The 53,976-nt window shown below is 72.1% G+C and carries 58 protein-coding genes and 1 rRNA gene (1 of these 59 only partly in view); 36 read left to right on the top strand and 23 right to left on the bottom strand.

What is annotated here, in order from left to right:
- From rrf to AC069X_RS10220, 9 genes are all read left to right on the top strand, one after another.
- Positions 1 to 93: ribosomal RNA gene (rrf, locus tag AC069X_RS10180) — 5S ribosomal RNA — on the top strand; the annotation flags it as partial.
- 146 nt (positions 94 to 239) lie between these two features.
- Positions 240 to 893 carry an HAD family hydrolase gene (locus AC069X_RS10185; protein WP_478727032.1) on the top strand — a complete coding sequence of 218 codons (654 nt, stop codon included), beginning with the start codon at positions 240 to 242 and terminating at the stop codon, positions 891 to 893.
- Between the two features lie 55 nt (positions 894 to 948).
- Positions 949 to 2,181 carry an MFS transporter gene (locus tag AC069X_RS10190; RefSeq protein ID WP_478727034.1) on the top strand — a complete coding sequence of 411 codons (1,233 nt, stop codon included), beginning with the start codon at positions 949 to 951 and terminating at the stop codon, positions 2,179 to 2,181.
- Entirely contained in the window at positions 2,153 to 3,301 is a 1,149-nt protein-coding gene (locus AC069X_RS10195) for an acetoin utilization protein AcuC (RefSeq protein WP_478727566.1), read from the top strand. Before AC069X_RS10190 ends, AC069X_RS10195 begins: the two co-directional genes overlap by 29 nt.
- A 92-nt stretch (positions 3,302 to 3,393) precedes the next feature.
- Complete coding sequence (locus AC069X_RS10200) at positions 3,394 to 4,224, top strand: phosphatase (RefSeq protein WP_478727568.1); 831 nt, start codon at positions 3,394 to 3,396, stop codon at positions 4,222 to 4,224.
- 115 nt (positions 4,225 to 4,339) lie between these two features.
- A complete protein-coding gene (locus AC069X_RS10205; protein ID WP_162688852.1) occupies positions 4,340 to 4,549 on the top strand; it encodes a helix-turn-helix domain-containing protein in 210 nt (69 codons plus the stop codon).
- A gap of 144 nt (positions 4,550 to 4,693) precedes the next feature.
- Complete coding sequence (locus tag AC069X_RS10210; RefSeq protein ID WP_003948845.1) at positions 4,694 to 4,792, top strand: 30S ribosomal protein bS22; 99 nt, start codon at positions 4,694 to 4,696, stop codon at positions 4,790 to 4,792.
- A 96-nt stretch (positions 4,793 to 4,888) separates the two neighbouring features.
- Positions 4,889 to 5,941: an NAD-dependent epimerase/dehydratase family protein gene (locus tag AC069X_RS10215; RefSeq protein WP_478727037.1), complete on the top strand. Its 1,053-nt coding sequence runs from the start codon at positions 4,889 to 4,891 to the stop codon at positions 5,939 to 5,941.
- Entirely contained in the window at positions 5,941 to 6,930 is a 990-nt protein-coding gene (locus AC069X_RS10220) for a lysophospholipid acyltransferase family protein (RefSeq protein ID WP_478727039.1), read from the top strand. Before AC069X_RS10215 ends, AC069X_RS10220 begins: the two co-directional genes overlap by 1 nt.
- 70 nt (positions 6,931 to 7,000) lie before the next feature.
- Here the strand turns inward: AC069X_RS10220 and AC069X_RS10225 are convergent, their stop codons facing one another.
- From AC069X_RS10225 to AC069X_RS10235, 3 genes are all read right to left on the bottom strand, one after another.
- Complete coding sequence (locus tag AC069X_RS10225) at positions 7,001 to 8,212, bottom strand: DUF5667 domain-containing protein (protein ID WP_478727041.1); 1,212 nt, start codon at positions 8,210 to 8,212, stop codon at positions 7,001 to 7,003.
- 231 nt (positions 8,213 to 8,443) lie between these two features.
- Positions 8,444 to 9,250 carry an ECF subfamily RNA polymerase sigma factor, BldN family gene (locus AC069X_RS10230; protein WP_125817538.1) on the bottom strand — a complete coding sequence of 269 codons (807 nt, stop codon included), beginning with the start codon at positions 9,248 to 9,250 and terminating at the stop codon, positions 8,444 to 8,446.
- 340 nt (positions 9,251 to 9,590) lie between these two features.
- Entirely contained in the window at positions 9,591 to 10,598 is a 1,008-nt protein-coding gene (locus AC069X_RS10235) for an HAD family hydrolase (RefSeq protein ID WP_478727043.1), read from the bottom strand.
- Between the two features lie 99 nt (positions 10,599 to 10,697).
- Between AC069X_RS10235 and AC069X_RS10240 the strand changes: the two genes are divergently transcribed.
- The 8 genes from AC069X_RS10240 (at position 10,698) to AC069X_RS10275 (ending at position 18,621) form a co-directional block, all read left to right on the top strand.
- Positions 10,698 to 10,973: a glutaredoxin family protein gene (locus tag AC069X_RS10240; RefSeq protein WP_478727045.1), complete on the top strand. Its 276-nt coding sequence runs from the start codon at positions 10,698 to 10,700 to the stop codon at positions 10,971 to 10,973.
- Between the two features lie 273 nt (positions 10,974 to 11,246).
- On the top strand, positions 11,247 to 12,101 hold the full coding sequence (locus AC069X_RS10245) for a redox-sensing transcriptional repressor Rex (RefSeq protein WP_478727047.1): 855 nt from the start codon (positions 11,247 to 11,249) through the stop codon (positions 12,099 to 12,101).
- Positions 12,098 to 13,975: a glutamyl-tRNA reductase gene (locus AC069X_RS10250; RefSeq protein ID WP_478727049.1), complete on the top strand. Its 1,878-nt coding sequence runs from the start codon at positions 12,098 to 12,100 to the stop codon at positions 13,973 to 13,975. The genes AC069X_RS10245 and AC069X_RS10250 overlap by 4 nt, the downstream gene beginning before the upstream one ends.
- A complete protein-coding gene (gene hemC, locus AC069X_RS10255; RefSeq protein WP_478727051.1) occupies positions 13,972 to 14,940 on the top strand; it encodes a hydroxymethylbilane synthase in 969 nt (322 codons plus the stop codon). Before AC069X_RS10250 ends, hemC begins: the two co-directional genes overlap by 4 nt.
- Positions 14,937 to 16,622 (top strand): bifunctional uroporphyrinogen-III C-methyltransferase/uroporphyrinogen-III synthase, encoded by a 1,686-nt coding sequence (locus AC069X_RS10260; RefSeq protein ID WP_478727053.1) that lies wholly within the window; start codon positions 14,937 to 14,939, stop codon positions 16,620 to 16,622. Before hemC ends, AC069X_RS10260 begins: the two co-directional genes overlap by 4 nt.
- 157 nt (positions 16,623 to 16,779) lie before the next feature.
- Entirely contained in the window at positions 16,780 to 17,154 is a 375-nt protein-coding gene (locus AC069X_RS10265) for a hypothetical protein (RefSeq protein ID WP_478727055.1), read from the top strand.
- A 77-nt stretch (positions 17,155 to 17,231) separates the two neighbouring features.
- Positions 17,232 to 18,233, top strand: a complete 1,002-nt coding sequence (gene hemB, locus AC069X_RS10270; protein WP_469115477.1) for a porphobilinogen synthase — start codon at positions 17,232 to 17,234, stop codon at positions 18,231 to 18,233.
- 115 nt (positions 18,234 to 18,348) lie between these two features.
- The gene (locus tag AC069X_RS10275) at positions 18,349 to 18,621 is read left to right on the top strand and encodes a DUF1876 domain-containing protein (RefSeq protein WP_478727057.1); all 273 of its coding nucleotides are present in this window, start codon (positions 18,349 to 18,351) and stop codon (positions 18,619 to 18,621) included.
- A 59-nt stretch (positions 18,622 to 18,680) separates the two neighbouring features.
- Here the strand turns inward: AC069X_RS10275 and AC069X_RS10280 are convergent, their stop codons facing one another.
- Positions 18,681 to 19,427: an ABC transporter permease gene (locus AC069X_RS10280; RefSeq protein ID WP_478727059.1), complete on the bottom strand. Its 747-nt coding sequence runs from the start codon at positions 19,425 to 19,427 to the stop codon at positions 18,681 to 18,683.
- Positions 19,424 to 20,344, bottom strand: coding sequence for an ATP-binding cassette domain-containing protein (locus AC069X_RS10285; protein WP_478727061.1), 921 nt, complete (start codon positions 20,342 to 20,344; stop codon positions 19,424 to 19,426). Before AC069X_RS10285 ends, AC069X_RS10280 begins: the two co-directional genes overlap by 4 nt.
- An 88-nt stretch (positions 20,345 to 20,432) precedes the next feature.
- Here AC069X_RS10285 and AC069X_RS10290 point away from each other — a divergent pair, with 88 nt between their 5' ends.
- On the top strand, positions 20,433 to 21,224 hold the full coding sequence (locus AC069X_RS10290) for a TetR/AcrR family transcriptional regulator (protein WP_478727062.1): 792 nt from the start codon (positions 20,433 to 20,435) through the stop codon (positions 21,222 to 21,224).
- Between the two features lie 48 nt (positions 21,225 to 21,272).
- The gene (locus tag AC069X_RS10295) at positions 21,273 to 21,545 is read left to right on the top strand and encodes a DUF1876 domain-containing protein (RefSeq protein ID WP_478727570.1); all 273 of its coding nucleotides are present in this window, start codon (positions 21,273 to 21,275) and stop codon (positions 21,543 to 21,545) included.
- Positions 21,546 to 21,564: 19 nt separating this feature from the next.
- On the opposite strand, the gene AC069X_RS10300 is transcribed toward AC069X_RS10295, so the two are convergent.
- Together AC069X_RS10300 and AC069X_RS10305 are read right to left on the bottom strand one after the other, a co-directional pair.
- On the bottom strand, positions 21,565 to 21,744 hold the full coding sequence (locus AC069X_RS10300; RefSeq protein ID WP_478727064.1) for a DUF397 domain-containing protein: 180 nt from the start codon (positions 21,742 to 21,744) through the stop codon (positions 21,565 to 21,567).
- Positions 21,741 to 22,565, bottom strand: a complete 825-nt coding sequence (locus tag AC069X_RS10305) for a helix-turn-helix domain-containing protein (protein WP_478727066.1) — start codon at positions 22,563 to 22,565, stop codon at positions 21,741 to 21,743. The genes AC069X_RS10300 and AC069X_RS10305 overlap by 4 nt, the downstream gene beginning before the upstream one ends.
- Before the next feature lie 140 nt (positions 22,566 to 22,705).
- Between AC069X_RS10305 and AC069X_RS10310 the strand changes: the two genes are divergently transcribed.
- Genes AC069X_RS10310 through AC069X_RS10320 form a run of 3 tightly spaced genes read left to right on the top strand, consistent with a single transcriptional unit; the run spans position 22,706 to position 25,927 of the window.
- Positions 22,706 to 23,074, top strand: a complete 369-nt coding sequence (locus AC069X_RS10310; protein ID WP_478727068.1) for an ATP-binding protein — start codon at positions 22,706 to 22,708, stop codon at positions 23,072 to 23,074.
- A 37-nt stretch (positions 23,075 to 23,111) separates the two neighbouring features.
- Entirely contained in the window at positions 23,112 to 23,486 is a 375-nt protein-coding gene (locus tag AC069X_RS10315) for a hypothetical protein (RefSeq protein ID WP_478727070.1), read from the top strand.
- On the top strand, positions 23,483 to 25,927 hold the full coding sequence (locus AC069X_RS10320) for a tetratricopeptide repeat protein (protein ID WP_478727072.1): 2,445 nt from the start codon (positions 23,483 to 23,485) through the stop codon (positions 25,925 to 25,927). The genes AC069X_RS10315 and AC069X_RS10320 overlap by 4 nt, the downstream gene beginning before the upstream one ends.
- On the opposite strand, the gene AC069X_RS10325 is transcribed toward AC069X_RS10320, so the two are convergent.
- A complete protein-coding gene (locus tag AC069X_RS10325; protein ID WP_478727074.1) occupies positions 25,879 to 26,040 on the bottom strand; it encodes a hypothetical protein in 162 nt (53 codons plus the stop codon). The two genes, AC069X_RS10320 and AC069X_RS10325, sit on opposite strands and share 49 nt — an antisense overlap.
- 161 nt (positions 26,041 to 26,201) lie before the next feature.
- Here AC069X_RS10325 and AC069X_RS10330 point away from each other — a divergent pair, with 161 nt between their 5' ends.
- On the top strand, positions 26,202 to 26,483 hold the full coding sequence (locus AC069X_RS10330; RefSeq protein WP_478727076.1) for a type II toxin-antitoxin system Phd/YefM family antitoxin: 282 nt from the start codon (positions 26,202 to 26,204) through the stop codon (positions 26,481 to 26,483).
- Entirely contained in the window at positions 26,480 to 26,734 is a 255-nt protein-coding gene (locus AC069X_RS10335) for a Txe/YoeB family addiction module toxin (protein WP_478727078.1), read from the top strand. The genes AC069X_RS10330 and AC069X_RS10335 overlap by 4 nt, the downstream gene beginning before the upstream one ends.
- Before the next feature lie 70 nt (positions 26,735 to 26,804).
- Here AC069X_RS10335 and AC069X_RS10340 read toward each other — a convergent pair whose 3' ends face one another.
- From AC069X_RS10340 to argS, 3 genes are all read right to left on the bottom strand, one after another.
- The gene (locus tag AC069X_RS10340; RefSeq protein WP_478727572.1) at positions 26,805 to 27,602 is read right to left on the bottom strand and encodes a VOC family protein; all 798 of its coding nucleotides are present in this window, start codon (positions 27,600 to 27,602) and stop codon (positions 26,805 to 26,807) included.
- Between the two features lie 120 nt (positions 27,603 to 27,722).
- Complete coding sequence (locus AC069X_RS10345; protein WP_478727080.1) at positions 27,723 to 28,262, bottom strand: hypothetical protein; 540 nt, start codon at positions 28,260 to 28,262, stop codon at positions 27,723 to 27,725.
- 143 nt (positions 28,263 to 28,405) lie between these two features.
- Complete coding sequence (gene argS, locus AC069X_RS10350) at positions 28,406 to 30,178, bottom strand: arginine--tRNA ligase (protein ID WP_478727082.1); 1,773 nt, start codon at positions 30,176 to 30,178, stop codon at positions 28,406 to 28,408.
- 191 nt (positions 30,179 to 30,369) lie between these two features.
- Between argS and lysS the strand changes: the two genes are divergently transcribed.
- Positions 30,370 to 32,109, top strand: coding sequence for a lysine--tRNA ligase (lysS, locus tag AC069X_RS10355; protein WP_478727084.1), 1,740 nt, complete (start codon positions 30,370 to 30,372; stop codon positions 32,107 to 32,109).
- Between the two features lie 145 nt (positions 32,110 to 32,254).
- Here the strand turns inward: lysS and AC069X_RS10360 are convergent, their stop codons facing one another.
- The 3 genes from AC069X_RS10360 to AC069X_RS10370 form a co-directional block, all read right to left on the bottom strand.
- The gene (locus AC069X_RS10360; RefSeq protein WP_478727086.1) at positions 32,255 to 33,658 is read right to left on the bottom strand and encodes a DUF2637 domain-containing protein; all 1,404 of its coding nucleotides are present in this window, start codon (positions 33,656 to 33,658) and stop codon (positions 32,255 to 32,257) included.
- 93 nt (positions 33,659 to 33,751) lie between these two features.
- Positions 33,752 to 34,549 carry a DUF3558 family protein gene (locus AC069X_RS10365; RefSeq protein WP_478727088.1) on the bottom strand — a complete coding sequence of 266 codons (798 nt, stop codon included), beginning with the start codon at positions 34,547 to 34,549 and terminating at the stop codon, positions 33,752 to 33,754.
- Positions 34,550 to 34,693: 144 nt separating this feature from the next.
- The gene (locus tag AC069X_RS10370; RefSeq protein WP_478727090.1) at positions 34,694 to 35,584 is read right to left on the bottom strand and encodes a DUF3558 domain-containing protein; all 891 of its coding nucleotides are present in this window, start codon (positions 35,582 to 35,584) and stop codon (positions 34,694 to 34,696) included.
- A gap of 208 nt (positions 35,585 to 35,792) precedes the next feature.
- Between AC069X_RS10370 and AC069X_RS10375 the strand changes: the two genes are divergently transcribed.
- Positions 35,793 to 36,986: an RtcB family protein gene (locus tag AC069X_RS10375; protein WP_478727092.1), complete on the top strand. Its 1,194-nt coding sequence runs from the start codon at positions 35,793 to 35,795 to the stop codon at positions 36,984 to 36,986.
- 50 nt (positions 36,987 to 37,036) lie between these two features.
- Here the strand turns inward: AC069X_RS10375 and AC069X_RS10380 are convergent, their stop codons facing one another.
- On the bottom strand, positions 37,037 to 37,831 hold the full coding sequence (locus tag AC069X_RS10380) for a hypothetical protein (RefSeq protein WP_478727094.1): 795 nt from the start codon (positions 37,829 to 37,831) through the stop codon (positions 37,037 to 37,039).
- A gap of 319 nt (positions 37,832 to 38,150) precedes the next feature.
- Positions 38,151 to 38,981, bottom strand: coding sequence for a hypothetical protein (locus AC069X_RS10385; protein ID WP_478727096.1), 831 nt, complete (start codon positions 38,979 to 38,981; stop codon positions 38,151 to 38,153).
- Between the two features lie 373 nt (positions 38,982 to 39,354).
- Between AC069X_RS10385 and AC069X_RS10390 the strand changes: the two genes are divergently transcribed.
- The gene (locus AC069X_RS10390; RefSeq protein WP_478727098.1) at positions 39,355 to 40,029 is read left to right on the top strand and encodes a polysaccharide deacetylase family protein; all 675 of its coding nucleotides are present in this window, start codon (positions 39,355 to 39,357) and stop codon (positions 40,027 to 40,029) included.
- An 11-nt stretch (positions 40,030 to 40,040) separates the two neighbouring features.
- Here the strand turns inward: AC069X_RS10390 and AC069X_RS10395 are convergent, their stop codons facing one another.
- Positions 40,041 to 40,808, bottom strand: coding sequence for an SDR family NAD(P)-dependent oxidoreductase (locus tag AC069X_RS10395; protein ID WP_478727100.1), 768 nt, complete (start codon positions 40,806 to 40,808; stop codon positions 40,041 to 40,043).
- A gap of 133 nt (positions 40,809 to 40,941) precedes the next feature.
- The gene (locus AC069X_RS10400; protein ID WP_478727102.1) at positions 40,942 to 41,382 is read right to left on the bottom strand and encodes a YnfA family protein; all 441 of its coding nucleotides are present in this window, start codon (positions 41,380 to 41,382) and stop codon (positions 40,942 to 40,944) included.
- On the opposite strand from AC069X_RS10400, the gene AC069X_RS10405 reads away from it, so the two are divergent.
- Positions 41,371 to 41,742, top strand: a complete 372-nt coding sequence (locus tag AC069X_RS10405; RefSeq protein ID WP_478727104.1) for a hypothetical protein — start codon at positions 41,371 to 41,373, stop codon at positions 41,740 to 41,742. The two genes, AC069X_RS10400 and AC069X_RS10405, sit on opposite strands and share 12 nt — an antisense overlap.
- 52 nt (positions 41,743 to 41,794) lie before the next feature.
- On the opposite strand, the gene AC069X_RS10410 is transcribed toward AC069X_RS10405, so the two are convergent.
- Genes AC069X_RS10410 through AC069X_RS10420 form a run of 3 tightly spaced genes read right to left on the bottom strand, consistent with a single transcriptional unit; the run spans position 41,795 to position 44,641 of the window.
- Complete coding sequence (locus tag AC069X_RS10410) at positions 41,795 to 43,393, bottom strand: FAD-dependent monooxygenase (protein ID WP_478727105.1); 1,599 nt, start codon at positions 43,391 to 43,393, stop codon at positions 41,795 to 41,797.
- Between the two features lie 39 nt (positions 43,394 to 43,432).
- Entirely contained in the window at positions 43,433 to 44,170 is a 738-nt protein-coding gene (locus AC069X_RS10415; protein ID WP_478727107.1) for a Mut7-C RNAse domain-containing protein, read from the bottom strand.
- Between the two features lie 54 nt (positions 44,171 to 44,224).
- Positions 44,225 to 44,641, bottom strand: coding sequence for a winged helix-turn-helix transcriptional regulator (locus tag AC069X_RS10420; protein ID WP_478727108.1), 417 nt, complete (start codon positions 44,639 to 44,641; stop codon positions 44,225 to 44,227).
- A 147-nt stretch (positions 44,642 to 44,788) separates the two neighbouring features.
- Here AC069X_RS10420 and AC069X_RS10425 point away from each other — a divergent pair, with 147 nt between their 5' ends.
- The gene (locus AC069X_RS10425; RefSeq protein ID WP_478727574.1) at positions 44,789 to 45,688 is read left to right on the top strand and encodes an NADP-dependent oxidoreductase; all 900 of its coding nucleotides are present in this window, start codon (positions 44,789 to 44,791) and stop codon (positions 45,686 to 45,688) included.
- Positions 45,689 to 45,797: 109 nt separating this feature from the next.
- Here AC069X_RS10425 and AC069X_RS10430 read toward each other — a convergent pair whose 3' ends face one another.
- Complete coding sequence (locus tag AC069X_RS10430; RefSeq protein ID WP_478727110.1) at positions 45,798 to 46,388, bottom strand: TetR/AcrR family transcriptional regulator; 591 nt, start codon at positions 46,386 to 46,388, stop codon at positions 45,798 to 45,800.
- 95 nt (positions 46,389 to 46,483) lie between these two features.
- Between AC069X_RS10430 and AC069X_RS10435 the strand changes: the two genes are divergently transcribed.
- Positions 46,484 to 47,089, top strand: coding sequence for a DUF2867 domain-containing protein (locus AC069X_RS10435; RefSeq protein ID WP_478727111.1), 606 nt, complete (start codon positions 46,484 to 46,486; stop codon positions 47,087 to 47,089).
- 40 nt (positions 47,090 to 47,129) lie between these two features.
- Here AC069X_RS10435 and AC069X_RS10440 read toward each other — a convergent pair whose 3' ends face one another.
- Entirely contained in the window at positions 47,130 to 47,567 is a 438-nt protein-coding gene (locus AC069X_RS10440; RefSeq protein WP_007264729.1) for a hypothetical protein, read from the bottom strand.
- A 337-nt stretch (positions 47,568 to 47,904) separates the two neighbouring features.
- Between AC069X_RS10440 and hemL the strand changes: the two genes are divergently transcribed.
- From hemL to ccsB, 6 genes are all read left to right on the top strand, one after another.
- Positions 47,905 to 49,227: a glutamate-1-semialdehyde 2,1-aminomutase gene (hemL, locus tag AC069X_RS10445; protein ID WP_478727113.1), complete on the top strand. Its 1,323-nt coding sequence runs from the start codon at positions 47,905 to 47,907 to the stop codon at positions 49,225 to 49,227.
- Complete coding sequence (locus AC069X_RS10450; RefSeq protein ID WP_478727115.1) at positions 49,224 to 49,898, top strand: histidine phosphatase family protein; 675 nt, start codon at positions 49,224 to 49,226, stop codon at positions 49,896 to 49,898. Before hemL ends, AC069X_RS10450 begins: the two co-directional genes overlap by 4 nt.
- Positions 49,899 to 50,150: 252 nt before the next feature.
- Positions 50,151 to 50,792, top strand: coding sequence for a TlpA family protein disulfide reductase (locus AC069X_RS10455; protein WP_478727117.1), 642 nt, complete (start codon positions 50,151 to 50,153; stop codon positions 50,790 to 50,792).
- Positions 50,793 to 50,796: 4 nt separating this feature from the next.
- On the top strand, positions 50,797 to 51,576 hold the full coding sequence (locus tag AC069X_RS10460) for a cytochrome c biogenesis CcdA family protein (RefSeq protein WP_478727119.1): 780 nt from the start codon (positions 50,797 to 50,799) through the stop codon (positions 51,574 to 51,576).
- A 13-nt stretch (positions 51,577 to 51,589) separates the two neighbouring features.
- Entirely contained in the window at positions 51,590 to 53,362 is a 1,773-nt protein-coding gene (resB, locus tag AC069X_RS10465; protein ID WP_478727121.1) for a cytochrome c biogenesis protein ResB, read from the top strand.
- A protein-coding gene (gene ccsB / locus AC069X_RS10470) for a c-type cytochrome biogenesis protein CcsB (protein ID WP_478727123.1) crosses the window boundary here: on the top strand, positions 53,359 to 53,976 show its 5' portion. 474 nt of this gene lie beyond the right edge of the window; the window shows 618 of its 1,092 coding nt (coding positions 1-618); its start codon is at positions 53,359 to 53,361; its stop codon lies off the right edge, out of view. The genes resB and ccsB overlap by 4 nt, the downstream gene beginning before the upstream one ends.

The following is a 53,976-nucleotide window of genomic DNA, read 5'->3' on the forward strand; positions in this document are numbered from 1 at the left end:
ACGCCCGGTTACATTCCGAACCCGGAAGCTAAGCCTTTCAGCGCCGATGGTACTGCAGGGGGGACCCTGTGGGAGAGTAGGACGCCGCCGAACAATCTTTGTGGGAAAGCCCCGCACCTTCTGGTGCGGGGCTTTTCTGCGTTCACGGGTCCTTCAGGTCCAGTTCGGCCTCCAGCGTTCAGCCGTTTACCGGCACGCGGTTGCCGTCAACGTGCGGTGACTCCTCGTATGGTGGGCTTATGGGCTATGAGCTGGTCATCTTCGACAACGACGGCGTCCTCGTGGACAGCGAGCCGGTCGCCAACGCGATCCTCTCCGAGTACCTGACGGAACTCGGGCACCCCACCACGTACGAGGAGTCCCTGCGGGACTACATGGGATCGGCGGTGCACCGGGTGCACGACCTCGTCCAGGAGCGGACCGGGCAGCGCCTGCCGGAGGACTTCGAGCGGATCCTGCACGAGCGGACCTTCGCCGCCTTCGAGCGGGAACTGCGGCCCGTGCCCGGGGTCGCCGAAGTGCTCGGGGAACTGTCCGCCGTCGGCATGCCCTACTGCGTGGCCTCGTCCTCCAGCCACGAGCGGATCCGCGTCGGGCACCGGGTCTCCGGGCTGGACGAGTGGTTCGAGGAAGAGTGGATCTTCAGCGCGGAGGACGTCGGCCGGGGCAAGCCGGCGCCGGACCTGTTCCTGCACGCCGCCGACATGATGGGCGTCCACCCCTCCCGGTGCGTGGTGGTCGAGGACAGCCCGCTCGGCGTGGAGGCCGCGCGGGCCGCCGGCATGGACGTCCTCGGCTTCACCTCGATGGTCCCCGCCGCGAAGCTCGCCGGCGCCACCACCTGCTTCGGGGAGATGAAGGAGCTGTCCGCCCTGCTCGGACTGGGCGGCTGATTGGTCGTGTGATCTCTCTACCCCCGAGTAGGGGCGGGGCCTACGCTGTGCCGCCATGACGGTTGACGTACGGCTCCGCCGTGGGCGCGGGGCGCTCGGGTTCGGCTTCTTCGTGCAGGGCGTCACCTTCGCCCTGCTGGTGACGCGGATCCCGGCCATCCAGGACCGCTACGGGATATCCGACGGGCTGCTGCCCGTGTTCCTGGCCGCCGTGCCGGTCCTCGCCGGGGTCTCCAGCGTCGCCACCGAGCACCTGGTGAAGCGGGTCGCGCCCAGCGTGGTGCTGCGGTGGGCGCAGCCCGTCGTGCTGCTCGCGCTGCTCGGGGTCGGCGCCGGGAGCGGCATGGCGCAGGTGGCCGTGGCCCTGGGGGTGTTCGGGCTGGCGGTGGGCGCGCTGGACGCCTCGATGAACATGCTCGGGGTGAGCCTCCAGAGGGCGTACGGGCGCTCCGTCATGCTGGGCTTCCACGCCTCGTACAGCCTGGGCGGGATCCTGGGGGCCTCGGCGGCGTGGGCGGGGGCGCACTGGCACCTGTCGCTGTTCGCCGGGTACCTGCCGGCGGTGGCGGTGCTGCTGCCGTTGGCGCTGCTGGGAAGCCGGTACTACGTGGACGCGCGGTCCGGGGCCGGGAAGGCGGAGGCGGCCGCGCAGGGGTGGCCGGCGGGCGGGGGGCGGCTGTTGCTGCCGTTGTGCCTGGTGATGGCCTGTGCGTACATCGGGGATTCGACGGTGGCCAACTGGAGTGCCAAGTACCTCCAGGACGTGCTGGGGAGTTCGGAGCAGCTGGCGACGGTCCCCTACACCGTGTACATGGTGACGACGCTGGCCGGCCGGACGGTCGGGGACCTCGGGGTGCGTCGGTTCGGGGCGGTGGCCGTGGTGCGGGCGGGGACGCTGGTGGCGGCCGGCGGGTTCGCGGTGGTGGCGGTGGCCCCGGGGGCCTGGGTGGGGATGGCGGGCTTCACGCTGCTGGGGATCGGCCTGTGCGTGATCGTGCCGCAGACCTTCGCGGCGGCGGGGCGGTTGTTCCCCGGGGCTTCCGATACGGCGGTGGCGCGGCTGAACATCTTCAACTACGTGGGTTTCCTGATCGGTTCGCCGCTGGTGGGCGGGATCGGCGACGCCTGGAGTTACCGGGGCGCGATGCTGGTGCCGATGGTGCTGGTGTTGGTGACGTTGTTCCACGCCCGTTCCTTCGGCGCCGACCCGGCCCGATACGGTGTCGGGCATGAGCGGCGAGCCGGTGACCGGGCTGTTGATGTGGGACGAGGCGGTAACGAGGTATGACTTCGGACCGAGCCATCCGATGGACCCGGTGCGTCTGGCGCTGACCATGGGCCTGGTGCGTGCCTTCGGGCTGGACCGGGAGATGGAGGTGCGGGCGGCTCCCGCCGCCGGGGACTCGACGCTGAGGCTGGTCCACCGGGAGGACTACGTCGCCGCGGTGCGGGAGGTGTCGGCGGACCCGGGGGTGGCGGACGGTTCGTACGGGCTGGGGACGGTCGACGATCCGGCGTTCCACGGGATCCACGAGGCGTCGGCGCTGATCGCCGGGCAGTCGGTGGCGGCGGCGGAGGCGCTGTGGAGGGGCGAGGCCGAGCACGCGGTGAACTTCGCGGGCGGGCTGCACCACGCGATGCCGGGCGGGGCCGCAGGGTTCTGCGTGTACAACGACGCGGCGCTGGCGATCGCGCGGCTGCTGGAGCTGGGGGCCGAGCGGGTCGCGTACGTGGACGTGGACGTGCACCACGGGGACGGCGTGCAGACGGCGTTCTGGGACGACCCGCGAGTGCTGACGGTGTCGCTGCACGAGCACCCGCGGACGCTGTTCCCGCAGACGGGCTGGCCGGAGGAGACGGGCGGTCCGGCGGCGGAGGGCAGCGCGGCGAACGTGGCGCTGCCGGCGGGGACCGGGGACGAGGGGTGGCTGCGGGCCTTCCACGCGACGGTGCCGGAGCTGCTGGCGGACTTCCGGCCGCAGGTGCTGGTGACCCAGCACGGGGCGGACACGCACTTCGAGGACCCGCTCGCGCACCTCGCGGTGTCGCTGGACGCGCAGCGGGCGGTGCAGGAGGCCTGTCACGCGCTGGCGCACGAGTACGCGGGCGGGCGGTGGCTGGCGCTGGGCGGCGGCGGGTACGCGGTGGTGGACGTCGTACCGCGGTCGTGGACGCACCTGGTGGGGATCGCGGCGCACCGGCCGGTGGATCCGCTGGCCATGGTGCCGCGGGCGTGGCTGGACGAGGTGTACGCGCGGACGCGGCAGGGCGGGCCGGCCCGGATGACGGACGGGCGGACGCCGGGGTGGCGGGACTGGGACGCCGGCTACGACCCGGCGGACCGTACGGATCAGGCCGTTCTCGCGACGCGGAAGGCGGTGTTCCCGCTGCGCGGGATGCTGGTGTGACGTAGCGTCGGTCTTTGGCGCGGTTACGCCAACTGTGGGGCGGTCGGGTGGAATTGATGAACCGGCAGATCCGGGTACGGCAGCATCGGAGGGTGTTGAGCACCGGCGCGTTGCGTGCGCATCTGCTGGCCGCCCGGTTGGCCGGGCCCGTCGCCACGACGCGGGAGGAGAGCCTGCGCAGTTACCGGCTGTTCGCGGCGGGGGACCCGCGGGTGCTGCTGGGGTTGGAGCCCGAGCGGCGCTGGGGCGTGGGTGACCTGCTGGGGCTGATGGCGGCCAAGTGCGGGGTCTCGGCGGACCCGGCGCACGTCAGGGGGCCGGACGTGATCGATCCGGAGCGGACGGTGGCGGCCCTGGAGGCGTTCGCGGAGCGGCTGGCGGTGGCGGCCGACGCCCGGTCGCCGGTGCTGTTCGGGACGGGACACCCGCACCGGCTCCTGGGTTTCTACGCCGCTTTGGCGCGGGCGATGTCGGCGGCGGGATGTGTTGTCCTCACTCCGGCGCAGGGGGTGCATGTCGACATGGCGACCCGGTTCGGCGTACGTCCGCACCGCATCGATTACGTACGGGGAGTCGCGCTGGTGCGGGAACCCGGCGCGCGGGGAGCCGGGAGTGCGACCGGCGCACACTCCCATTCGCCGCTGCCGGTTCGGATCGCGCTGGGGGCGCTGGCGGCGGCCGGCGGGCCGTTGCCGGAACTGGTGGTGGGGGACCACGGGTGGGTCTGCGGTGCAGGTCAGCTGGGTGTGGAGGCCATCGGGCTGGGGGATACGGATGATCCGGCGCTGTTCGTCGGGGAGGCCGAGGGGCGGGTGGCGGTGACCGTTCCGCTTGATGACGGGGTGCGCTCGGACTACTACGGTCCGCTCATCCGGCACGTGCTGCACCGCGCCGGGCTGTCGGACCGTCAGGAGTGGCCGTAGCTCCTCTTCCCCACTCGTATCACCCGCCCCTACTCTGGGGAGTGAGCGTGCGACGACGAGGAGTAACCGGAGGGGAAGCCGGTGCCCGTCATGCGCGGAAGGTCAGGTGGGTGTCATGGCTGCTGGCGAGAGGCCTCTCAGTGAGGTTCAGTTCCTGACCGTGGCGGAGGTCGCCTCGGTGATGCGAGTGTCGAAGATGACCGTGTACCGGCTGGTGCACAACGGTCATCTGCCCGCGATCCGGGTGGGCCGGTCCTTCCGGGTCCCCGAGAACGCGGTTCACGAGTACCTCAGGGAGTCCTTCGTGGGGGTGGAGTCGGCCTGAGACTCCGGCCTCGTGAGGGGCTCGGTCACACCTGCGGAGGGCTCGGATTACAAGCTCAGAGTTTGGGCGGGTAGGCTAGGCCGACGTAGGTCGTGTGGGCCCAGACGCCCCGCACCGAGTGAAGAGAAGTGAGCGAGGGTAGTCGTGGGCTCTGTTATCAAGAAGCGGCGCAAGCGGATGGCTAAGAAGAAGCACCGCAAGCTGCTCAAGCGCACCCGCGTCCAGCGTCGTAACAAGAAGTAAACGGCAGCTGTACGTGTTCTCCGCAGCCCCTCCACCATCCTGGTGGAGGGGCTGCGGTGCAGCCGGGGGTACTTCTTCGAGGGAGGCGCTGAGCTCGTGGGGAAGGTCGTGCTCGTCACCGGGGCTGCCCGGCAGCTGGGGGGCCGCTTCGTGCGCCGCGTCCAGCGCGACCCGGAAGTGGAACGGGTCATCGCGGTCGACGCGGTGAGCCCGCCGCACCGGCTCGGCTCGGCCGAGTTCGTGCGGACGGACATCAGGCAGTCGGCCATCGCCCGGGTGCTCGCTGAGCACGCCGTGGACACGGTGGTCCACCTGGCGGTGACCGGCGGCGCGGCCGCGGGAGTACCGGGCGGGCGCAGCACCGTCAAGGAAACGAACGTCATCGGGACGATGCAGCTGCTGGGGGCCTGCCAGAAGTCCCCGACGGTACGGCGGCTCGTGGTGAAGTCGAGCACCAGCGTGTACGGGGGCACGGCGCGGGACCCGGCCGTCTTCACGGAGACCACGCAGCCGAAATCGCTGCCGGCGGGCGGTTTCGCGAAGGACGCCGCCGAGGTCGAGGGCTACGTGCGCGGTTTCGCGCGCCGGCGGCCGGACGTGGCGGTGTGCGTGCTGCGCTTCGCGAACATCCTGGGGCCGTTCGCGGACTCCGCGCTGGCCGAGTACTTCTCGATGCCGGTGATGCCGACGGTCCTGGGCTACGACCCGAGGCTGCAGTTCGTCCACGAGGACGACGTGGTGGAGGTGCTGCGGCTGGCGGCGGGGGAGCCGGAGCGGGGCACGCTGAACAGCGGGACCTTCAACATCGCCGGGGACGGGGTGCTGCTGCTGTCGCAGTGCGCCCGGCGGCTGGGGCGGCCGGCGGTGCCGTTCCTGCTGCCCGCGGTGACGTGGGTGGGGCAGGCGCTGCGGGCGGTGGGGGCCACGGACTTCTCGCCGGAGCAGATCCGGCTGCTGACGCACGGGCGGGTCGTGGAGACCACCCAGATGCGGGAGACGCTCGGTTTCCGCCCGATGTACACGACCGCGGAGACCTTCGCGGACTTCGCGCGGAGCCGGGGGAGCGGGCTGCTGCCGCCGGAGCGGGTGGGGCGGGCCGTGGGGCGGGTCGCGGGGCTGTTGAACGTTGACGAGGGAGTGGAGCGATAGTGGCCGACGCCAAGGTCATCCCGTTCGACGAGGACCGGCCGCGCAGGCGCGCCGGCGTGCCCCGGAAGGTGCGGGCGGTGCCGGACCGGCCGGAGCCGGTGGAGGCACCCTCACCGGTCGCGGAGGCGCCGGTGCGGGGCGGCGGTGACGGGGGCTGGGACCGGCGGCTCGCGGGCGGGCTGGCGTTCCTGCGGCGGCGGATCACGGGCGAGTACGAGGTCGACGAGTTCGGCTACGACAAGGAGCTGACGGACCAGGTCCTGATGTCCTTGATGAGGCCGCTGTTCGACAAGTACTTCCGGGTCGAGGTGAAGGGCGTCGAGAACATCCCGAAGGAGGGTGGGGCGCTAATCGTGGCGAACCACTCGGGGACGCTCCCGCTGGACGGGCTGATGCTCCAGGTCGCCGTGCACGACCATCACCCGGCGGAGCGGCACCTGCGGCTGCTGGCGGCGGACCTGGTGTTCATGCTGCCGGTGGTGAACGAGCTGGCGCGGAAGGCCGGGCACACGCTGGCGTGCGCCGAGGACGCCCAGCGGCTGCTGGAGGCCGGGGAGCTGGTCGGGGTGATGCCGGAGGGCTTCAAGGGGATAGGGAAGCCGTTCGGTGACCGGTACAAGCTCCAGCGGTTCGGGCGGGGCGGGTTCGTGTCGACGGCGTTGCGCGCGGGGACCCCGATCGTGCCGTGCTCGATCGTCGGGGCGGAGGAGATCTACCCGATGATCGGCAACGCGAAGACGCTGGCGCGGCTGCTGGGGCTGCCGTACTTCCCGGTGACGCCGACGTTCCCGTGGCTGGGGCCGTTGGGGGCGGTGCCGCTGCCGACGAAGTGGACGATCCAGTTCGGCGAGCCGATCCCGACGGACGGGTACGCGCCGGAGGCGGCCGAGGATCCGATGCTGATGTTCAACCTGACGGACCAGGTGCGGGAGCAGATCCAGCACACGCTGTACAAGCTGCTCGTGCAGCGGCGGTCGGTCTTCTTCTGACGGTGTCGCACCTCGAACGCCGACGGGGCTGGATTGCCCCGTCGGCGTTCCGGTGTGTTGCCCGGCCGGGTTACTCGGCGTCTTCCGCCTGGATGCCCAGGCCCGGGAGGAGGCCCGGGAGGAGCGGCGGCAGGGTGATGTCCGGCTGGGGCTGTGCCGGGGCCGTCGTGGGGGGCGGGGCGGACTGGCCCTGCGCCGGCGGGTTCAGCAGGTTGCCCGTGCCGCCCAGGAGGCCGCTGCCGGGCGCCGGGGCGTGGCTTCCGGAGGGGCTGGGGGCGGCGGGGGCCTGCGCCGAGGCGGGGGCGTCCGGTGCCGGGGCGGGCTGCTGCTTGCCCGTGGCCGGGGTGTTCGGCTTGGCCGGGGTGCCGCCCGGGCCGCCGCGGATCTGCTCCGGTGGCTTGGGGAGCAGGCTCTGGAGCGGCGCGACCTCGTCGTCTATGGCCTGGAAGACCGAGCTCACCTGGTTGCCGACGTCCATGAGCTGCGGCGGGAGGGCGGAGCGGAGCCGGCCCCACGCGTCGCGGTGGGAGTTGGAGAACGAGGACAGCGTCTGGATGGGGCCCAGCGAGCCGTCCCGCTTGTAGGCCGCCTGGAGCAGCCGGTGGCCTTCGGCCGCGTCGTGCTGCATGCCCGCCAGCGCCCGCCGGATCTCGCCGAGGACCTCGTGGTCCAGGGGACCGGAACGGCCGCGTTCCATCAGGCGGCGTGCTTCCGACAGGCGGTTCGAGGCCCGGTCGAGGTAGACCTCGCCCCGGTCCGCGCCCTCGTCGGCCATGCCCAGCTTCAGGTCCTCCATGCCCAGCTTGACCGGGTAGAGGGGATCACCGGGCAGGGCGTCGGTGCTGGCAGCGGCCACTCCGCTGAAGGCCCCTGCGGCCACACCCACGGTGAGGCCCCCCGCTGCGATGCCCTTGGACCAGCGGGAGCGGGGCCGCAATTTCCGGAGCGAGGTCGCCCTGTGGGCGCCGCGGCCGGTCCGCTGCTCGGGCACCAGAGGGTCCTCGGCGGCACCGCCCCCGGTCCTCTCCTCCATCACCATGGCCTCCATGGCGGCGACGAGCTGTGCTCGTTGCACCACTTTGACCTCGGGGTCCAGCACCGGGCGCGGCATTTCGCCGAGCACGCTCGCCAGGGCCAACAACCGGTCGTGGTCGGCGGTTTCGGCAGGTGCCTCGGACTGCTCGGCCGCCGGGTCCGGTTCCGAAAGACCGGACGGGGTCCGGTCCTCCAGGGCCTGGGCGAAGGCGTTCGCCCGCCGGTGCGGAGTCACGTTCGCGATCACTGGCGGCACCTCCTCTCGTCATGACGATCGACTCCCCAAGGTGTCCGGAAGGTTGCCTTCCTTGAGCACATCCACACTTTCGGGTGAGCGGCTTCGGGCAGGGCGTGTCCACAGGGAGCCTGCATTCCGCACAACGAGCGGCGCGGCACTTGGGTTACGGACGAAGGATGATCGGACCACAGCGTCATCGAGGGGTCACCGGTAGTGAGGTCGTCTGGTGTGCGGGAGGGGTCAGCGGGCGTCGTCCGGCAGCAGGCGGGCCAGGGTGCGGACCGCCCGGTACTGGAGCGTCTTGATGGCGCCTTCGTTCTTGCCCATCACCCGGGCGGTCTCGGCGACCGAGAGGCCCTGGAGGAAGCGCAAGGTGACGCACTCCTGCTGCTGGGGGTTCAGTTTCCGTACGGCTTCGAGCAGTGCCGCGTTGGACAGGGACTCCAGGACGGAGTCCTCGGGGCTGCGCTCCACCTCGTTGGCGTCGAGCATCTCGCCGGTGGTGACCTCCAGGCGGAAGCGGCTGGACTTGAAGTGGTCCGCCACCAGGTTCCGCGCGATGGTCACCAGCCAGGCGCCGAAGTCGCGGCCCTGCCAGGTGAAGGTGGAGATGCGGCGCAGCGCGCGCAGGAAGGTCTCGCTGGTGAGATCCTCCGCGGTCGCCTTGCCGCCGACGCGGTAGTAGATGTAGCGGTACACCGTGTCGCTGTACTGGTCGTAGAGGCGGCCGAAGGCCTCGGCCTCGCCGGCCTGGGCGCGCTCGACCAGGTCCATCATGCGGGCCTGGTCGCTGTCCGCCGTGGGGCGGCGGGCGGTGGGCGTGCTGGTGCCGCCGGCGGCGGCGGAGCCCGCGCGACCGCGTCTGCCCACGGTCGCCCCGCCGTCCGTCAGGGCGTAGCAGGGGCCGGCCGGGCCGAGGCCGGCAGGGACCGCGGCGGCGAAGGCGGGGACGGCGTACGCGGTGGGGACGAAGCCGCGCAGGTGGTCGAGGACCGTCGCGCGCAGCGTAGCCAGGCCCGAGGCGTCAACCCCGACAGGTGGGTACACGGGACTCCCAGAGGCAGAGCTTCCATCACGTGCAGTGCGGGACCGTTCACCCGTCGTGGGGACGGATGGCCGGTGGCATGCGTTTGAGGAGAATAACGCTTCGTACAGGCAGCACTACACCCAGTTGCCTAAATCACCGGTTCCGACACTTCCGTTGCGTGTCGAGGGCATATTCAGGCCCGGTTGGTGATCGATTTCTGATCGCTTGGATGCGCGGAATGGACGCTTCCACGGTGGCTCACGACCGAGTCGGGCAGGCCGGAGTGCCGCGCCGACGGCGCGGGTAGAGGGGAGCGAATGACCGCCGGGCGGCCCCGCGCGGAGCGGGGCCCCGGGGTTGCTACTTGCGGCGCCGGTGCAGGGCGATGGCGGCGGCCGCGCCGCCCGCGATCGCGCCGACTCCGGCGGCTGCCGGGACGCCGACCTTCACGGCCTTGCGGCCGGTCCGATAGTCGCGCAGCCGCCAGTCGTGGGCCCGGGCATGCTTGCGCAGTTTTGTGTCGGGATTGATCGCGTACGGATGTCCGACCAGCGACAGCATCGGGATGTCGTTGTGCGAATCGCTGTACGCCGCGCAGCGTTCGAGGTCGAGGTCCTCGGCGGCGGCCAGCGCGCGCACCGCCTCCGCCTTCGCGGGGCCGTGCAGCGGCTCGCCGACCAGGCGCCCGGTGTAGACCCCGTCCACGGACTCGGCGACGGTGCCCAGGGCGCCGGTCAGGCCGAGGCGGCGGGCGATGATCGTGGCCGTCTCGACGGGGGCGGCGGTGACGAGCCACACCTTCTGGCCGGCGTCGAGGTGGGCCTGGGCCAGGGCGCGGGTGCCCGGCCAGATCCGCTCCGCCATGTACTCGTCGTAGATCTCCTCGCCGATGGCCATGAGTTCGGAGACCTTGTGGCCCTTGACGATGGACAGGGCGCTGTCGCGCGCGTCCTGCATGTGCTCGGGGTCCTCGACCCCGGCGAGCCGGAACCAGGCCTGCTGCCAGGCGAAGCGGGCCAGTTCGCGGCGGCGGAAGAACTCGCGCTTGTAGAGGCCGCGGCCGAAGTGGAAGATCGCGGCGCCCTGCATGACGGTGTTGTCGAGGTCGAAGAAGGCGGCGGCGAGGTCGTCGCCGTGGACCGGGAACTCCGGCTCCGCCGGCTCGGTCCCGGCGGGCGCGGCCGCGGCGCCGAGGGCTTCCCCGGGTGCGGGCGCGGGCGGCGCTTCCGGTGCGCCGGCCGCCTCGGGGGCGTGCGGGGCACCGGCCTGCGCGGTCTTGCGGGCGGCTTCGGCCGAGGCCTCGCCTGCCAGCACGCTCCGCGCCGTCGCGGAGCGCCTACGGGGGGTGAGCCATCCCAGAGCGGCCATGACGCGAGCATAGCCATTGTGTTCGGGAGTTCCCGAACCGCCGGGAAACGGAGCGGTTAACTCTTCGGGCGCCCCGGCCCGGCGCGGGACAATGGGGGCATGAGTTTTCTGCGCCGCAAGGAAAAGAAGCGTCCCGAAGAGCGGATGGTCACGCTCATCGGGAAGCCGGGGTGCCATCTCTGTGACGACGCCCAGGAGGTGATCGAGAAGGTCTGCGCCGAGACGGGCGCACAGTGGGAGAAGAAGGACATCTCGCAGGACGAGGAGCTCTACCGGCTGCACTGGGAGCAGATCCCCGTGGTGCTGGTGGACGGAGAGCAGCACACCTTCTGGAGGGTGAACCCTGACCGGCTGCGACGGGCATTGGGTGCCTGACCGTTTCGCCCGTTACCATCATGGGCGATTTATGGGGACTCGGGGGCGTATCGATGAGGAGTGTGTACCGTTTTGCCCCCCTCGGGATTTGAACGGGTTCGGCCCGTTCCCGGCCCGGGCCCCATCTGCCCAACCCGCGTGACCCCGGTCACTTTGCTCGGACAAAGCGGACACAATCTTTGTGCACGCGTTCACAAAGACATAGCCTGCATTCGACGGGGCGGTCCTGGGACAAGAGGCCGCCTGCAGCCCCGCTCATCCCGCAGGAGCATCGTGGCAACTGGCCGAACTCACCGACCGGCGACCCGCAGCCGAGGTATTCCCGAGGCCACTGTCGCCCGGCTTCCGCTGTACTTGCGCGCACTCACCGCGCTCTCCGAGCGATCGGTTCCCACGGTGTCCTCCGAGGAGCTCGCGGCCGCCGCCGGAGTCAACTCCGCGAAGCTGCGCAAGGACTTCTCGTACCTCGGTTCCTACGGGACGCGCGGCGTCGGCTACGACGTCGAGTACCTCGTCTACCAGATCTCCCGCGAACTCGGCCTGACCCAGGACTGGCCGGTCGTCATCGTCGGCATCGGCAACCTGGGCGCGGCCCTCGCCAACTACGGCGGTTTCGCGTCCCGCGGCTTCCGCGTGGCCGCGCTGATCGACGCCGACCCGGCCATGGCCGGCAAGCCGGTCGCGGGCATGCCCGTACAGCACACCGATGATCTGGAGAAGATCATCGAGGAGAACGGCGTGTCGATCGGGGTCATCGCGACCCCGGCGGGCGCGGCCCAGCAGGTCAGCGAGCGGCTGATCGCCGCCGGTGTCACCTCCATCCTCAACTTCGCGCCGACCGTGCTGTCCGTGCCCGACGGCGTGGACGTGCGCAAGGTCGACCTGTCGATCGAGCTCCAGATCCTGGCGTTCCACGAGCAGCGCAAGGCGGGCGAGGGCTCCGGCGTCGGTACGGGTGCGGACGCCGAGGGCGAGGCCGAGCGGGGTGCGGGCGCCGCGGGTGCCGGGGCCGCCGGTGCCGGTGCGGGTGCCGCGCCCGTCGCCGCCGTCGAGCCGCCGGCCGGGCGGGCCGCCGCCGCGCGCAAGGGCGGCCCCGAGGGCGACGTCCCGGCGGTGATGCCGGCATGAGTCTGCTCGTCGTAGGCCTCAGTCACCGCAGCGCGCCCGTGAGCGTGCTGGAGCGGGCTTCGCTGTCCGCCGACGCCAAGGCCAAGCTCCTGCACGACACCCTGGCCGCCGAACCGGCGGCGGAGGCGACCGTGCTGGCCACGTGCAACCGCATCGAGCTGTACGCCGACGTGGACAAGTTCCACGCCGGTGTCGCCGAGCTGTCGACGCTGCTCGCGCAGCACAGCGGGGTGGCCCTGGAAGAGCTCACCCCCTATCTCTACGTGCACTACGAGGACCGGGCGGTGCACCACCTGTTCTCGGTGGCGTGCGGCCTGGACTCGATGGTCGTCGGCGAGGGCCAGATCCTCGGCCAGATCAAGGACGCGCTGGCGCTGGGGCAGGAGCTCCACACGGCGGGGCGGCTGATCAACGACCTCTTCCAGCAGGCGCTTCGGGTCGGCAAGCGGGCGCACTCGGAGACCGGGATCGACCGGGCCGGGCAGTCGCTGGTGACCTTCGGGCTGGAGCAGCTCGCGGTGCACCTGCCGGTGGGGGAGTGGGCCGCCGGGAAGCGCGCGCTGGTGATCGGCGCGGGGTCGATGTCCTCGCTGGCGGCGGCGACGCTGGCGCGGGTGGGTGTCGCCGAGGTCGTCGTGGCGAACCGGACCGCGGAGCGGGCCGAGCGTCTCGCGGAGATTTTGGTTGCCTCGGGCACTGGTGTCGCGGCGCGGGCCGTTGCGATGTCGGCCGTCGCCGGTGAGCTGGCGCGGGTCGACGTGGTCGTGTCCTGCACCGGGGCCACCGGGCTGGTGCTGACCGGGGACGACGTGTCGGCGGCCCTCGCTGATGCCGGGGGCGCTGCCGCTGCGGCGGTGGCGGGCCCTGCGGGGCTCTCCCCCACCCCGCCCCTTCCCGAAACCGGGGCCGCGCCCCGGACCCCGTCCTGGGGGCTCCGCCCCCAGACCCCGGCGCCTCGAACGCCGGCGGGGCTGGACAACGGGGCTGCGCCCCAGACCCCCGCGCCTCAGGCGTCGGCGGGGCTGGGCGCGACCGGTGCCGCGCCGGGCGTGGCCCGCGGGGTGCAGGTCGTCGACGCGGAGGTCGTCGCGCGGCTCGCCGCCGTCGCGCAGGGCGGCCGGCGGATCGCCGACGCCGGGGCCGTGCGGACCATCGCGGCGCCCGCCGCCTTCGAGGGCGACGGATGTCCCGTCGGGCTCGACGCGCCGGCCGCGCTCGCCGGTGACGGACGGTCCGCGCTCGCCGGGGTCGACGCCGGGTCGCTCGAACTGCACGGGGCCTGGGCCGACCAGGGCGAGGCCGCCGCGCAGCGGCAGCCGCGCCGGTCCGTGCGGGCCCAGGCCGACGGGGCCGTCCCCGTACGGCTGGCGCTGCTGGACCTGGCCATGCCCCGGGACATCGACGCCGCCGTGCACCGGATGCCGGGCGTGCGGCTCGTCGACATCGAGAGCCTGGCGGAGGCGTCCGCGGACGCGCCGATGGCCGCCGACGTCGACGCCGTGCGCGGGATCGTCGCGGAGGAAGTGGCCGCCTTCGGCGCGGCACAGCGGGCCGCGCACATCACGCCCACCGTCGTCGCCCTGCGGGCGATGGCAGCCGAGGTCGTCGCCATGGAGGTGGCACGGCTCGACGGGCGGGTACCCGATCTCGACGAGCGGCAGCGCGCGGAGGTCACCCAGACCGTGCGCCGCGTCGTCGACAAGCTCCTCCACGCGCCGACCGTGCGCGTGAAGCAGCTCGCGAGCGAGCCCGGCGGCGCCGGGTACGCCGAGGCGCTGCGCGAACTCTTCGACCTCGACCCTCAGACGGTGGCATCCGTCAGCCGGGCGGACGCGGCCGATCCGAAGAACGACGACCCAGGACGGGCATCATGAACACACGTCCCGACCAGCCCCTCCGGCTTGGCACGCGGCGCAGCAAGCTGGCCATGTCCCAGTCCGGGCACGTCGCCGAGGCGGTACGGGCGATCACCGGCCGGCCCGTCGAGCTCGTGGAGATCACGACCTACGGTGACGTGTCCCGCGAGAACCTCGCGCAGATCGGCGGCACCGGCGTGTTCGTCACCGCCCTGCGCGAGGCACTCGTCCGCGGCGAGGTCGACTTCGCCGTGCACTCGCTGAAGGACCTGCCGACGACGCAGCCCGACGAGCTGGTCATCGCGGCCATGCCGAAGCGCGAGGACCCGCGCGACGCGCTCGTGGCCCGCGACGGCCTGACCTTCGAGCAGCTGCCCGACGGCGCCCGCGTGGGTACCGGTTCGCCGCGCCGCATGGCGCAGCTGAACGCCTACGCCCGCAGCCTGGGCAAGTCCGTCGAGACCGTCGCGATCCGCGGCAACGTCGACACCCGGATCGGCTTCGTGCGCGCCGGCGAGCTCGACGCGGTCGTGCTGGCCGCGGCCGGGCTGAACCGGATCGGGCGCGCCGACGAGGCGACCGACCTGCTGTCGGTCGACAACGTCCTCCCCGCCCCCGGCCAGGGAGCCCTGGCCGTGGAGTGCCTCGCGTCCGACGCGGACCTCATCTCCGCGCTCGGCCGCCTCGACGACCCGCACACGCGGGCCGCCGTGACCGCGGAGCGTGCGCTCCTCGCCGCCCTGGAGGCAGGGTGCAGCGCACCCGTGGGCGCGCTCGCCGACCTGCTGGCCGACGGGCAGATTGTCAATGAAATGCGCCTGCGTGGTGTCGTCGGGACCCTCGACGGTTCGACGCTGGTGCAGCTGTCCACCACCGGTCCCGTGCCCCAGTCGTACGACGAGGCCATGGCGCTCGGCCGCGAACTCGCGGACGAGATGCTGGCCAAGGGCGCGGCCGGTCTGATGGGGGAGCGATCCCTTTGAACCCCTCAAGCCCCACCACCTCCCCCTTCGCGGGCGTAGCCGCCCCCGGGCTCGTCACCTTCCTCGGTGCGGGTCCGGGCGACCCGGGTCTGCTGACGCTGCGCGCCGTGGAGGCGCTCGCCGCCGCGGACGTACTGATCGCGGAGCCCGAGGTGCTCGAGGTCGTACGGACCCACGCGCGCGCGGGTGTCGACACGCCGCAGCTGACGGTGGCTGACGAAGTGTCAGCCGCCGCCGGGGTCCCGGCGATCCGTACTCCGTCGACCGCCGCGGACGTTGCCAATCTTGTCATGGAGGCCGCGCGCTCCGGCAGGCGGGTCGTCCGTGCCGTGACCGGCGACCCCGGACTGGAGGGGAGCGCGTCCGAGGAGATGCTCGCCTGCGCCCACGAGGGGATCCCCTTCGAGGTGGTCCCCGGTGTGGCGACCGCCGTCGGCGTGCCCGCGTACGCGGGTGTGCCGCTGCGCGGCGAACAGGGCGCGGACGTGCGCTTCGTGGACGCGCGGCACGCCTCGGCGCGCTGCTGGAGCGAGGTCGGCACGAGCGACTGCGGCGTCGTGGTCTCCGCGACGCTGGAGACGGTCGCGAGCGCGGCCGCCGAGCTGGTGGCGGCCGGCCGCAAGCCGGAGACCCCGCTGACGGTGACCGTGGGCGGTACGACGACCCGGCAGCGGACCTGGAGCGCGACCCTCGGCACGATCGCCCAGGTGTTCAAGCAGGGCAAGGTGCTCCCCTCCCCCGAGGGCTCGCGGCCGGTGATAGCCGTGGTCGGCGAGCAGGGGGCCGCGGCGCGCCGCGAGGAGCTGGCCTGGTTCGAGTCGAAGCCGCTGTTCGGCTGGCGGGTCCTCGTACCGCGTACGAAGGAGCAGGCCGCTTCGCTCTCCGACCAGCTGCGTTCGTACGGCGCGGTGCCGCACGAGGTGCCGACCATCGCGGTGGAGCCGCCGCGCACCCCGCAGCAGATGGAGCGGGCGGTCAAGGGCCTGGTGACGGGCCGCTACGAGTGGATCGCCTTCACGTCGGTGAACGCCGTCAAGGCGGTGCGGGAGAAGTTCGAGGAGTACGGGCTCGACGCGCGTGCCTTCGCGGGCATCAAGGTCGCCGCGGTCGGCGAGCAGACGGCCGCCGCGCTGGTCGAGTTCGGCGTGAAGCCGGACCTGGTGCCGAGCGGTGAGCAGTCGGCCGCCGGGCTGCTGGAGGACTGGCCGCCGTACGACCCGGTCTTCGACCCGATCGACCGCGTGTTCCTGCCGCGTGCAGACATCGCGACGGAGACGCTGGTGGCCGGGCTGATAGAGCTGGGCTGGGAGGTCGACGACGTCACGGCCTACCGGACCGTGCGGGCCTCGCCGCCGCCGGCGGACACCCGTGAGGCGATCAAGGGCGGCGGTTTCGACGCCGTTCTGTTCACGTCGTCGAGCACGGTGCGCAACCTCGTCGGCATCGCCGGCAAGCCGCACAACGTGACCGTCATCGCCTGTATCGGGCCGGCGACGGCCAAGACGGCGGAGGAGCACGGGCTGCGCGTGGACGTGCTGTCGCCGGAGCCGAGCGTGAGCAAGCTGGCGGAGGCGCTGGCCGCGTACGGGGAGGCCCGCCGGGAGGCGGCCAAGGAGGCCGGCGAGACGGTGGCCCGTCCCAGCGAGCGCAGGCCGGGCGCGCGGCGCCGTCGCGCGACGTGAGGTTAGCGGCTGGAGGGGTCCGGGAGCGGTGTACGCCCCGGGCCCCTTCGGCGTTTCCGGGGGCCTTCCGGAGGCGGGGGTACGCAGGCGGGGCTGAGTAGCGGGCTGAGTAGCCGCGCGGATGCCGGGGGAGCGCGGCGCGCGGTTCAGTGGGGCCATGACCGAGAACCTCGCCGCCGCCCGCACCGCCGCCGAAGACGCCCCCGACCGGCGGGCCTTCGTGGCACCGCTGCTGTCCACGCTGCTGACGGTGCCCATGGGCCTGCTGTCGTTCTTCTGCGCGGGCATCTCGCCGATGGCCTGCGACTCCTGCAACGAGGAGGCGTCCGACGTCTTCGAAGCCAGCTTCGACGTCGCCTGGCCGGTGTTCCTGGGCGGGCTGGTGGTGGCGCTGATCACCCTGCTGGCGTCCTGGGCGCTGCCGTGGCAGCGCCGCAACTCGGCCCGGCGCGTGGTGCTCGCGCTGGCCGCGCCGGGCGTGGTCCTGTTCAACGCGGCCGTCTTCTACGGGCTGGTGGACTGGCCGGCGTAGGCCCTGCGCGGGTGGGCCGGGGGCGGGCTCTACGCTGGGTGGTGACTGCTGTCGAGGCTCGAAGAGGCGACTAGAAGATGAGCGCGTACGGATCCTTCCCCGGCTCGCGGCCCCGCCGGCTGCGCACCACCCCGGCGATGCGGCGGATGGTCGCGGAGTACCGGCTGCACCCCTCGGACCTGATCCTGCCGGCGTTCGTCCGGGAGGGCATCGGCGAGCCGCTGCCGATCTCGGCGATGCCGGGCGTGGTGCAGCACACCCGGGACACGCTGCGGAAGGCGGCCGTCGAGGCGGTCGAGGCCGGAGTCGCGGGGATCATGCTCTTCGGTGTCCCGGCGGACGAGAACAAGGACGCGCTGGGCACGGCCGGCACGGAGCCGGACGGCATCCTCCAGGTCGCGATCCGCGACGTGAAGGCGGAGGTCGGCGACGACCTCGTCATCATGTCGGACCTGTGCCTGGACGAGTACACCGACCACGGCCACTGCGGGGTCCTCGACGAGCACGGCCGGGTCGACAACGACGCGACGCTGGAGCGGTACGCGGAGATGGCGCAGGTCCAGGCCGACGCGGGCGTTCACGTGGTGGGTCCGAGCGGGATGATGGACGGTCAGGTCGGCGTGATCCGCGACGCGCTGGACGAGACGGGCCACGAGGACGTCGCGGTCCTGGCGTACACGGCGAAGTACTCCTCCGCCTTCTACGGGCCCTTCCGCGAGGCCGTCGCCTCCTCCCTCCAGGGCGACCGCAAGACCTACCAGCAGGACCCGGCGAACGCCCGCGAGTCGCTGCGGGAGCTGGCGCTGGACCTGGAGGAGGGCGCGGACATGGTCATGGTCAAGCCGGCCGGCCCCTACCTGGACATCCTGCACCGGGTCGCCGAGGCGGTGGACGTGCCGGTGGCGGCGTACCAGATCAGCGGCGAGTACGCGATGGTCGAGGCGGCCGCGGAGAAGGGCTGGATCGAACGCGACCGGGCGATCATGGAGACGCTGCTCGGCATCAAGCGGGCGGGCGCGGACACGATCCTGACGTACTGGGCGACGGAGGTCGCGGGCTGGCTGCGCGCGGAGCGCTGATCCGGGACCGGGACCGGGTCCGGGTCCGGGTCCGGCAGCGGGGCCGGAACCGGGTGCGGGACCGGTGGGGCGGGCGCACCCTGGAGGGGTAGTCCGACTGAGGAGGTGATCGGCCATGGCCACGCTCGCCGGGTGGCACGTGGAGCTGGAGTTCACCGAGGACGGTCACCGCACCGGAGCGGCGGCCATGCTCAGGCTCGGTGACGGCTGTGAGATGAGGGCGCGCGGCTACGCCATGCGGCACCCCTCCGACCCGGCGCAGCTGCGGGTCGGCGAGGAGATCGCGGGCGCGCGGGCGCTCATGGATCTCGCGTCCCAGCTGTTGCAGAAGGCGCACACGGAGATCGACGAGGTCTCGGGCAAGCACTCCTACCCGCTGACCGGCTGACCCGTCGACCGTGCGCGGAAGGGCCCGTGCCGGGGATGCGGCGCGGGCCCTGGGCGTGTTCAGCGGGTCCGGACCCGGAACAGGGTCGCCGCCAGGGTGAGCGCCAGGACGGTGATCCCCGCGCACCAGGCCAGGGCCGTCCAGGGGGTGCTGCCGGCGGGCTGGTCCAGCAGCAGGGCCCGCAGCGATTCGATGACCGGGGTCAGCGGCTGGTTCCCGGCGAAGCCGTGCAGCCAGGACGGCATGGTCTCGATCGGGACGAAGGCGCTGGAGGGGTAGGGCAGGAACATCATCAGGAAGGTGAACCCGCCCGCCGCCTCGGGGGTCTTGGCCAGCAGTCCGAGCGCCGCCGCGAGCCAGGAGATCGCGGTGATGTACGCGACGAGGAGTCCGGCGGCGGCCAGCAGGGCGAGCGGCCCGCCCGAGGGCCGGAAGCCGATGGCGAGGGCGACCAGCAGCACCAGGGTGGTGGAGAGCAGGTTCCGTACGACCGAGGCGGCGACGTGCCCGGCCAGGATGGGGACGCCCCCGACGTCGAGGGAGCGGAAGCGGTCGATGACGCCCTTGTGCATGTCGTCGGCGACGCTCACGGCGGTGCTCGCCGCGCCGAAGCCCGCGCAGAGCAGCATGGCTCCGGGGACCACGTAGGTCACGTACGCGGTACCGGTGTCGATGGCCCCGCCGAAGAAGTAGACGAAGATCAGCATCAGCATGATCGGCAGCATCAGGGCGGCGATCAGCGCGTCCGGGCTGCGGCGGCTGATGCGCAGGCTGCGCCCGGTCATGGTCAGGGCGGTGGCGGTCATCGGGCTGCTCCCGTCAGGGCGAGGAAGACGTCGTCGAGGCTGGCGCTGCGCAGGGCGAAGCGGGCGACGGCGGTGCGGTCGGGGTCGAGTTCGTCGAGCAGGGCCCGCACCTGGGCGGCGGAGCCGTCGGTGGGCAGGCCGAGCGTCAGCTCGTCGGGGGCGTGGTGGACGGCGCGGGCGGCGAGGGCCTCGTAGGCCTCGCGGCTGGTCAGGGTGAGGTCGAGGCGGTGTCCGGCGACGCGGGTCTTCAGCTCGGCCGGGGTGCCCTCGGCGGTGATCCGGCCGGCGTCGAGGACGGTGACCCGGTCCGCGAGCTTGTCGGCCTCCTCCAGGTACTGGGTGGTGAGCAGGACGGTGGTGCCGTCGGCGCGCATCTCCCGTACGACGTCCCACAGTTCGAGGCGGCTGCGCGGGTCGAGTCCGGTGGTGGGCTCGTCGAGGAAGAGCACCTCGGGCTTGCCGACGAGGCTCGCGGCGAGGTCCAGGCGCCGCCGCATGCCGCCGGAGTAGGTCTTGGTGAGGCGGCCGGCGGCTTCCGTCAGGCCGAAGCGTTCCAGGAGTTCGTCGGCCCGGGCGCGGGCGTCGGCGGTGGAGAGCCCGCTGAGCCGGCCGGTCATGCGCAGGGTCTCGGTGCCGGTCTGGAGGTCGTCGAGGGCGGCGAACTGCCCGGTGAGCGCGATGCGTTCGCGTACGAGGGCCCGTGCGCCGGTGATGTCGTGCCCGGCCACGCGCGCGGTCCCGGAGTCGGGTGCGGTGAGGGTGGCGAGGATGCGGACGGTGGTGGTCTTGCCCGCGCCGTTGGGTCCGAGGAGGGCGAGGACGGAGCCGCGGGGGACGGCCAGGTCGAGGCCGTCGAGGACGCGGGTGCCGTCGTAGGACTTGGTCAGGGCCTGGGCGTACAGGGCGTGGTCGTTCACGGCTCATCCCTTCTGCGTATGGGTTACGCGCTTCTGTGTAAGTAATACACAGAACTAGGATGTGGGTCAAAGAGGCAAGAAGGGAGGGGTGGCCGCGGTGAAGGACGAACCGGATGAAACCGGGCTCCCGCTGAGCCTGCAAATGGCCTGGGGCCTGCGCGAACGCCCCTCCAAGGGGCCCCGCCCGACCCTCACCCTCCCCAAGATCGTCGACGCGGCCGTCACCCTGGCCGCCGGAGAGGGCATGGACGCCGTCTCCATGGGCCGGGTGGCCAAGGAGCTGGGCGTCTCGACGATGTCCCTCTACCGCTACGTCACGGCGAAGGAAGAGCTGTACATCCTGATGTCCGAGGCGGGCGTCGGCACCCCGCCGCCGCTCCCGCCGGAGGCGGAGGGCTGGGGCTGGCGCGAGCTGCTGACGGACTGGGCGTACGCGCAGCGCACCCTGCTGATGACGAAGCCCTGGATCCTGCGCATCCCGCTCACGGCCCCGCCGGCCTCACCGAACCAGCTGGCCTGGATGGAACGCGGCCTCGCCTCCATGGCAGGCACGGTCCTGGAAGAGGGCGAGAAGCTCTCGGCGATCATCCTGATCGGCGGGCTCATCCGGAACGAGGCCACCATGGCCGCCGACATGATGGACGCGATCATCAAGGGCGGCGTCCCCCCGGACCAGGTCATGGGCCGGTACGTGAACTCCCTGCGCCTGCTCACCGCCCCCGACACCCACCCCGCCCTGACCCGCCTCCTGGACTCCGACGCCTTCGCCGGCTCCGGCGAACCCGACTTCCAGTTCCGCTTCGGCCTGGACCGCATCCTCGACGGCCTGGCCCGGCTCATCGCGGAACGGGATGCGCGGCAGGCCCCGCCGAGCGCTTAGCCGCGTACGGGTGCACCCTGGAAAGCAGCGGCCACGGAGGTGATCGCCATGAAGGATGCCGTCGGATGGCACGTCGACATGAAGTTCGACGAGGACAACGAACGCACCCGCGCCGCCGCCCTCGTCCGGCTGCCGGACGGGAGCGAGCTGCGCTCACACGGCTACGCCAGCCGTCACCCCAGTGACGGTAATCAGCCCAGGGTGGGTGAGGAGCTCGCGGCGGCGCGCGCGCTCAACGATCTGAAGGAACAGTTGCTCACCAAGGCGCACGACGAGATCGACGCGGCGTCGGGACGCACGTCGTACCCGATCACGCGCTGATTCCGGTTCTGGGCGGTGCCTACCGGCCGACCCAGCCGGTGAGCGCCGCCCAGCTCGCGGGGGCGAGGGTGAGGGTGCCGCCGTCCGGGACCTTGGAGTCCCGGACGTGGACGGTGGCGGGGGTGGTGGCGACCTCTACGCACTTGTCGCCCTCGTCGCTGCTGTAGCTGGACTTGAACCAAGTCAGTTCGGTGCTCATAGCTCTCCTAGCAAGCGGGTCAACAGGCAGCCCGTCTCCTGGGGGTTGAGGGCCTGTGTTCGCAGCATGGCATAGCGGCGCGCCATGATGCTGACGTCGTCGGGGCTGCTGATGATCCTGCTGCCTCGCTGGCCCTCGAAGTATCCAAGGTGCTCATGTTCAGGGGTCTCCAGCATGGTGAAGGGGCCCGACAGGCCGGGGTGGGCGGTCTGGCCGAAGGGCAGCACCTGCAGCGTGACGTGGGGAAGCTCCATGCATGCCAGTAGATGACGCACCTGCTCGGCATAGACGGCTTCGCCGCCAATCCGGTCACGGAGGGCCCCCTCCAGGACGACGAGACTCAGACTTGGCGGATCTTTCCGGTGCAGCATCTGCGTGCGCGCAAGCCGCTTGGCCGTCAGGGCCTCGATCTCCTCCTGAGGGAATGCAGGGGTGCGGTTGCGGAAGAGGGCGCGCATGTAGCTCTCGGTCTGGAGCAGGCCCGGGATGACGAGGCACTCGTACCAGTCGAGGGAAATCGCGTGCTTCTCCAGCTCCATGTAGTGCTCGGACCAGGTGGGAAGAGGGTCCCGTTCCGGCATCTCATTGGCCGCGATGGTCAGCAGCCCGGGCAGGCCCAGGTGGACGTCCAGCAGCTCGGCGACGTTCGGCATCAGGCGTCGGCGGCCCTGTTCGATGGAGGCGATGGTCTCCTCGTCCAGCTTGATCCGGGCTGCGAGCTCCTTCTGCGTCAGACCTTTGGCGGACCTGGCGGTGGCAACCTGTCGGCCGACCATCTTCATGGTCGTCGCGTTCGCGCGCGGGCGCTTCTTTGGCGGCATGGCGATGGACTCCCCACCTGTGCACGTGGATTACCCCGTGCCGACCCGTACTCATCGAAGAGTACGGCTCGGCACGCTGTCACACGCTAGTCACAGCGCGCGATCGTCGTCCCGTGAACCTAAATACTCAACCCGGCCTGATGCGCGAGCGGTTGTTCCCCCGGGCCTTCCGGACGGTCTCCTCCGCACGGGACTTCACCCGCGAGACCCTCGCCACCTGGGACGTCACCGAACGGCAGGCCGACATCGTGCTCTGCGTCAGCGAGCTGGCCACCAACGCCCTCCGCCACGGCGTCCCGCGCGGCCGCGCCTATCGGCTGCGCCTCCTGAACTTCGGCTGCTGCGTGCGCGTCGAGGTGCACGACAGCGGGCCCGGGCGGTCGCGGATCCTCGGGCGGCCGCACGGGAACGGGCTGCGGATCGTCGTGGCCGTCTCCGACCTGTGGGGGGTGTTGCCGCGCTCGCCCGGGAAGGTCGTATGGGCCGAATTCCGCTCCCCCGACTGCTAGTTTCAGCTGATCGGAAGAGATGGCCGTAGGGGGAGCAATGTCGCGTCCGTGGCGGTGGGTCGTGGTCGTGGCGGCCACCGGGATCGGGTTCCTGATCGCCTTCAAGGCCGGGCAGTGGGACCCCTTCGGCTGGTTCCCCGAGAAGGACTCCGACCGCGTCGCGGCCGCCGCCGGCTTCGGCGGTGCCATGGCCGCCGTCATCGCGCTGGTCGGCGGCTGGTGGGCCCAGGGCGGTGGCGGCGACGGCGGCAGCTCCCTCAACCAGCGCGCCCGCGCCTCCGGCACCTCGCAGATCACCCAGGACGGCGGCCGTACGGGCGCCGGCCGGGTCACCCAGCAGGCCCGCGCCGACGGCGACTCCCGCATCCAGCAGTCCGGCGGCGGCGGTGAGGCCGAGGAGCAGTCCTCGTGACGGCCGAGCAGCACGCCCGGGCGAGCGGCAACGCCCGCATCACCCAGGTCGCCGGCGACCACGTCACCTACGCCCCCGGGGCCGGACCTGCACCCCCGGCCGCCCTCGGACTGCCCGAAGCGCCGCCCGTACTCGTAGGGCGGGACGGAGCGGCCGAGGAACTGGAGGCCCTGCTCGCCGACGGCGGGCCCACCGTCGCCGTCATCGCGGGCCTGGCCGGGGTCGGCAAGAGCGCGCTCGCCGTGGCGGCGGCGCACCGGGCGGTGGAACTCGGCTGGTTCGGGGACCGGGTGTTCTTCCTGCGCCTGCGCGGCTACGCCCCCGGCGGCGGCGTGAGCGGGCCCGACGCGGTCCGGGAGATGCTGCGCCACCTCGGGATCCGGGACACGGACATGCCGGAGTCCCAGGACGCCCGGGCGGCGCTGTACCGGGCGCGGCTGGCGGAGTACGCGCAGGCCGGGCGCCGGGTGCTGATCGTCGCCGACGACGCGGGCGAGGTGGCCCAGGTGCGGGACCTCGTACCGGCGGGCCGCGAGCACCGGCTGCTGATCACCTCCCGGCACCGGCTCGTACACCGGGACTTCTCCGCACAGGTGGTGCCCCTGGACGAGCTGGCCCCGGAACCGGCCGCGGAACTCCTCGCCGGGGCCGTGCTGCGCACCTGGCCGCAGGACCCCCGGCCGGCGGCGGAACCGGACGCCCTCGCGGAGGTCGCGGAGCGGTGCGGGCGGCTGCCGCTGGCCCTGACGGTGGCGGGGGCGCTGCTGGCGGGCGATCCGGGGCTCCCCGTACGGGTGCTGGCGGCCCAACTGGCCGACGCCCGCACCCGGCTGGCGAAGCTGGACTCGGAGCTGGACGACGGCGTCCGGGCGGCCTTCGACCTCTCGTACGGCCGGCTCCCGCCGGACCAGGCCCGCGTCTTCCGCCTCCTGACGGTCAACCCGGGCCCGGACTGCGCCACGGTGTACGCGGCGCTGCTCACGGGCGAGGAGGCCGCCGACCTGCGGCCGAAGCTGGCGGCGCTCGTACGGGCCTCCCTGCTGGCGGAGGAACCGGTCGGCTCGGGCCGCTGGCGGATGCACGACCTGGTCCGGCTGTACGCGCGGGAACGCGGCGAGGAGCGGGCGGCGGAGGACGGCCGGGACGGGGCGGTGGACGCGCTGCTGGGGAGCCTGACCCTGGACGCGGGGAAGGCGACGCGGGCCCTGGGCGTGAACGGCGCGCCGGTGGCCCCGGGGCCGGGGCTTCCGTCGGTGGCGCAGGCGCTGGACTGGCTCAGCACGGAACGGCCCATGCTGGTCGCCGCCGTGGGCTTCGCCGGAGACGCGGGGCGGCCGGAGCTCGCGCGCGAGCTCGGGCAGAAGCTGATTCCGTACCTCCAGATCTACCGGTACCGGCAGGACGCGGTGCTGGTGGCGCACGGGATGCTCGCGGTCGCGGAGCCGACGGGACACCCCGAGGAGATCGGCGGGCGTCTGTACGACCTCGGTCTCGCGTACGTGGGCGCCGGCCAGCTGGACGAGGCGACGGCGTCCCTGACCCGGGCGCTGGAGCTCTTCCGGCGCAACTTCCTGAGGATGGGCGAGGGAAAGGCCCTGCACACCCTGGGCACCGTCCACATGGCGAGGAACCGGTGGGCGGAGGCGGAGGGGCGTTTGCGGGAGGCGCTGAAGATCTTCCGCGAGCTGGGCATCCGCCACGCGGAGGGCACCGTCCTGGCCAGTCTGGCCGAGGTCTTCGAGCGGTTGGAGAGGCTGGACGAGGCGATCCTCTTGCACCGGCAGGTGGTCTCGGTCATGGGAGGGCTCGGGGATCGCCATCGAGAGGCGTCCGCGACGGGCTCCCTCGCGGATGCGCTCTGGCAGGCCGGTCGGCACGAGGAATCCCTGGAGGCCAGGGAGCGGGCCCTGGCCACGCAACGGGAGTTCGGCAACCGGCGGCAGGAGGCGGGCACCCTGAGCCGGCTCGCCGACGCGTTGCGGGCGCTGGACCGGGACGAGGAAGCCGAGGCGCGGTACGAAGAGGCCCTGGCCCTCTTCACGGAGACGAACGAGCCGTACCCGCAAGGGCTGGTCCTGAACGGCCTGGCGCTGCTCCACGGTCGCGCCGGGCGGTGGGAAGGGGCGCGGGAGAGCCATGAGCGGGCCGGCGCCCTCTTCGCGGCCTCCGGGCACCGGGCCGAGGAGGCGGCCGCGCTCGGAGGCCTGGGCATCGCGCTGTACGCCCTGGACCGCCACGGGGAGGCCGCCGAGGTGTTGGAGCGGGCGGCGGAGCTCTACGCGGCGGTCGGCGACACGGCCCAGGAGGCCACGGCGCGTGGGGCCGCCGCCGAGCTGCGGGAACAGGCGCCCCGCCCCCGCCGCCGGTGGCGGCCCTTTGCCCGGAGCTCCCGTCAGTCGCCCCCGCCGCCCCCGCAGGAGGCGCCGCCCCCGCAGCCGTAGAAGCTTCCCCCGTCGCCCTGCGGGCGCCGCCCGCCGCCCGGGCGTCCGCGGTCCGTCCAGATGCCGACGGCCACCAGGGCGAGCACGATCCCGATGACGACCACCACTCCCATGGCTTTCCTCCGGTTCGCTGGAGGTGCGCGGTGGAGCCCCCGCACCTCCGGCAGTCTCGCAGTCCCCGGTAGCGGCCTTGCGGCAGCCCGCGGATCCGTGGCAGCCGAAGGGTCGGACTGGTACGGTAATGCCGTACGACTCTGTCCTCGGAGGTGAGCCCGTGTCGATCTCGGCGAACGAGGCCCGGCAGCGTTTCTACCCGCTGATCCGGCAGGTCAACGAGGACCACGTGCCCATAGAGGTCACCTCCCGGGAGCACGGCGACGTGGTGATCATGTCCGCCGAGGACTTCCGGTCCTGGCAGGAGACCGTCTACCTGCTGCGCTCCCCCCGCAACGCGCAGATCCTCATGGAGTCCGTCGCTGAACTGGACGCCGGCCACGGCCAGGCCAGGGAGCTGATCGGCGAGGACGAGGACGAAGCCGAGGGGTCCGCTGCGTGAAGGTCGTCTTCTCCGGGCGGGCCTGGGAGCAGTACACCTATTGGGCGACGGCCGACCCGAAGGTCCTCAAGAGGATCAACCGCCTGATCAAGGAGATCCAGCGCATGCCGTTCGAGGGCGCGGGCAGGCCGGAGCCGCTCAAGGAGAACCTGTCCGGGTGGTGGTCCCGGCGGATCACCGATGAGCACCGGCTGGTGTACAGGGTCAGGGACGGGGCCGTCGAGGTGGCCCAGGCCCGCTACCACTACTGACCCTCGCGAGAGGCGCGCCGCCCCGCGCGAGGAGGGCGGCGCGCATCCACAGCCTGGGGACGGGCCGGGCCTACGCCGGGTCCTCCGGCATCGACGCCGTGATGACGGAGAACGCCCCGCCCTGCGGGTCGGCGAGGACCGCCATACGGCCCGCGACCATGTCGAACGCCGGGGCCAGGACCGTCCCGCCCGCGCGGACCGCGGCCGCCTGGACGTCGTCCACGCTGTCCACGTGGAAGTACGGCTGCCAGTGCGGCGGCACGCCCGGCGGCATCTTGCTCATGTCCATCATCCCGCCCACCGCGCGGCCGGCGACCTGGAACTCGACGTACTCCTCGGCGCCTTCCATCTCGGACTTCTTCGTCGTGACCGGCAGGATCGACGAGTAGAACGCGGACGCCGCCCTCATGTCGGGCGTGGTCAGCTCGTTCCAGATCAGCGCGCCGTGCTCGTTGACGATGCCCGCCCCGTCGAAGGTGCCCGGCTGCCACAGGCCGACGACGGCGCCCGTCGGGTCGGAGATCACGGCCATCCGGCCGAGGTCCATGACGTCCATCGGGCCCATCATGACCGTGCCGCCCGCGTCGGTGACGGACTTGAGCGTCGCGTCGATGCCGTCCGTGGACAGGTACGTCGTCCACACCGTCGGCGGCAGCGGGTCCGGCACCGACCCGTCCGGGTTCATCGCCTTCATGATCCCGGCGACCGGCTTGCCCTTGAGGGTGCAGACGGAGTAGCCGCCCGTCTCCGCCGGGCCGATCTCGCCCTGCCAGCCGAAGAGGTCGCAGTAGAAGTCGAGCGCCGCCTGCTGGTCGGGAACCATCAGGTCGATCCAGCACGGGGTGCCGGGCTTGTAGGGGCCGTTCATGTCGGGCACGGATGCCTCCGTCGGTGGTGCGGTGCTGCTGGGGCTGGACGGGCCAACCCCTACCCGGCCCGTACGGCCCGAACCGGGCCGTACGGGTGACGTCCCCGCCGGGTCCGGGCGTTACGGGCAGAGGTGGCCCGGGCGCGGCTCGCACTCGCCGGGATCACCCGGGTCGACCGGGCCGCCCGGGCGGAAGTTGGACCACCAGATCGGGGTGCCGCCGTAGTAGACGACCATGTTCCCGGCGTTCTGGATGGCGAGGTACGCGCCCGGATGGCCGTGGGTCCGGCTGTTCCACAAGGGGCGCATCGCGGCGTCGTACGAGACGAGGTTGCCGTCGGCCTGCATGTAGAACGAGGAGCCGTAGCCGTAGCTGCCGACGGCCGTCCAGATCGCCACGTTGTCCCGGTACAGGACGACGTGCCCGTCGTACTGCTGGACCAACACGGTACGGCCGTCCGGCGAGGACCAGGACTGGCCGCGCTCGAGCCCGCTCGTGCCCTGGATGACGGTCTCGGTGCCGCTGCTCGCCGCCGGTAAGGAGACCTGGGCCGGCGCGGCGGGGGCGGCCTGCGCGGCACCCGCGCCGAGACCGAGCCCGCCCAGGGCGAGGACGGCCGAAGCGGCGGCGAGGGTGATGCGGATATGCCGTCTGGTCATGCTGGCTCCCTATGCGAGTTCCGTACGGACGCCAGCAGGCTCGCAGCGGAACCCTTCCCGCGGCAGAGCGAGAACCAGCCGTTCCGCCCGACGCGAACGGCCCCCGCTCCCGGGTGGGGGAACGGGGGCCGTCGGACGGGATGTCAGAGCTTCTCGGGGGTGCGGATGCCGAGGAGGGACATGCCCTTGGTCAGGGTCCGGGCGGTCAGGTCGCACAGGAACAGCCGGTTCTCGCCGACCACGAGCTCCGGCTCCGGCTTGATGACCGGGCACTGGTCGTAGAACGTCGTGAACAGCGAGGACAGCTGGTACAGGTACGCGGCCAGCTTGTGCGGGGCGTACTCCGCGGCGGCCTCCTCGATCAGCGCGCCGAAGCCGTCCAGGTGCAGGCCCAGCGCGCGCTCGGCCGGGGCCAGCTCCAGCTCCGGGTGCGCGACCGGCTGACGGTCGCCCGCCTTGCGCAGGATGGACCGGATACGGGCGTACGCGTACTGGAGGTAGACGGAGGTGTCGCCGTTCAGCGAGACCATCTGGTCCAGGTCGAACTTGTAGTCCCGCGAGGCGGAGGTGGACAGGTCGGCGTACTTCACCGCGCCGATGCCCACGTACTGGCCGTTCTCGACGATCTCCGCCTCGGTCAGGCCCACCTTCTCGGCCTTCTCGCGGACGACCGCGGTGGCACGCTCCACCGCCTCGTCCAGCAGGTCGACCAGCCGGACCGTCTCGCCCTCACGGGTCTTGAACGGCTTGCCGTCCTTGCCGAGGACCGTGCCGAAAGCCAGCTGGACGGCCTTGACCTCGTCGTTCAGCCAGCCCGCCCGGCGGGCCGTCTCGAAGACCATCTTGAAGTGCAGCGACTGCCGCGCGTCCACCACGTAGATCAGGCTGGTGGCCGCCAGCCCGGTCACGCGGTCGCGGATCGCCGACAGATCGGTGGCGGCGTAGCCGAAACCGCCGTCGGACTTCTGGACGATCAGCGGGGTCGGATTGCCGTCCGGGCCCTTGTACTCGTCGAAGAACACGCACAGCGCGCCGTTGGAACGGACGGCGACGCCCGACTCCTCCAGCAGCTTGCAGGTCTCGACCAGCATGTCGTTGTAGCCGGACTCACCCACGACGTCGGGGTCCTGGATGTCCATGTCCAGCTTGTCGAAGACGGAGTAGAAGTAGATCTTCGACTCGTCCACGAACCGCTGCCACAGCGCCAGCGTCTCCGGGTCGCCCGCCTGGAGGTCCACCACCCGCGCCCGGGCACGCGTCTTGAACTCCTCGTCGGAGTCGAAGAGCGCGCGCGAGGCCTTGTACAGGCGGTTGAGGTTGGACATGGCCTCCTCACCGGAGGCCTCCTCGTCCCCGCCCTTGTGGTCCAGCTCGTGCGGGTGCTCCAGCAGGTACTGGATGAGCATGCCGAACTGGGTGCCCCAGTCGCCGATGTGATGCCGGCGGACCACCTTCTCGCCCGTGAACTCCAGGATCTCCACCATCGCCGCGCCGATCACGGCGGACCGCAGGTGGCCGACGTGCATCTCCTTGGCCACGTTCGGCTGCGCGTAGTCGATCACCGTGGTGCCGGCGGACCCGTTCAGCGGCACGCCGAGCCGGTCGTCCGCCGCACGGGCGGCGAGCGTCCGGATGATCGCCTCGTCGGAGACGGTGATGTTGAGGAAACCGGGACCCGAGACCTCGACGTCCTTGATCACCCCGCCCTTGTCCAGGCCTTCGAGGACGGTCGCGGCGAGCTCACGCGGGTTGGCCTTCGCCTTCTTCGCGAGCGCCAGGATGCCATTGGCCTGGAAGTCGGCCCGGTCGCTTCGTCGCAGCAGCGGGTCGGCGGCACCGGCCTCCGGCAGGGCGGAGACGAGGGCGTCCGCGACGCGCTGTTCGACGGAAGAAGCGAGGGAAGGGACCGAGGCCATGAGCTGCCGTTCCTGTGAGGTTGCACGTACGCGTGCACTTGGTTGTTCCGACAAGTGCCGAGTATCCCACGCGGAGGGTGCCCGCTTCCCGGCATATAACCGCGCGTATCAGTGGGCGGAAGCAACCCCGGAGCGACCACTTCCGTCTGGGAGAATGGCCGTAGCCAGCATTCGAGATAGAAGGACGTGTCGTGGCTCAGAGCGCGCAGAGCAGCACAGAGACCGACTGGGTCTCCCGTTTCGCGGACGAGGTCATCGCCGAGGCGGAGCGCCGAGCACCCGGCAAAACGATCGTCGTCGCGTCCGGACTCTCCCCCTCCGGCCCGATCCACCTGGGCAACCTGCGCGAGGTCATGACCCCGCACCTGGTCGCGGACGAGATCCGCCGCCGGGGCCACGAGGTCCGCCACCTCATCTCCTGGGACGACTACGACCGCTACCGCAAGGTCCCCAAGGGCATCCCCGGCGTCACCGAGGAGTCCCACGCCCAGCACATCGGCCGCCCGCTGACCGCCGTGCCCGCGCCCGAGGGTTCCTCGTACCCGAACTGGGCCGAGCACTTCAAGGCCGCCATGGTCGACTCCCTGGCCGAGCTCGGCGTCGAGTACGACCCCATCAGCCAGACCGAGCAGTACACCTCCGGCGCCTACCGCGAGCAGGTCCTGTTCGCGATGAAGCACCGCGGCGACATCGACGCCGTCCTCGCCCAGTACCGCACCAAGCAGAAGCCCGGCGGCAAGAAGCCCCAGCAGAAGCAGGTCGACGAGGCCGAGCTGGAAGCCGCCGAAGGCTCCGGCGCCGCCGCCGAGGACGACGGCAGCGCCGAGGGCGCCGAGTACTTCCCGTACAAGCCCTACTGCGGCGCGTGCAACAAGGACTTCACCAAGGTCACCGCCTACAACGACGAGACCACCGAACTGACCTACGTCTGCACGGAGGACCGGTTCACCGAGACCGTCAAGCTGTCGGAGTTCAACCGCGGCAAGCTGGTCTGGAAGGTCGACTGGCCGATGCGCTGGGCCTACGAGGGCGTCGTCTTCGAGCCCTCCGGCGTCGACCACTCCTCCCCGGGCTCCTCGTTCCAGGTCGGCGGGCAGATCGTCGGCCTCTTCGGCGGCGAACAGCCCATCGGCCCCATGTACGCCTTCGTCGGCATCTCCGGCATGGCCAAGATGTCCTCCAGCAAGGGCGGGGTCCCCACCCCGGCCGACGCGCTGAAGATCATGGAGCCGCAGCTGCTGCGCTGGCTGTACGCGCGCCGCCGCCCGAACCAGTCCTTCAAGATCGCCTTCGACCAGGAGATCCAGCGCCTGTACGACGAGTGGGACAAGCTGGAGGCCAAGGTCGCCGACGGCTCCGTGCTGCCGGCCGACGCCGCCGCGCACGCCCGCGCCGTGCGCGTCGCCTCCCACGAGCTGCCCCGCACCCCGCGCCCGATGCCGTACCGCACCCTCGCGTCGGTCGTCGACATCACCGCCGGCCACGACGAGCAGACCCTGCGCATCCTCTCCGACCTGGACCCCTCGCAGCCGCTGACCTCCCTCGACGAGGTACGGCCGCGCCTGGACCGCGCCGAGAACTGGATCACCACCCAGGTCCCGGCCGACCAGCGCACCCTGGTCCGCGAGGACGCCGACACCGAACTGCTGTCCTCCCTGGACGAGGCCGGACGCGAGTCCCTGCGGCTGCTCCTGGAAGGCCTCGACTCGCACTGGTCGCTCGACGGCCTCACCACCCTCGTCTACGGCGTACCGAAGGTCATGGCCGGACTGGAACCCGACGCCAAGCCCACGCCGGAGCTCAAGGTCGCACAGCGCGAGTTCTTCGCCCTGCTCTACCGCCTGCTCGTGACCCGCGAGACCGGCCCGCGCCTGCCCACGCTGCTCCTCGCCGTCGGAGCGGAGCGGGTGCGCAAGCTGCTCGCCGCCTGATCCCGCGCAGCCGCGACCATGCGGAAGGGCCCGCACCCCCAGGGGTGCGGGCCCTTCCGCGTGACGTGGGCTCCGCCCGGGAGACGTGCCATCGCGCTGTCGTGCCGTCGTGCCGTCGTGCCGTCGCGCCGTGCCGTCGTACCGGCTACGCGATGTGCTCGCTCTCCAGGTCGCGCTGATAGCGCTGCTTCAGCGCGGGCACCAGCCGCTTGAGCTCCGCCTCACCGCGCGGGTGCGTCTCCCCGAGCCGGGCCGCGAGGTGCTTGTCCAGCTCGTCCGGCTCCGGGAACTGCGAGTACTTGTCGATGTACGCCCGGAAGACCTCGTACGCGGCCTCGCGGAACTTCTCCCCGTCGGCGTCGTCCTGCTCCTGCTCCGGCTGCGCCCCCAGCTCCGGCTGCTCCGGCCGCTGCCCCTCCGGACCGGCCGGGGGAACGGCCGGGGCCGGCTCCGGACCCTCGGCGTACTGGGGGTCGTAGCCGCCCTCGTACGTCGCCTGCGGGGCCAGCGGCCCCGCGAACCAGGCACTGTCGTGCGCGGCCGGCATGGCCGTCGGGTCCACCGCGAACGGCGCCGGCGCGTGCGGCTGCGGCTGCTGGGCCTGCTGCGGCTGCGGCTGCGGCTGCGGAGTCTGCGGCCGGGCCTGCCCGAGCTGCGGAGCGCGCGGCTCCGGGACCTCCGCGACCCCCGCGACCTGCGGGTCCGGCGCAGCCTGCCGGCCCGCCTCCCCGGCCTCCGTACCGGCCTCCTGGACGCCCGCCGCCACGAGCGGCCCCGCCGCCGCCGGCAGGGCGGGGGCGGCCGGGACGGCGGCCGGGGCCACCGCGGCCGTCACCGCCGCCGCCGGGGGCAGCAGGACCGGGTCGATGCCCGCCGCCGCCAGCCCCTCGGCCGCCGTCTGCGACAGCGGCACACCGATCCGGGCCAGCCGCAGCGGCATCAGCGCCTCGACCGGCGCCTTCCGCCGCCAGGCCCGCCCGTACCGGGCCTGAAGCCGCGCCTGGTAGATCAGCCGGTCCTGCTCCATGCCGACGGCCTGCTCGTACGAGCGCAGCTCCCACAGCTTCATCCGGCGCCACAGCTTGAACGTCGGCACGGGGGAGAGGATCCAGCGGGTGATCCGCACCCCCTCCATGTGCCGGTCCGCGGTGATGTCCGCGATCCGGCCCACGGCGTGCCGGGCCGCCTCCACCGTGACCACGAACAGCACCGGGATCACGGCGTGCATGCCCACGCCCAGCGGGTCCGGCCAGGCCGCCGCGCCGTTGAACGCGATCGTCGCCGCCGTCAGCAGCCACGCCGTCTGGCGCAGCAGGGGGAAGGGGATGCGGATCCACGTCAGCAGCAGGTCCAGCGCCAGCAGGACGCAGATGCCCGCGTCGATGCCGATCGGGAACACCAGCGAGAAGCTGCCGAAGCCTTTCTTCAAGGCCAGCGCGCGCACGGCGGAGTACGAACCCGCGAAACCGATACCCGCGATGATCACGGCTCCGGCGACCACGACACCGATGAGTATCCGGTGCGTACGAGTCAGCTGCATCGCGGCCACCCGCGGTCCCCTTCCCCTTGTCGAGCTACGGCAGGCACAGCGTACGGGTGACTGCGCGTCACCCGTGCCCTAGGCCCCCACTTGTCGTCGGGGCTACTGCTCGGACGAACCCGACGCAGAAGCGGAAGGCGAACCGGAACCCGACGGAGCCGCACCCTCACCGGTGTTGGCGGAGCCGACCGACGCCACCGTCTCCTTGGCCGCGGTGATCGCGTCCTGGAGCAGCTTGCCCTGGTCGGGGGCACCGGCGCCCTCGTAGGCCGCACCGTTGTAGTCGAGGGTGACCACCACGTTCTGGGTGCGGACGATCACGGAGTTGTTGAGGAACTCGACGTCCTTCTTCACGCCGTAGACCACGGACGTGGCCTGGTCGCCGATCCCGCCGGCCTGCTCGGCCTTGACGTCGTGCGCGCCCTCGGAGGCCTTCGCCAGCTCGATCTGCTTGTTGTACTGGTCCTCCGCGCGCTTGTTGCCGCTGCCGAGGGAGGCGTGCGAGTCGTAGCGGACCAGGGAGATGGAGAGCCAGCGGTACTGCGAGCCCTTCGCGCCGTCCGTCTTGAGTCCGTTCCAGGAGCAGCTGGCGCGGTTGGACAGGTCGTTCGACTTGGCCGCGGTGCCGTTCTTGTCCTTCGCCTCGGGGACGAGGGTCTCGATCGTCTTGCCGGCCAGCGCCTTGCACGGATCGGGCAGCTTCGCGAAGGTCACCTTCTCCAGCGGGGCCGAGGCCTTCGCGCTCGGCTTGGCGGACGAAGCGGCGGAATCGGACTTCTTGCCGGAGTCCGTGCCGCCGGAGGACTTGCCCGAGTCGGACGAGCAGCCGGCGACGGTGAGGATCACCGGGACGGCTGCGCAGGCGAGAACGCGGGTGAGGCGCGAGGCTGATCGGTGCATGGTTCCTTCAGACGTTGGGCAGACGTGGGGTCTTCTGCGGGGCGCGTTACGGGCGCTGGACCCGAGCAACGGTAGCCCGATCGGGCGCCCGCCTGCTGTGCGCGCCGTCACGCAGGGCGTGCGCGCCCCCTCGCGGGAGCGCGGTCACTCACTGAAACGCTCGGCCAGGGCCTGCGCCAACTGGCGCGCCTTCTCCTGCGTTTCCGCACTCGGCGGGACCGTGCCCGGCCCGGACGGCTGGACGCTGTACTCGACGGTGACGAGGACGTTCGAGGTCCGGAACACGATCCGTACGGTCCGGGCCTGAGCGGCGGTGGCGCCGGCCGCGCTGAGCTCGTCGTCGAGGAAGGCCTCGCTCCCGAGCCCCTCCAGGACGCGCGAGCCGAGCTCGGGCGGGGCGGCCGGAGAGGCCGGCGCGGACGGCGAAGCGGAACCGGAAGCGGAGGCCGCCGGGGAGGGCGCGGTGCTGCCGCCGGGGGTGGCGGCGGGAGGCGCGCCGGGGCTCGTACTCGTATTCGTACCGTTACCGACACCGGCGCTCGGTGCGGCGCCGGGGGCCGGGGCGCCGGGGGCCGGGCTACCCGTGGGTCCGGGGAAGGGCAGCTTCGCGTCGGTCAGCCGGCGCACGTACACCTGCCGCGCCTTGTCGTCGTCGCTCGTCGTGGCACGGTCGTACGAGACCACGCGCTCGAAGGTGACGGACAGCAGCATGTTCCCCTCGGGGGTCTGCGCGCTCCAGCGGCAGCCGACGTGCCGGTCCCCGTCGTACGAGGCGTCCGCGGTCCCGGCGTAGAGCCGGTCGCGCTGTTCGGTGGTGAGGGAGTCGGCGGCCGGGAGCATGGCCTTGAGCCGCTTGGGATCGGCGGCCTTGCAGGGTTGCGGCAGGCTGCGGTACTTGCCAGGCTGCGCGGGCGCGACGGTGCTCCCGCCGTTCTTCTGGTCGCTGGCCCCGATGCCGTTGCCGTCGGTGCACCCGGTCGCGCCCGCCACGAGCGCGGTGAGCACCGCGATGCCCGGCAGGACTCTGCGGCGCACCGGCGTCCGGCGTAGCGGCATTCGGTCCACGTCCACTGGCTCCCCTTGGCTCCCTCGGGAAAATCCGTTGCCGCGACTCGGGCACGGATGGACACAATGTCTATCGCACACGCACGTGCCGGCGCCGGTTCCCTGTCTGCTTTGGGGTGATGAGCGCGGCTTTTCGCGTATTCATACTTTTCTGCGGATTTCAGGGGATCGTTGTCTTATGTCGTATGTAGAGGTACCCGGGGCGACGGTTCCGATCAGGATGTGGGCGGATCCGGCGTCCGTCGAGGACAGCGCGATGCGGCAGCTCCAGAACACGGCCGGGCTGCCCTGGATCAAGGGCCTGGCGGTGATGCCCGACGTCCACTACGGCAAGGGCGCCACGGTCGGCTCGGTGATCGCGATGAAGGACGCGGTCTGCCCGGCGGCGGTCGGCGTGGACATCGGCTGCGGCATGTCGGCGGTCAAGACGTCGCTGACGGCGAACGACCTCCCGGGGGACCTGTCGAAGCTGCGCTCGCGCATCGAGCAGGCGATCCCGGTGGGTGCGGGGATGCACCGGGAACCGGTGGACCCGTCCCGGCTGTACGGGTTCCCGGAGACGGGATACGCGGACCTGTGGGAGCGCTTCGACTACCTCGCGGACGAGGTCAAGTTCCGGCGGGACCGGGCGCTGCGGCAAACCGGAACGCTAGGCTCCGGCAACCACTTCGTTGAAGTTTCAACTGATGAATCGGGTGCGGTCTGGCTGATGCTGCACTCCGGCTCCCGCGGCATCGGCAACGAGCTCGCCGCGCATCACATCGGCGTGGCACGGGGTCTGTCGCACAACCAGAACCTGGTCGACCGGGACCTGGCGGTCTTCCTCGCGGCGACCCCGGAGATGGACGCGTACCGCAGCGACCTCTTCTGGGCGCAGGAGTACGCGAAGTACAACCGTGCGGCGATGATGGGCCTGCTCAAGGAGGTCGTCCGCAAGGAGTTCCGGAAGGCGAAGGTCTCCTTCGAGCGGGAGATCAGCTGCCACCACAACTACGTGGCGGAGGAGCGGTACGACGGCATGGACCTGCTGGTCACCCGGAAGGGCGCGATCCGCGCCGGCAGCGGTGACTACGGGATCATCCCGGGCTCGATGGGCACGGGCTCGTACATCGTGAAGGGGCTCGGGAACGAGAAGTCGTTCAATTCCGCCTCGCACGGGGCGGGCCGGAAGATGAGCCGGACGGCGGCGAAGAAGCGCTTCTCGGCGCGCGACCTGGCCGAGCAGACCCAGGGTGTGGAGTGCCGTAAGGACTCCGGCATCGTGGACGAGATCCCGGGCGCGTACAAGTCGATCGAGCAGGTCATCGACCAGCAGACGGACCTGGTGCAGGTCGTGGCGAAGCTCAAGGCCGTCGTCTGCGTGAAGGGCTGAACGCGAGAGGGGCGCCGCACGTGCGGCGCCCCTCTCCTGCTGCGGGTCTGTTACTGCGGGACGACGACCTGCCCGCTGCGGATGCGCCAGAGGCGCATGGCGCAGCTCTGCTCGGTCCGATTCAGGGTCCTGGCGGCTGCGGCCGGGTCGTCAAGGCGGATCAGTTCCAGGTCGTCCTGTGTGGTCCACCGGCGTCGCGGCGGGGCGACCTTCATGTCGACGGGGCGTTGCCAGGTCTGGATCGCGTCGGCCTTCGCCTGCTTGTGGGCAAGGGCCAGGCAGCCGTCGTAGTAGAAGTGCGCAGCCAGTTGCTGTGCCGCTTCCTTGTAGTAGCAGACGTTGTAGACGCCGTCGCGGGTGTTGCGGGAGATGGTGCGGGCCGTCCCCGTGATCTTCTTCCCGTAGTGACACAGGTAGGCGGCGATCGCCGTGCTGGCCGATGTCAGCGAGAGGAAGGGGAATCCCTGGGCGGTCCAGCCGAGGGACCCGTCCGCGTCGATGATTCCGCGGAGGTAGTCGGGACGTGAGAAGTCCGTTCGGGGCGGCTTGATGATGAAGGACTTCTTGCCGTAGGGGATGCCGAGCTCGTTGACGATCGTCCGTGCTTCCAGTGAGTAGACGGACCAGATCGCAGAATGGGCCGTCTCGGCGAAGTTCGTGCTGCGGACCCGTTCGGTGATGGAGCTGTAGTACGGCGTGAGCTGCTGGAACTCGCGGAGGATGTGGATGTCTCGCACGTTGAGCTCGGTGACGAGGTGTCCCTTCTTGCCCCGGGCCTGCGCCAGGTGCCCGTCGGCTTGGAGGAAGCCGAACATGTAGGCGTAGCGGGGGTCCTGTAGGTCCATGAAGCGCACAGGGGCGCTAGGGTCCTGTCCAGCCATGAGGAAGTCCTTTTTCCTTGTCGGTGAGGCCCTCGGCTGGGACTGCCATCCCGGCCGGGGGCCGCTTGTGTTGTCACCGAACGTAGGTGTGGCTTTGGCTGGTTCCGGCCTGTCCGTGTGGGCTTCACTCGAACGTGTGGCGGAATGTCTCGCTCCGAGCGGGCCTTCCGGGTGGAGGACAGGCGGCGGTTGGCGGAGGGGTCCTGACGCACTTGTGCCGTGCCCGGAGGGATCCGGGCACGGCACGAGCGTGTGGTTCGGCGGGGCGCCAGGGGCAGGGGGGCTAGCCGACCTTGGTGAGGCCCTTGTCGAAGTCCGACCCGACGTGGCTCGGCTGCAGCATGGCGCTCCGGTTGACCGGCGGCGCCGGGGGTGCTCCCGGCTGGGGGACCGCAGGGGTCCAGACGACGGGGCTGGGGCATTCGAGCAGGTCCGGCTCGCCCCGGTTCACGGCGCATTCGGTTTCGAAGACGGTTCCGGCGGTGGTGAGCACCTCGACGATGACGCGGTTGGCGGTCTCCGCGATCGTGACACCACAGGGGTTGGGCGGGAAGTTCGTGGAGCCGGTGGTGAGGTTGTACCAGGTGTAGGCGGGGGTGACCGGGTTCGGCGCGTTGAAGTCGTAGACACCCGCGTACACGATGCCGTTGGACAGGACGGCCTTGTACTTGACCTCCGCCTCGTCCCACGAGGTGGAGATGCCGGCGCACACCCCGGGGGCGCCGGGGGCGCCCGGAGCGCCGGGTGCGCCGGGGGTGCCGGGCTGGCCGTCACGGCCGTCGCGGCCGTCGCGGCCGTTCAGGCCGGGGGCGCCGGGGGCTCCGGGGGGTCCGGGCGGGCCGACCTTCCCTTCGCACTTGTCCTTCTGGGAGCTGCTCCCGCCCTTGACCTCGGGCTCGTAGTCGTCGTTGTCCTTTTCCTTGCCCTTGCCCTTGCAGTCGCTGCCGGACTGCACCGCGGCCGTGGTCGCCTGCGGTGCGCCGGTGTCCGCCTGTGCGGGGGTGGCGAGGCCCAGCATCGCGATGGCCATCGTCGCCACCGCGCCGCCGGCGAGCCACTTGCTCTGCCGCGGCATCGGGCCCATGTGGGTCGGTGTCCTTGTCTCAGGACTCATGTGTGGTGCTCCTCGTGGGAACCGGGGGTCTGACCTGGAGGCGTTCGCGGCCTCTGACCCGCATGGTTCGGCCTCCGGTCGCCGGGCCACGGGAGGCGCGAGGTCTGATCATCAGATCGGTGTCACAAATGGGGCCGATCGGCGGAGGTCGGTCTCACCCCCGGCCTCCACGAGTACGGAGTCGGGAACCGCGAAGTCGTCGGGGCCGCTGGGGTCGCTGGGGTCGCTGGGGCCGCTGGGGCCGCTGGGGCCGCTGGGGTCGCTGGGGATGCGCGCCGATTCGTGCGTACGGCCTGAGCCGGGAGCGGGGGTTCAACTTCCGCTTGGGGGCGGGGGATTGACGGACCAGCTGGTCTAGACCAAGGTGTGCGGCATGTGGAGAACTCGTGTTCTTGTCGCCGCGCTCGCGTCGTTGTCGCTCGCCCTCGGGGCCGCCGGGTCCGCGCAGGCCGGGGTGGGGTTGCCGCCCGTCGTGTCGCACGTGCCGACCCAGGAGAAGGTCGTCTTCATCACCATCGACGACGGCTGGAACCACGATCCGGAGGCCGCCCGGATCCTGACCGAGAAGCGGGTGCCGGCGTCGCTGTTCCTGCTGCCCGGGGCGACCTCGTACGACACCTCGTACTTCACCGACCTGGTCGGCCAGGGCCGGGTCGGTGTGGAGAACCACACCGTCAACCACCCCGACCTGACCACCCTCGACGCCGCCGGGAAGGACGCCGAGGTGTGCGGGGCCGGGGAGCAGCTGGCCGCGACGTTCGGGAGGACGCCCAAGCTGCTGCGGCCGCCCTACGGGGCGGTCGACGACGACGTGCGGCTCGCGGCGAAGGCCTGCGGGGTGAAGGCGTTGGTCACCTGGACGCACGACTTCACCACCTGGGGCCAGACCCCGCCCACGCCGCAGCTCAAGGCGGGGGACATCGTGCTGCTGCACTTCACGCCGACGCTGGCGGCGGACCTGCGGCGGGCCCTGGACGCGGCGAGGGCCGCCGGGCTGAAGCCGGCGGCCCTGATGCCGCACCTGAAGAGCGCCGGACTGGTGCCGTAGCGCCGCGGGGCCTACGCCTCGCGGTGGACCTTCGTGTTCGAGGCCTGGGCGCGGGGGCGGACCACCAGCAGGTCGATGTTGACGTGGCTGGGGCGCGTCACCGCCCAGGTGATCGTGTCGGCCACGTCGTCGGCGGAGAGGGGGTGCGCGACGCCCTCGTAGACCTTCTCGGCCTTGGCGGCGTCGCCGCGGAAGCGGGTCTTCGCGAACTCCTCGGTCTTGACCATGCCGGGGGCGATCTCGATGACGCGGACGGGCTGTCCGACGATCTCCAGGCGCAGGGTCTCGGCGAGGACGCGGGCGCCGTTCTTGGCGGCGACGTAGCCGGCGCCGCCCTCGTAGGTGGCGTGGCCGGCGGTGGAGGAGAGCACGACGACCGTGCCGTCGCCGGAGGCGATCAGGGCGGGCAGCAGCGCCTGGGTGAGGTTGAGGGTGCCGATGACGTTGACCTCGTACATCGTGCGCCAGTCGGCCGGGTCGCCGGTGGCGACGGGTTCGGCGCCGATGGCGCCGCCGGCGTTGTTGACGAGTACGTCGCAGCGTTCCAGGGAGGCGGCGAAGGCGTCGACGGCGGGGCGGTCGGTGACGTCGAGGGCGTGGGCGGTGGCCTCGTGGCCGGCTTCGGTGATCTCGGCGGCGAGGGCCTCGATGCGGTCCTTGCGGCGGGCGGTGAGGACGACGTGGTAGCCGGCCGAGGCGAGCTGCCGGGCGGTGGCCGCGCCGATTCCGCTGCTCGCGCCGGTGACTACGGCGGTTCGGGTGGCCGGGCGCGTGCTCATGGGCGGGGCTCCTCGTGGGGTCGCGGGGTCGCGGGGGCGCGGTGGCCGCGGGCCGCGGTGTGCGCGGTCGTCGCGGGGTCCGCCCGCCGGTTCGGTCGTTCGTACGGGCGAATCTCCGCCAGCATAGGCCGGGTCAGCGGCGCGGCGCGTACATGATCACGGCCATCCCGGCGAGGCGGACGGGTGCGCCGGTGACGTCCCAGCGGTCGGGCCGGTAGCCGTCGGCGGCGGCGCCCCAGGCCAGGGATCCGGCGATGAGGACCCCGCCGTAGGCGGCGAGGGGGAAAAGGGCGGCGGAGCGGGCGACCGGCGTGGCCGGAAGCCTATGGGGGCGGCGGGGCCGGGGTGGGTGCCGGCCTGGGGGCGGCGGGCGAATGGCGGACGGCGCGCCCTCATTCGTGTGATGGTCCGATCGGCGGGTGGGCGGGGTGGTTACCGTCCGCGCGAGGAGGTGGTGGCGGTGCGCCGTGGTGCCGTACGGAGTGTGGTGGTGGCGGGCTTGCTGGTGCTGTGCGGGGCGGGGCCGGCCGATGCCCGGTCCGGCCTGGCCGAGGAGGCCGACGTGGCCTATCACGGGCGGGTCCAGCTGGCCCGGGGGCAGCTGAAGCTGTGGATGGTGGCGCAGAACGAGGGGGCGGCGGAGGTGCCGAACGCGACGGTGCGGGTGCGGCTGTCGTCGGACCTCGCCGACGGGCACGAGCTGTCCCAGGGGTGTGCCCGGGTGGGCCGCCGCGAGGTGGTGTGCGAGACGGGTCCGTTGCCGGGGCACGGCCGGGGACGGCACATCGCGCTGCTGCTGGGGCTGCGGGAGCGTCCGGCGGAGGTCGCGGTGCGGATCGACACGCTGTGGGACGGGGGTACGGCCGACCGCAACCACGCCAACGACGAGCACGTGGTGCTGGCGCTGGACACGGGCGACTCCTACGCCTTCTGAACGGCCTGGGGGCGGGCGCCGCCCCGCCCCCCGCCTACGCCCCCCCGCGCCGTCACGTCTTGCGGGCGGGGCTTCCCGGGAGGATCCAGCGGGCCACGGCCGAGGCGGTCGAGGCGTCGTCGGCCCGGGGCGCGCTCCAGGCGACGTAGCCGTCGGGGCGGATCAGGACGCGGGCGGTACATCCTTCCGTGGCCCAGAAGTGGTGCGCGAGGGGGGCTCCGGGCGGGGTGGCCGCGCCGGGCGGGGTGATGAGGACGAAGCAGCCGGCGCGCAGGGCCTCGTACAGCCGGGTCCCGTCGGCGAGGGGGACGTCGGGGGCGCGGCGTCCGGCGGGGGTGGGGCGGCGGGTGCCGGGCGGTGGCGGGTAGGCGATGCCGATGCCGGTGACCAGGCCGAGCGCGCGGTCCTGGGCGGGGCCGAGCCGGGCGAGGAGCCCGGCGCCGAGGCGGCGGGCGGTGCGTACGGCGGGGCTGCGGGTGATGACGGTGCGGACGAGGGCGCCGCTGATGCGCAGGACGAGGCGTCCGACGGGGTGGCGTTCGCGGTGGTAGCTGTCGAGGAGGGCCTCGGGGTCGGGGGCCTGGCCGTGGAGGACGGCGGCGAGTTTCCAGGAGAGGTTGGCGGCGTCCTGGAGTCCGGTGTTCATGCCGAGGCCGCCGGCGGGGGAGTGGACGTGGGCGGCGTCGCCGGCGAGGAAGACGCGGCCGACCCGGTAGTGGGGGACCTGGCGTTCGTCGCTGTGGAAGCGGGACATCCAGCGGGGGTCGTGCATGCCGTGGTCGCTGCCGAGCGCGGCGCGGGTCAGCTCGCGCAGTTCGTCGAGGCCGACGGGGTCGGTGTCGGCGGCGTGGGACGCGGGGCTCCAGGCGATGGCGCGGTGGTAGCCGTCGCCGAAGGGGACGAGGAAGGCGAAGGCCTCGGCGGTGCCGTTGGCGGTGAGGGTGCCGGCGGGCGGGTCGGTGAGGCGGACGTCGGCCAGGACCATGGAGCGGACGACGGCCTGGCCGGGGAAGGGGAGGCCGAGGCGGTCGCGGACGGTGGAGCGGACGCCGTCGGCGCCGACAACGTGGCGCGCGTGGATCTGGCGGGCGGGGCGGTGCGTGCCTCCTGTGCCGCTGCCGCTGCCGCTGCCGCTGCCGCTGCCGCTGCTGCTGCCGCTGTCGCTGGCGTGGTGGCCGCTGGCGGTGGCGGCGGTGGTCGTGGTCCGGACGTCGAGGGTGACGGTCTCGTGGTCCTGACGGAGGCCCGTGACCTGACAGTCGTATTGGATGTCCACCCCTGTGGACAACGCACGGCGTTCCAGCAGTTTCTCTGTCTCATATTGAGGAGTGATGAGCACGAAGGGGTAGCGGGAACAGAGTCGTTGGAGGGAGAGTGCCATGCCACCGAAGGGGCGCAGCCGGTCGATCCGCCGGCCGGTGGAGACGAGTTCGTCGGCGAGGCCGCGGGCGTCGAGCAGTTCGAGGGTGCGGGCGTGCACGGCGAAGGCGCGGGTGAGGTTGGCGGCCGTGCGAGGCCGTTTTTCCAGGAGGGTGACGGACAGTCCGGTGGCGGCGAGGTCGCCGGCGAGCAGGAGCCCGGTGGGCCCGGCGCCGACGACGGCCACGTCGAAGAGGTCGGTGGTGCCGGTGGTTTCCTCGGCGGCAGTCATGTCCTGGGAGTCTGCCAGCCGGGGGCCGCCACCGGCGGGTCAAACGGTGGCGCCGTTGCCGAATTCGGCCAGGGCGTCGTCGACGATCCGCTCCAGGCGGGAGTGGTGGGCGCCGCGCCAGTAGACGCGCTCGCAGTCGGTGCACTGCGCGAAGACGTCGTACGAGCGCTGCGTGCCGTGCTCCAGCCGGTCGCCCACGCTGTCCTTGTCGGCCTCTTCCAGGGAGCCGTTGCAGGCGGTGCAGCGGGTCCAGGGTGCGAGCTCGGGGGCGAACCGGCCGAGGACGTCGCGGAGTTGGTCGTCGGGGTTGTCGCTGTAGACGTACGCCCCGGCGAAGATCTCACGGCGGCGCAGCAGGCCGCGGTCGCGGGAGAGCAGGACGCGCTGTTCGGCGGCCGAGCGGGTGGCGAGGGCGGGGTCGCCGATGTCCTCGTTTTCGTAGGCGGCGTCGACGCCGAGCAGGCGCAGGCGGCGGGCGAGGGTGCCGAGGTGGACGTCGAGGAGGAAGCGCAGCGGGGCGCCGGTTACCCGCTGGGGCCGGTCCACGCCGAACACCTCTACCGACTGGCCGGCTTGGGGCACGTATGAGACGGGGACCTCTTGGCCGTCCACGAGGAGCCGGCCCACCTCGGTGAGGGGGACGCCGGCGGATTCGACGACGTGTCCGATGCTGGAGGCGCCGTCGGTGGCGGTCGGTACGCGGTCCACGCGCCGGCTGGGCGGGGCGAAGAGGCGCAGTTCGGGGGCGAGGGTGAGGTGGATGCCGGGACCGTTCACGGTCCCAGCATGCCATCAGGGGCGGCTGCGGCGCGGCCGAATTAGGGAGCGGGTTCAGGCGGTGGCGGTGGCCTCGTCGTAGGTCCGGCGGTGGGCGCTGACCTCGTCGAAGTGGTTCTCCGCCCACTGCTTGACGGAGGAGAGGAGGCAGCCGAGGCTGTCGCCGAGTTCGGTGAGGCGGTAGTCGACGCGGACGGGGACGGTCGGGGTGACGGTGCGGGTGACGATGCCGTCGCGTTCGAGGGAGCGGAGGGTCTGGGTCAGCATCTTCTGGCTCACGCCGGGGATCTTGCGGCCGAGTTCGCTGTAGCGCAGGGAGCCCTGCTCGGCTTCGCCGAGGGCGCTGAGGACGAGGCCGACCCACTTGTCGCTGATGCGGGCGAGGAGCTGGCTGGTGGGGCAGTCCTTGACGAAGGCGTCGTAGGCGGCGCGGGCCTCCTCGCGGCGGGCGGCGGCGGTGCGGGTGGCCATGGGTGCCCACTTCCGGGTCGGGTACGCACTCCGGAGTGCGTACTTACGAAAAGAGAGTACCTCTCCATAAGTTAGTGGTCATCGGGAACGCCCGAACGAGCACGGACGAAACGGGGAGAGACCATGAGCGAGCAGCGGATCCGGACCATGCGGGCAGCGGTCGTCAGCGCCTTCGGCGGGCCGGAGCGGGTGGAGCTGGCCGAGGTGGAGGTGCCGCGGCCGGCGGCCGGACAGATCCGGATCCGCGTCCGGGCCGCCGGGCTGAACCCGGTCGACGGCGCCGTCCGCGCGGGCGTCTTCGGCGGGGCCGGGCAGCGGCTCGGGCTCGGCTGGGACGTGGCGGGCGAGATCGACGCGGTCGGCGCCGGCGTGGACGGCTGGACGGAGGGCCGCCGGGTGGTCGGGCTGCACTACGGCCCGGTCAAGCCGCTCGGTACGCACGCGGAGTACGTGGTGCTCGACGCCTCGGCGGTGGCGGCGGCCCCCGAGTCGGTGGACGACGCGGCCGCGGCGGCGCTGCCGCTGAGCGGCCTGACGGCGGCCCGCGCGCTGGACCTGCTGGGGCTCGCCCCGGGCGACTCGGTGCTGATCACCGGCGCGGCCGGGGTGGTCGGCGGGCTCGCGGTCCAGCTGGCCGCCCGGGCGGGGCTGGTGGTGACGGCGCTGGCGGGCGCGGGGGACGAGGAGTACGTGCGCTCCCTGGGCGCGGCGGAGTTCGTGGCGCGGGGGGAGGCACCCGCCGGGCCGGTGGACGGGGTCCTGGACGCGGCGGTGATCGGGGAGACGGCGCTGGGCTTCGTCCGCGACGGCGGGGCGTACGTCGGCCTCATCCCGGGCGCGGCGCCGGCCGCCGAGCGGGGCGTCCGGGTGGCGGAGCAGGAGGTCGCGCCGGACGGCGCGCTGCTGGGGAGGCTTTCGGGGCTGGTCGACGCGGGGGAGCTGTCGCTGCGGGTGGCGGAGACGTTCCCCCTGGCGGAGGCCGTCAGGGCCCACGAGGCCCTGGCCGCGCCCGGCACCCGCGGCCGCGTGGTCCTGACCCTGTCCTGAGGCGCCGTTCGCCTCCGTCCGCCCGGCCCCGCCCCGCCCCGCGCCGGGCCTGCCGCCGGGGCCCGCCGCCACCGCCGCCGGGGCCGGGCGCGGGGCGCCCCGGTCGGGGTCAGGGGTGGAGGTTCTGGGGGGCGGGGGGTTCGCGGAGGAGCCAGTGGCGCGTCAGGCTCATCATCTCGGCGTGGCTGCGGCCGCCGTGGTCGACCGCGAGGTAGCGGCTCCCGATCCGCAGCGAGAAGACCAGCAGGCAGCGGACCTCCACGTCGTCCGGGTCGGGGCAGAACGCCCCGAACAGCCCGCGCAGGTAGTCCATCCGCCGGTTGTCGACGCGCCGCAGCCGGGCCGCGACGGCCGGGTCCCGCCGGGCCCAGTCGCGGACCGCCAGGTCGACGCCCGTGCCCCGGACCGGGCCGTCCTCCGACTCGGCGACGAAGGTGAACAGCCGGTCCAGCCTGGCCCGGGCGTCCCCGCCGCCGCTCTCGATCCGCTCGATGACCGCGTCCGCGACCTCGTGCTCCCAGGTGTCGAGCATTTCCTCCAGCAGTGCGTCCCGGTTGCGGAAGTACCCGTAGAAGCCGCCCTTGCTGACGCCGAGCGCCTGCGCGAGCGGTTCGATCCGTACGGCGTCCGGGCCGCCGGCGGCGAGGGCGCGCAGCCCTTCCTCGATCCACTTGCCGCGGGGCGTGCGGGCGGTGGCCATGGTGTGTCTCCCGTCACGTGCCGATGATCTATACGGTGCCGTATAGACAGGCCTAATCTCATCTATACGGCATCGTATAGATGAGGGGCACACGTATGAAACTCCCCAGCACCGCCCACACCTCCCGGCCCTGGCGCATCCACGAGATCGCCCCCGACTTCCGGCTCGAAGACGTGTGGGCCCTGCCCACACCCGGCGGCCCGGACGACCTCGCGTGGCTGGTGGCCCAGTTCGCCGAGGACCGGGACGAGGCCTCCGGCATCTCCTCCCCCCTGTACCGGATCCTCTTCGCCATCCGCTGGAAGCTCGGCGCCCTGCTGGGATGGGACGAGCCGGGCGATGCCGTCGGCAAGCGGGTGGACTCGCTGCGCGAGCGGCTGCCCGCCGACCTCGCCGCCGGGCTGCGGGGACCCGACCTGGAGAGCCTCCCCTTCACCTCGGTCTACCTCACGCACGACGAGTGGGTCGCCGAGATGGGCAACAAGACCGTGCACGGCGTCATGCACATCGGCTGGGTCGCGGACGGCCTCGGCGGCCACCGCGCCCAGATGGCCGTCCTGGTCAAGCCCAACGGGCTGTTCGGCGCCGCCTACATGGCCGCCATCAAGCCCTTCCGGTACCTGGGCGTCTACCCGGCGCTGATCAGGGCGATCGGCCGCGAGTGGCAGCGGAACGCCGCCGCGCGCGAAGCGGCGGCCTGAAGGGACCCCGGCCGGGATGCCCCCGTCAGGGGCATCCCGCTCACGGCCAGACGAGGCAGTACGCCTGGTGTCCGTTCTCGTGGAGGCGGTGGGAGAAGTCCTGCCACTCGTGCAGCAGCTGGTAGACGTTGAACGCGTCGCGCGGCCCGCCCCGGTCGGGGACCGTCGACCAGATGAAGGCGGCCGCGCCCACCGACTCCTCGCCCACCCCGCGCAGCGGGTCCACCACCGTCATCGGCAGCTTGACCACCGCGTAGTCCGGGTGCAGGACGACCAGCTCCAGCGGGGGCACCTTGTGCAGGGGTATGCCCTCGATACCGGTCAGGACCATCGCCGCCATGGTCTCCGGCTTGATCTTGGTGAACATGCCGCCCATGCCGAGTTCGTCGCCGCCCAGCTCCTCGGGCCGCATCGTCTGCGGCACCCGGGCGGCCGTGGCGCCGTCGGGGGCCCCGAAGTACTTGTACGTCACTCCCATGCCGCGGCCCTTGGGCAGGCCCTCGGCCTCGTCCGCGTCGTCCTCGCCGCCCGGCGCCTGAGCCCGCGACGGCCCCGGTACGGGATCGGCGGCCTCGGCCGCGCGCCGCCGGTGCTTGCCGCGTCGGCGGGCTTCACGGGCTTCGCGGGCGCGCTGCGGGTCCAGGCCGTCCGTACCCTCGCCCGGTCCACCACCGCGTTGCATATCTCCACCCGACACGTATTGCCTGCCCCGGCCCCGCGGCCCCCGCCACGCAGCCTGATCATCATGGCAGTGACCTCCCCCGAGGCGGCGCGGTGAAACGCCCCTCCGCAAGTCTGTCGCGGCCTCTGAGACCATGGCTGGTGTGAGCTACCCGTACCCGTATGAAGCCCCAGTTTCGCAGACGCTCTTCGAGCGCGCGTCCCTCGTGACCCCCGGCGGCGTGAACTCTCCCGTGCGCGCCTTCCGTGCCGTGGGCGGTACGCCCCGGTTCATGGTGTCCGGTACCGGTCCCTACCTGACCGATGCCGACGGGCGTGAGTACGTCGACCTGGTCTGCTCGTGGGGACCGATGATCCTCGGCCACTCCCACCCCGAGGTGATCGAGGCGGTGCAGGCGGCCGTCGCCCGCGGCACCTCCTTCGGCACGCCCGGCGAGGGCGAGGTGGCCCTCGCGGAGGAGATCGTCGCCCGCATCGAGCCCGTCGAGCAGGTGCGCCTGGTGTCCTCCGGCACCGAGGCGACCATGTCGGCGATCCGGCTGGCCCGCGGCTTCACCGGCCGCGCCAAGGTCGTCAAGTTCGCCGGCTGCTACCACGGACACGTCGACGCGCTGCTGGCCGCCGCCGGTTCCGGCCTGGCCACCTTCGCCCTCCCGGACACCCCCGGTGTGACGGGCGCGCAGGCCGGCGACACGATCGTGCTCCCCTACAACGACCTCGACGCCGTCCGGGCCGCCTTCGCCGCGCACCCGGGCGAGATCGCCTGCGTGATCACCGAGGCCGCGCCCGGCAACATGGGCGTCGTCACCCCGGCCGAGGGCTTCAACCAGGGACTCGCCGACCTGTGCCGCGAGAACGGCGCGCTGTACATCTCCGACGAGGTGATGACCGGTTTCCGCACCTCCCGCGCCGGCTGGTACGGGGTGGACGGGGTCAAGCCGGACCTGATGACCTTCGGCAAGGTCATGGGCGGCGGCTTCCCGGCGGCGGCCTTCGGCGGCCGCGCGGACGTCATGGGGTACCTGGCCCCCGCGGGCCCGGTCTACCAGGCGGGCACGCTCTCGGGGAACCCGATCGCCACCGCCGCCGGCCTCGCGCAGCTGCGGCTGCTGGACGGGGCGGCGTACGAGAAGGTCGACGCGGTCTCGAAGGAGATCCAGGGCCTGGTCACGGCGGCGCTGAGCAAGGAGGGCGTGGTGCACCGGCTGCAGACCGCGTCCAACATGTTCTCGGTGTTCTTCACCGCGGACCCCGTCCGCAACTACGACGACGCGAAGGCGCAGGAAGGGTTCCGCTTCAACGCGTTCTTCCACTCGATGCTGTCGCAGGGCGTCTACCTGCCGCCGTCGGCGTTCGAGTCCTGGTTCGTGTCCACGGCCCACGACGAGCGTGCGGTCGAGCGGATCGCCGCCGCGCTGCCGGCCGCCGCGCGCGCCGCCGCGGAGGCGACCGCATGAGCGACATCACCGTCGTCCACGTGGTGCGCCACGGCGAGGTGCACAACCCCGAGGGCGTCCTGTACGGGCGCCGGTCCGGCTACCACCTCTCCGAACTGGGCCGGCAGATGGCCGACCGCGTCGCCGAGCACCTCCAGGAGCGGGACGTCACCTACGTGGTGGCCTCTCCGCTGGAGCGGGCGCAGGAGACGGCCGCGCCGATCGCGAAGGTCCACGGCCTGGACCTGGCCACCGACCGCCGGCTGATCGAGGCGGGCAACGTCTTCGAGGGCAAGACCTTCGGCGTCGGCGACGGCGCGCTGCGCAAGCCGGGCAACTGGAAGCACCTGACGAACCCGTTCAGGCCGTCGTGGGGCGAGCCGTACGTCGACCAGGTCGTACGGATGATGAGCGCCATCGAGTCGGCGAGGGACGCGGCACGCGGGCACGAGGCGGTGGCGGTGAGCCACCAGCTGCCGATCTGGATCGTACGGAGCTTCGCGGAGCGGCGGCGGCTGTGGCACGACCCGCGGCGGCGGCAGTGCACGCTGGCGTCGCTGACGTCGTTCACGTACCAGGGCGACAAGCTGGTGTCGGTGGGGTACAGCGAGCCGGCGCGGGATCTCGTCCCCGCACACCTCCTCGCGGGGGCGAAGCCGGTGAAGGGGAAGTCGAAGGCCTTCGGCGCGTAGCCGTCCGCGTCGGGCCGTCCGCGTCGGGCCGGCCGCGGGGCCGGGGGCCGGGGTACGGGGTACGGGTGCCGCCGTGCGGTGCCGCTCCCCGCCCCGCACCCGCCCCGCCCCCGCCGCGGATTCCGCCCCCGACCCCGCCCCCGCCTCGCCGGCGGGGCTGGTCCTGCCGGGAAGTCCGGGGTCTGACCAGGGGCTTAAGACCCCGTCGGGGGGTGCGGAAGATCCGCAAATCGGTCATGCGAAACTTTTCACATGAGCCTTAGCCGCGCGCGTGCACGTCGACCCCATCGCCGCTCGACCAGCGGCCGCGCCGTCCTGCTGACCGCGATCACCCTCGCGGGCGCCCTGACCCTGTCCGCCTGCGGTGGTTCGGGCGGCGGCCAGTCCGCCGGTTCCGCCGGCGGCAACTACGTGACGGGCCCCAGCGGCATCTCCACCGTCGCCAAGGGCGAGCGCACCGACGCCCCCAAGCTCGACGGCGAGACGGTCGAGGGCAAGAACCTCGACACCACCACCCTCAAGGGCAAGGTCGTCGTCCTCAACGTGTGGGGTTCCTGGTGCCCGCCGTGCCGCGCCGAGGCCCCCTACTTCGCGAAGGTCTCCAAGGAGATGGCCGACGCCGGCAAGGACGTCGCGTTCGTCGGCATCAACACCCGCGACAACAGCAAGCAGAACGCGGCCGCCTTCGAGCAGAACTTCGGGATCACCTACCCGAGCCTCTACGACCCGGACGGCAAGCTGATGCTGCGCTTCCCGAAGGGCACGCTCAACGCGCAGTCGATCCCCTCGACGATCGTCCTCGACAAGGAGGGCAAGATCGCCGCCCGCACCCTCGTCGCGGTCAACGAGGAGCAGCTGCGCTCGATGATCGACCCGCTCCTCGCGGAGCAGTGACCGCGTGGATCCGCACCTCCTGCTGGCCGCCGAGGCGACCGGCGTCAACACCACGGTCCTGAACGGCGCGCTGCTGCTGGCCCTGCCGATCGCCCTGTTCGCCGGGCTGATCTCGTTCTTCTCCCCGTGCGTCCTCCCGCTCGTCCCCGGTTACCTCTCCTACGTCACCGGCGTCAGCGGCGCCGACCTCGCCGAGGCCCGGCGCGGCCGGATGCTGGCCGGGGCGAGCCTGTTCGTCCTCGGCTTCACCGCCGTCTTCGTGTCGACGGGCGCGCTGTTCGGCCAGTTCGGCAACGTCTTCCAGGGGGAGCACAAGGAGGTCATCACCCGGGTCATGGGCGGCCTGGTGATCCTCCTCGGCCTCTTCTTCATGGGCGCGATCCCGGGCCTGACGATGCGGGAATTCCGCTTCCACAAGAAGCCGACGGCCGGCCTGCTCGGCGCACCCCTGCTCGGGGTGCTCTTCGGCGTCGGCTGGACCCCCTGCATGGGGCCCACCCTCGCGGCCGTCAACACGCTCTCCATCGACCAGGCCACCGCCGGGCGCGGCGCGCTGCTGACGGCCGTCTACTGTGTCGGCCTCGGCCTGCCCTTCGTCCTCGCCGCGATCGCGTTCCGCAAGGCGCTCGGTGCTTTCGGCTGGGTGAAGAAGCACTATGCATGGGTGATGCGGATCGGCGGCGGCATGCTGATCCTGACCGGCCTGCTGCTCGTCACGGGACTGTGGGCGGGCATCGTGAACGAGATGCAGAGCTGGACCCAGAGTTTCACGGTGGGGATCTGAGGACTAAACGGACATGAGTACGACCGACAAGGCGCCCGCCGAGGCGTCCACGGACACGGAGGCCGCCGCCGCGGCCGCCCCCGGCACCGCCCCCGACGCGGCTGCCGGCACGGCCCCCGACACCGCCTCCGAGGCGGCCGCGGAAGCCGCCGCCGGAGCGCAGCTCTCCACGGCCCCGGTCGAGGACGGAGCGGCCGCCCCCGTCGGCATCGGGGTGGTCGGCTGGGCCCGCTGGTTCTGGCGCCAGCTCACCTCCATGCGCGTGGCGCTGATCCTGCTGTTCCTGCTCTCCCTCGGCTCCATCCCCGGCTCCCTGGTCCCCCAGACCCAGGTCGACCCGATGAAGGTGGCCGACTGGAAGCAGAAGCACGAGTTCTGGGTGCCGGTCGCCGAGAAGCTCCAGCTCTTCGACGTCTACAGCTCGGTGTGGTTCTCCGCGATCTACATCCTGCTGTTCGTGTCGCTGATCGGCTGCATCGTCCCGCGCACCTGGCAGTTCGTCGGCCAGCTCACCGGCCGCCCGCCGGGTGCGCCGCGCCGCCTGAAGCGGCTGCCGGCGTACGCGACCTGGCGTACGGAGGCCTCCCCGGAGGAGGTCCTCTCCGCCGCGAACGTCCTGCTGCGCAAGCGGCGGTTCCGCACGGAGGGGACGGGCGACGCCGTCGCCGCCGAGAAGGGGTACCTGCGCGAGGCCGGGAACCTGGCCTTCCACATCGCCCTGATCGTGATGCTCGTGGCCTTCGCGGCCGGCCAGCTCTTCAAGTCCGAGGGCGGCAAGCTCGTCCTGCGCGGCAAGGGTTTCGCCAACACGCTCACCCAGTACGACGACTTCAAGTCCGGCAGCCTCTTCTCCTCCGACGACCTGCCGCCGTTCTCGTTCACCCTGGACCGGTTCGACGCGACGTACGAGGAGTCCGGCCCGCAGAAGGGCACCCCGCGCGACTTCAAGGCGTACGTCACCTACAGCGAGGGCGCGCACGGGGAGCCGAAGAAGACCGAGATCGAGGTCAACAAGCCGCTGGCCATCGACGGCTCCAAGATCTTCCTGCTGGGTCACGGCTACGCCCCGGTCATCTCGGTGACCGACCCCACCGGCAAGGTGATCTACAAGGACGCCGTGCCGATGCTGCCCTTCGACTCGAACCTGAGCTCCTCGGGCGCGGTGAAGGTCCCGGACGGCTACCGCAACAAGAACGGCGACAAGGAGCAGCTCGGCTTCAACGCCATGTTCGTGCCGACGTTCGCGGGCGAGGGCAAGGGCACGATGCTCTCGCAGTTCCCCGCCCTGGACTTCCCCGTCCTGGCCCTCAGCGCCTACCACGGGAGCCTCGGCGTGGACGCGGGTCTGCCGCAGAACGTGTACCAGCTGAACACCTCCAAGATGCAGGAGTTCAAGAACCCGGAGGGCGAGCTCTTCAAGCAGCGGCTGCTGCCGGGCGAGACGATGACCCTGCCCGACGGCGCGGGCACCGTGAAGTTCGAGGGCATCGAGCGCTGGGCCACCTTCTCGGTCACCCAGCAGCCCGGCAACGGACTGGCCCTCGCGGGTGCGGTGATCGCCATCGGCGGTCTCGCCGCGTCCCTGTTCATCCAGCGCCGCCGGATCTGGGTCCGCGCGGTCCGGGACGGGGACGGCCTGACCGTCGTGGAGATGGCGGGTCTGGGACGCAGCGAGTCGGCGAAGCTGCCGGAAGAGCTGTCGGTGCTCTGCGCCGCCCTGTACGAACGGGCGCCGAGCCCGGCGCAAGCCGTAACCACAGAGGAAGAAGAAGGGGAGCGCGCATGACGACGCTGCTCGCGGCGGCGACGAACGAGAGCCTCGCCGATCTCAGCAACAAGCTGGTGTACGCGTCGATGGCGGTCTACACGCTCGCCTTCCTCGCGCACATCACCGAGTGGGTCTTCGGCAGCCGCAGCAAGGTGGGCCGTACGGCCGCCGCGCTGACGGCGACGAAGGCCGCGGCCGGCGGGTCGCCCGCCGTGCAGGTCCGCACCAAGGGCGGGGGGACGGCCGTCCTCGACAAGCCGGAGGTCGTCACCCGCTCGGCGTCGGGCAGCCGGGACGTCCCGGACGGCCCGGGCGCGGCCGGCGGGACCGAGAAGGGCGACCTGTACGGGCGGATCGCGGTCTCGCTGACCGTGCTCGGCTTCCTCATCGAGGCGGCGGGCGTGGTCTCGCGCGCGCTGTCGGTGGAGCGGGCCCCCTGGGGCAACATGTACGAATTCTCGGTGACCTTCTCCACGGTCGCGGTCGGCTCGTACCTGCTGCTCCTGGCGCTGAAGAAGAACGTCCGCTGGCTCGGCCTGATCCTGGTCACGACGGTCCTGCTCGACCTCGGCATCGCCACCACCTGGCTGTACACCGAGAGCGACCAGCTGGTCCCGGCCCTGCACTCGTAC

The sequence above is a fragment of the Streptomyces sp. NPDC043896 genome (genome assembly GCF_056435605.1).

Excerpts from the sequence above, each read along its gene's own strand:
- resB (WP_478727121.1), top strand. The coding sequence starts at position 51,590 with ATGAGTACGACCGACAAGGCGCCCGCCGAGGCGTCCACGGACACGGAG.
- AC069X_RS10345 (WP_478727080.1), bottom strand. The coding sequence starts at position 28,262 with ATGACCAGACGGCATATCCGCATCACCCTCGCCGCCGCTTCGGCCGTC.
- AC069X_RS10240 (WP_478727045.1), top strand. The coding sequence starts at position 10,698 with ATGAGTTTTCTGCGCCGCAAGGAAAAGAAGCGTCCCGAAGAGCGGATG.
- AC069X_RS10310 (WP_478727068.1), top strand. The coding sequence starts at position 22,706 with ATGCGCGAGCGGTTGTTCCCCCGGGCCTTCCGGACGGTCTCCTCCGCA.
- AC069X_RS10305 (WP_478727066.1), bottom strand. The coding sequence starts at position 22,565 with ATGCCGCCAAAGAAGCGCCCGCGCGCGAACGCGACGACCATGAAGATG.
- hemL (WP_478727113.1), top strand. The coding sequence starts at position 47,905 with ATGGCTGGTGTGAGCTACCCGTACCCGTATGAAGCCCCAGTTTCGCAG.
- AC069X_RS10340 (WP_478727572.1), bottom strand. The coding sequence starts at position 27,602 with ATGAACGGCCCCTACAAGCCCGGCACCCCGTGCTGGATCGACCTGATG.
- AC069X_RS10365 (WP_478727088.1), bottom strand. The coding sequence starts at position 34,549 with ATGCACCGATCAGCCTCGCGCCTCACCCGCGTTCTCGCCTGCGCAGCC.
- AC069X_RS10455 (WP_478727117.1), top strand. The coding sequence starts at position 50,151 with ATGAGCCTTAGCCGCGCGCGTGCACGTCGACCCCATCGCCGCTCGACC.
- AC069X_RS10250 (WP_478727049.1), top strand. The coding sequence starts at position 12,098 with ATGAGTCTGCTCGTCGTAGGCCTCAGTCACCGCAGCGCGCCCGTGAGC.
- AC069X_RS10380 (WP_478727094.1), bottom strand. The coding sequence starts at position 37,831 with ATGGACCTACAGGACCCCCGCTACGCCTACATGTTCGGCTTCCTCCAA.
- AC069X_RS10235 (WP_478727043.1), bottom strand. The coding sequence starts at position 10,598 with ATGGCCGCTCTGGGATGGCTCACCCCCCGTAGGCGCTCCGCGACGGCG.
- argS (WP_478727082.1), bottom strand. The coding sequence starts at position 30,178 with ATGGCCTCGGTCCCTTCCCTCGCTTCTTCCGTCGAACAGCGCGTCGCG.
- AC069X_RS10410 (WP_478727105.1), bottom strand. The coding sequence starts at position 43,393 with ATGACTGCCGCCGAGGAAACCACCGGCACCACCGACCTCTTCGACGTG.
- AC069X_RS10440 (WP_007264729.1), bottom strand. The coding sequence starts at position 47,567 with ATGGGAGTGACGTACAAGTACTTCGGGGCCCCCGACGGCGCCACGGCC.
- AC069X_RS10395 (WP_478727100.1), bottom strand. The coding sequence starts at position 40,808 with ATGAGCACGCGCCCGGCCACCCGAACCGCCGTAGTCACCGGCGCGAGC.
- AC069X_RS10450 (WP_478727115.1), top strand. The coding sequence starts at position 49,224 with ATGAGCGACATCACCGTCGTCCACGTGGTGCGCCACGGCGAGGTGCAC.
- AC069X_RS10300 (WP_478727064.1), bottom strand. The coding sequence starts at position 21,744 with ATGAGCACCGAACTGACTTGGTTCAAGTCCAGCTACAGCAGCGACGAG.
- AC069X_RS10325 (WP_478727074.1), bottom strand. The coding sequence starts at position 26,040 with ATGGGAGTGGTGGTCGTCATCGGGATCGTGCTCGCCCTGGTGGCCGTC.
- AC069X_RS10425 (WP_478727574.1), top strand. The coding sequence starts at position 44,789 with ATGCGGGCAGCGGTCGTCAGCGCCTTCGGCGGGCCGGAGCGGGTGGAG.
- AC069X_RS10265 (WP_478727055.1), top strand. The coding sequence starts at position 16,780 with ATGACCGAGAACCTCGCCGCCGCCCGCACCGCCGCCGAAGACGCCCCC.
- AC069X_RS10195 (WP_478727566.1), top strand. The coding sequence starts at position 2,153 with ATGTGGGACGAGGCGGTAACGAGGTATGACTTCGGACCGAGCCATCCG.
- AC069X_RS10430 (WP_478727110.1), bottom strand. The coding sequence starts at position 46,388 with ATGGCCACCGCCCGCACGCCCCGCGGCAAGTGGATCGAGGAAGGGCTG.
- AC069X_RS10375 (WP_478727092.1), top strand. The coding sequence starts at position 35,793 with ATGTCGTATGTAGAGGTACCCGGGGCGACGGTTCCGATCAGGATGTGG.
- AC069X_RS10390 (WP_478727098.1), top strand. The coding sequence starts at position 39,355 with ATGTGGAGAACTCGTGTTCTTGTCGCCGCGCTCGCGTCGTTGTCGCTC.
- AC069X_RS10315 (WP_478727070.1), top strand. The coding sequence starts at position 23,112 with ATGTCGCGTCCGTGGCGGTGGGTCGTGGTCGTGGCGGCCACCGGGATC.
- AC069X_RS10385 (WP_478727096.1), bottom strand. The coding sequence starts at position 38,981 with ATGAGTCCTGAGACAAGGACACCGACCCACATGGGCCCGATGCCGCGG.
- AC069X_RS10190 (WP_478727034.1), top strand. The coding sequence starts at position 949 with ATGACGGTTGACGTACGGCTCCGCCGTGGGCGCGGGGCGCTCGGGTTC.
- AC069X_RS10295 (WP_478727570.1), top strand. The coding sequence starts at position 21,273 with ATGAAGGATGCCGTCGGATGGCACGTCGACATGAAGTTCGACGAGGAC.
- AC069X_RS10420 (WP_478727108.1), bottom strand. The coding sequence starts at position 44,641 with ATGGCCACCCGCACCGCCGCCGCCCGCCGCGAGGAGGCCCGCGCCGCC.
- AC069X_RS10280 (WP_478727059.1), bottom strand. The coding sequence starts at position 19,427 with ATGACCGCCACCGCCCTGACCATGACCGGGCGCAGCCTGCGCATCAGC.
- hemB (WP_469115477.1), top strand. The coding sequence starts at position 17,232 with ATGAGCGCGTACGGATCCTTCCCCGGCTCGCGGCCCCGCCGGCTGCGC.
- AC069X_RS10205 (WP_162688852.1), top strand. The coding sequence starts at position 4,340 with ATGGCTGCTGGCGAGAGGCCTCTCAGTGAGGTTCAGTTCCTGACCGTG.
- AC069X_RS10275 (WP_478727057.1), top strand. The coding sequence starts at position 18,349 with ATGGCCACGCTCGCCGGGTGGCACGTGGAGCTGGAGTTCACCGAGGAC.
- AC069X_RS10185 (WP_478727032.1), top strand. The coding sequence starts at position 240 with ATGGGCTATGAGCTGGTCATCTTCGACAACGACGGCGTCCTCGTGGAC.
- hemC (WP_478727051.1), top strand. The coding sequence starts at position 13,972 with ATGAACACACGTCCCGACCAGCCCCTCCGGCTTGGCACGCGGCGCAGC.
- AC069X_RS10435 (WP_478727111.1), top strand. The coding sequence starts at position 46,484 with ATGAAACTCCCCAGCACCGCCCACACCTCCCGGCCCTGGCGCATCCAC.